This window comes from Streptomyces sp. NPDC096013, assembly GCF_044763565.1.
In the GTDB taxonomy this organism is placed as follows: domain Bacteria; phylum Actinomycetota; class Actinomycetes; order Streptomycetales; family Streptomycetaceae; genus Streptomyces.
This window is the reverse complement of record NZ_JBIWGK010000024.1, coordinates 55,222-111,812: the sequence shown is the minus strand read 5'-3', so window position 1 is coordinate 111,812 and position 56,591 is coordinate 55,222. Positions and strand designations below refer to the sequence as shown.

The window sequence follows — 56,591 nt, the reverse complement described above, 5'->3', positions numbered from 1 at the left end:
AACGGACCAACCACGCCCATCTCTCCCGCTACGAACGAGAGTTCATGCCCACCCACTCGAACCAAACGATCACGTTCGGAAAGCGGATGACGTCTGAGCGATCTGCGCCTTGAAGGGGCGTCGCTGAGACACACGACGAAGAGGCAACGTCCGTTCTGGCCACCACCCATCATTCACCGTGAAGCTGTGACACGGCTTCTCACAAATGATCCCATTCTCGGAGCAAGACCAAGAACAGTCGGCGGGAGCGGTCCGGGTCGCGGATTCACTGTCGCAACTCGTCCTCACTCAAAAGTGGCACCAGGCACGTTCTGGGAAATGTTTGTGGCAGCACACAGGGTCATGACGGAACCAGATCGCACCCACGTCCGAAGCGGACGACGTCGAGCGCCACCCCTGCCCACGTTGTAACGCTCAGCCAGGCTCACGCTCCGGGGCGGTCGCCGGCCCTTACCGCACCGGCCGCTTCACCAAGGTGCCCAGTCCATACCCGGCCAGTTCGTCCCCCGTGTCCGCACCGTGTTCCTGACCACCGCAGCACTGAGCTTACGAAAATCTTGTATGAGCCGAGCCACACCCATCGGTGATCGTCAGTTGCACAGCGACAAGCAGGGGTAGGTGAGGCCGGTCGGTAGCCGGGTCACAGTCCTCGATCAGGGCTGGAGACCTCTGGATCGGGGCGGGTCAGGCTGTTTCCCTGCAGATGACAGGCCGCACGTAGAGCATCCAGCTTCTCTGCGTCAGTGGTCTCGGCCGCAGCCGCACACGTGAGGATCCGGAGGTCGGTGCCGGCAGGCATCAGGACATCGACGTCGAGGGTGATGTCACCCACCCGTGGATGTTCGATGGTCTTGCGGTCGCCGGCCCAGGGGGTGGCAGTGCCGTTGAACCACAGTCGGGTGAACGCTGGTTCCCGTCGAAGCATGCCTTCGACGAGTGAGGCAAGACGTTCATCCTGGGGATGGGCGGCAGCCGTCAGACGCAGGTCGGCGACGAGGTCCTCCTCTTCCGCTTCGCTGCCTCTCCATGACCAAACGGGCCATGCCGCAATCGGGTCACGGTCTCTGTTGGCTCTCGTCTGGAACATCCCGGCGACGAGATTGCGTCCCTCCCAGCCATACGCGCGGGGGTCGCCGGCCGTGGCCGTCCACATCTTGTTCCAGCCGATGAGGGTCCAGTCAGCGGCGAAGATCCCGGCGGGAGTCGCTCCCAACTGATGGACCAGTTGCTGCACGCTCGCGGGTATGTGCCTCGAGACGTTCCCGGCAGAAGGCGGTGCGAGTTGGGCGCAGCGGAACAGGTGGTCACGCTCGGACGGGGCGAGGCGCAGTGCTCTGGCCAGAGCGGTGACCACTTGGGCCGAGGGGTTGCGAGCGCGGCCCTGTTCCAGCAGGACCAGGTAGTCGACCGATATGCCTGCCAGACGGGCCAGTTCTTCACGACGCAGTCCAGGGACGCGTCGCTCCCCGCCGGCCTCCAGGCCAATGTCCTGCGGTGACATACGCTCACGCCAGCCGCGCAGAGTCATGCCAAAGTGATTCATCGTCGTCGCCATGCGGACCATCGTCGTCCAGATGCCATGGACGACACGAAGCTTGTGTTGCCGCATAACGGATCTGTTACACGGAGTCGAGTCCTGACCGCCCGGGCCGGGTTACGGCGCGCCGTACGGCAGAGGCTCGCCGGACGCGTCGGGGTAGCGGTCCAGTGCGCCTGGCTAACGGTGGCGGCCCGCGGCGCAGGGGTGGTCTCATCGAACAGCCCGGCGAACGCCCGGAAAATGTGGGGCACTTGAGGCTTGATTTGCGGTTCGCCTTGGACATCATTCGCGGCGACGCGGGCCGCCAACGATGCGGCGGCGTCCAGCAGGCCATCGGTGTCGGTCAGGATGTGACGCTTGCGGCCGTCAGGTGACTTGCCGCCGTCGTATCCACGGCTGTCCTCGCCGACGGTCTCGGAGGCGCAACGCGGACGATCCACCCAATCCCGAAACTTGAAACCGCCCTGGAAGGGTGTGGCGGGGGGCGAGTTCGATATGCCGGCCAGACCGGCCAGCTCTTCGGGGCGCAGTCCGGAGATACTCCCAGTCCACCGTCAGCCCGCTGTCCTGCGGTGACATGCGCTCACGCTAACCGCGCATAGCCATGCCGAAGTGCCATGTCGGCCATGTTATTGGAGGGTCCACGTCTGGTTGTCCCATGCGTTGCATTCCCACAGGACCACCACCGTGCCGCTCGTGCCCCCGAAAACGGTGACGCATTTCTGTGACTGATCGGCCACCAGTTCCGTACCGGAGAAGTGGAATTGCTGGCTGGAGTCGCCGCTGCACGCGCTCAGTTGGATCTCGGTCCGGTTGTCGCTCGCTCCGTCGGCCACGGTCATGCATTTCCCCAGGGAGCGGAAGGTGTCCCCCGATCCAGTCTGCCAGCGCTGTGCCGCGGAGCCGTCGCAGGCGACATGGACCAGCTGGATTCCCTCGGTCCCGGCGCCGCCGCTCAGGCACTTCTGCGTGGCGGGGACCACCAGGGCATGGCCGACGGCCGGGTCGACTGTTGCACTGGATCCGCTTTCCTCGGATCCGGCAGTGCCTCCGGACTCCGGCTCGGAGTCCTCCCGCACGATTGTGGACGTCGGCTTCGAAGAGGCGTGCGGCGTCGGAGACTTGGCGCCGGAACTCGCAGAGCGGGACGCCTTGGGGGAGGAGACCGTGGGTGCGGATGTGTCCGTGGACTGCTGGGTGGGGTTGTCGGCCGGGAGTGGGCCGTCGGACGCGGTGGCGCTGCTCTTCCCCGTTGGCAGGTTGGTCAGCAGTACGGCGATCGTGATCAACAGCGCCGTGGCGACGGCCGCGGCGAGCACGACCGGCTTCGTCGAACGGCCGGGGGGCCGGTGCGTCTGTTGGTCGGTCGTATCGGGCTGTGGAGGTTCTACGGGTGGCTCGGCTGCGGAGGCATCGTCGGTTCCGCGGTTCGAGTTGAGCCCCGATGACGATGACGATGACGATGACGATGACGATGGCGATGGCGATGCGGACTCGGGCACTGGGTTCGCGGCTGTAGCCGGAGCCGGAGCCGGAGCCGGAGCCGGAGCCGGAGCCGGAGCCGGAGCCGAAGCGGGAGCGGGAGCGGGAGCGGGAGCGTCGTCGGCCACGGCCATGGGATGGGCGGCGGGTGGAACAACAGAGGGCCCCGCTGCGCCTGCCGGTCTTCGCAGCATGCGTTCGGCGTCCTCGGCCGACAGCCGGTCGGCCGGTTTGGCTACGAGCAGGCCCTGGATCAGCGGAGTGAGCGGTCCGGCACCGCGCACCTCGGGGGCCGATTCCATGGCGATGGCGTACATCGTCTGGGCCACCGTTCCCCGGCGGAATGGTGAGCGGCCCTCGACCGCTTCGAAGAGCGTTGCGCCGAGTGCCCACAGGTCGGCCTCCGGCCCGGGTTTGGCGCCGACGAGGCGTTCGGGGGCCATGAAGTCGACCGACCCCACGAGTTGGCCGGTGCGGGTGAGCGCCGAGGTCTCGGCGGCCTGGGCGATGCCGAAGTCGGTGAGGACCACGCGGCCGTCCTCAGCGAGCAGCACGTTGGCCGGTTTCACATCCCGGTGCAGGACCCCTGCCCGGTGCGCGGCCCGTAACGCGGCGATCACGCCCCGGCCGATCCGGGCGACCTCGTCGAGCGGGACCGTGCCGTACGCCTTGATCCGGTCGGCGAGGGTGGTGGAGCGCACGTACTCCATCACGATGGTGGGCCGGCCCTCGTCGTCCACGACGTCGTGGACGACAACGACGTTCGGGTGGCTGATCCGGGCGGCGCTGTGCGCCTCGCGCCGAGCGCGTTCGAAGAGGGTGGCGAGTTCGGCGTCGTCGAGTTGGGGCTGGGAGTGCAGCTTCTTCACGGCGACCTGGCGGCCGAGGAGTTCGTCGTGGGCGCGCCAGACGGTGGCCATGCCGCCCCGGCCGATGCGGTCGAGGATGAGGTATCGGCCGGCGATCAGCCGTCCTTCGTCGGACACCGTGGGTTCCTTTTCTCTGCTTCAGACCGATCCGGCCGACGGCGCCACGGGGTTCCTCCGGACGACCGCACGCCCAACGGCCCTTCGCCTACGGCTGGTTGAGGAGCATTTTGGCAGCGAGGGGCCCGGAAGCAGCCGCTTTCCATGGCGCGTCGGGCCCGGTTGTCGCGCGCGGGGCGACACCAGGGTTGTTGGTCGGTTCCATGAGGAGCAGGGCCCGCAGCGAGCGAGGCGGCGCCGCCGTCTCACATCATGAAGATCCGACGACTGTGGTCGACGAACTCGCCGGGCCCTCCGCGTGCCGATCATCCTCTACGGGGGCGGCAGCGGCCTAGGGGGCAGGGTAGGTACAAGCAGTACCACTCACGGCGTTGCTCCAACCAACTCCAAGGGCAAGGTGGCTACAGTCAGCAACCTGCTCTTCCCCGGGGCCCGGCAGGCCGTCCAGATCAAGCGCCGCCGCACCGACCGCAAGACCGGCAAGACCACCATCAAAACCATCTACGCCGTCACCAGCCTCACCGCCGAGCAGGCCACCCCGGCCCACCTCGCGATCCTGTCCGTGGCCACTGGCGGGTCGAGGCCCTGCACCACGTGAGAGACACGACATTTCGCCGAGGACGCCTCTCAACTGCGCACGGGCAATGCGCCCCGGGCGATGGCCACCTGGCGCAACCTCGCCATCGGCGCCCTGCGGCTGGCTGGCGCGACCAACATCGCCGCCGTCCTGCGGTGCAACGCCCGCAATACGGACCGCCCGCTCGCTCTCCTCGGGCTCACATGATCAAGCCGCGTACGCCATGCGACTCGTCGAAGTCCTGCCCACTGGAGTACCCAGTGTGCGCTCCACGATGAGTCGTCAATTGTTGAAGTAGTGGTCTTCCTTGATGTCCGCGATCAGCGTGGGGCGCGTCGGCCGCCATCCCAGGCGTTCCTGCGTCAGTGCGCTCGACGTCGGGCTGTCGATCGATACCAGGGGGCCGAGAAATCCGAAGTGGTTGCCTGCGCTCTCGGCCGCGACGCTGACGACCGGCACCTTCAGCTGACGGCCGATGGCCTCAGCGATCTCCCAAAACGGCACCCCCTCATCGCCGACTGCGTGCAGACGCGAACCGGCTGGGGCGGCCTCCACAGCCAGCCGGTACAGGTGCGCCGCGTCCAGCCGGTGCACCGCAGGCCACCGGTTCGATCCGTCGCCGACATAGGCGGACATGCCCTTCGTGCGGGCGATGCCGATGAGCGTCGGGGTGAAACCCTTCAGGTCTCCCTCGCCGTGCACCAGCGGTGCGAGCCGTAGCGCAGCTGAGCGCACGCCGCGCTCTCCCATCGCGATCACGGCCTGCTCGGTCGGAACCCGCAGGGCCCACGCCCCCAGCCTTTCCACATCGGGGCTATCCGCTTCCGTGCCCAGGCGACCGAACGTCAGGCCCAAGGTTCCCGAGGTCACCACGAAGGGTTTGTCGGAGCCTTCAAGTGCTGCCCCGATCGCTTCGACGGCGCTCAGTTCGACCCGGGCGCGAGCGGCCGGATCCGTGGTCTCAGTAATGTGCTGGTTGGCCGCGTAAATGACCCCGTCCGCTGCAGTGGCGCCGGCACGCAAGCTGTCGAGGTCTTCCAGTTCGCCGCGGCGCACATCTGCGCCGACCGCTGACAACGTCGCGGCGGCCGAGTCCGAGCGGGCGAGGCCGATGACCTGATGGCCTGCTCCGAGGAGCTCGCGGACAACCGCGGATCCGATGTACCCGGTGGCACCGGTGACAAAAATGCGCACGATGACAATCCTCTTGTGGCTTGGAGTCAGCCCGGCCTCTGCAGAGGGGCGGGCTTGTGCCTCAACGCTAGGAACCGCAGGCACTCCGCGTCCAAGTCCTGTTCCGCACCACGTGATGCGAAATGGGTATCACGAGTATCCTGGCGGCGTGCCCGGCCATCCCTCCTCCTCGGCGGACCTCGACCTGCGCCTCGTGCGGTACTTCACGGTCGTCGCCGAGCACCTCAACTTCCACCGCGCGGCCGACGCCCTGCACCTCGCGCAGCCGTCGCTGAGCCGGCAGATTCAGCGCCTCGAAGAACGGATGGGTGTCCGCCTGCTCGATCGCACGAAACAGGGCAGCCACCTCACCGAGGCGGGCCGGATCTTCCTGCCTCAGGCGCACGCACTCCTGCACTCCGCCCGGCAAGCCGTGGCGACGACCCGCGCCGCCGTTGGCCCCGACGAATTCACCATCGGATACACGGGCGGCCTCATCGTGACCACCGCGGCGCGCGAACTGCGCAACCGGTGTCCCGACGCCGAGGTGCGCACCCTGCATCTGGACGTCAGCCAGGTAGAGGCGGCCCTCCTGGACTACCGGGTCGACACGGTCCTCGCCCGAGAGCCGTTCCCGACCGACCAACTGCGCGTAACGGCCCTCTACGAGGAGCCCCGGGTGCTCGTGGTGCCCACGTTCCATCGTCTCGCCGGCCGTACGTCGGTCACCATTGACGACTTTGCGGACGAAGCCCTGGTCCGGTACGCCGACGCGGCGTATGACGCATTCTGGCGTCTCGACCCACGCCCGAACGGGCGCCCGACGCCCGAAGGCCCACTCGCCGCGTCCGCGGCAGACAAACTCGAACTCATCGCCAGCGGCCAGGCCCTCGCCCTCGCGCCGGCCAGCGGCGAGCACACCTCCCTTCGACACGACCTCACGACCATTCCCGTTGAAGGAATCGAACCGTGCCGAGTCGTGCTCGCGACCAGGGCCGAAGACCGTCGACCGCTCGTCGAGTACTTCCTCGACATTGCTGTGAACCAGCTCACTGGGAGGGGCGCGACGCGCTCCCCAAACCTCCGGGAAATGCACTGACAGAGACCGGCAACGGCTTGCAGGATCAACGGTTGGCGCAGTTAAGGATCAAGTCGACCGGCACAGGTGCGAAGCCTGCCCCTCCAGCGCCGCGCACTTCATCGAACAAGGCCTGATGATCCACAACGGCAGCCCACCCAGACCCACCCTGACACCACCTTCGTCGAGGACGCCTCCCGGTGCTGGCTGGCGGCGCCCCCGCGCGGTGGCGACCTGGTGCAACCTCGCCATCGGAGCCCTGCGCCTGGCTGGGGCGACGCAACGTCCGCAACACGGACCGCCCCCTCCCTCTCCTCCAACTCACCTGATCACGAGACGGTCGTTATGCGACAACGCCGAAGCCCTGGCATTACACCCAGTAATTGGCAGCCGTGCCGTCACCGTTGATTCGCTGCCCGGCCCACCTCTACTTGAGGTGACAAGCGCCAGGAGATCTCCTCGTGGCTGATGTGCCGCCAGCCGGCCAGGAGGCGGGAGCGGACGAGTTGGTCGAGGAGGTCCTCCAACTGCTGTGGGGACTGGCCGCACAGGCCGGTGAGTATGTCGAGGTCCGCGGTCCTGGTGGGCTGTTCGAGTGTGACGGTCATTGACCTGCCCTTCTGGGGTGGCGTCGCCGTGCTGTGCGGTGCGACCCGCTCGGTTGCTGGGTCTGGGATGGTGGCCGGGGCGGGAGCTCATGGGTGTCAGTAGGCGGGGATGGTCTCCGGCCGCCGAGGTTCTCGTAGTGGTCGCGGCCGGTCGACATGCCGAGGTGGGCCGCTGCCTGCCGCATGACCGGTACCCCTGCGATCTTGGCCAGGCCCAGCGGGAGGAAGACCAGGGACAGGACGGTGGCGAGCACGGTGGTCATGAGGCGGACCTGCCCTTGCGGCGCTCCTCGCCCAGCCGGACGTAGTGGTCGATGAGTTCGGGGCTGTCCACAGTGGCCGGATTGACGACCTGCTCGACCGCGGCGCCCTGGAGCAGCCGCTTGATCGGGACCTCCAGCTTCTTGCCGGTACGGGTGTGCGGGATGCCCGGCACTTCGAGGATCTCGTCGGGGACGTGGCGGGGTGAGGCGCCGGTGCGGACGGCGTCCTTGATCCTCTCCCGGAGGGTGTCGTCGAGTTCGACGCCCGCCGTTGGGACCACGAACAGCGGCATCCAGTAGCTGCCGTCCGGCTCCTCCGCGCCGATGACCAGGGCCTCGGCGATCTCGGGGAGACGTTCGACGACATCGTGGATGTCGGCGCTGCCCAGGCGGACACCGTTGCGGTTCAGCGTCGAGTCGGAGCGGCCGTGGACGATCACCGAGCCGTGTCCCGTGACGGTGATCCAGTCGCCGTGTCGCCACACGCCGGGGTAGGAGGAGAAGTAGGCGTCCCGGTAGCGGCTGCCGTCGGGGTCGTTCCAGAAGTACAGCGGCATCGAGGGCATGGGGCGTGTGACGACCAGCTCGCCGACCTGGTCGATGACGGGGAAGCCTTCGGCGTCGTACGCGGCCAGTGCCACGCCCAGGTGGGGGGCCGACAACTCCCCTGCCCAGACGGGGGTGTTGGGTGCGCTGCCGGCGAAGCCGGAGACGATGTCGGTGCCGCCGCTGATGGAGGCCAGCAGAACGTGGTCGCCGACGTGGTCGCGGACCCAGGGGTAGGCCGAGGCGGGCAGGGCCGAGCCCGTGCAGCCGATGACGCGGACAGCCGACAGGTCGTGCGCGGATGGGTCGATGCCGAACTTGGCCATGCCCAGCAGATATTGGGGGCTGGTGCCGAAGACGGTGACGCGGCGGCGGGCGGCCAGTTCCCACAGGACGTCGGGCTTGGCAAAGGGGGCCGGGCTGCCGTCATAGGTGCAGGTCGTGGCGCCGGTGAGGAGGGTGGAGGCGACCAAGTTCCACATCATCCAGTGAGTGGTGGTGTACCAGAGCAGACGGTCGCCGGGGCCCAGGTCCGAGTGCAGACCGAGGGTTTTGAGGTGCTCCAGGAGAACGCCGCCGTGGCCATGGACGATGCCCTTGGGCAGGCCGGTGGTCCCGGAGGAGAAGACGACCCACAGCGGATGGTCGAACGGGACCGGTACGCAGGCCAGCTCCTCGGCGCGGGTGGAGGCGTCCTCCCAGGGGACCACCAGCGACGGGTACGCCTGCGACGGCCAGGGCAGGCCCATGTGGTCCACCAGCAGCGTCGCCTTCAACGTGGGGAGGGCGTGGGCGAGTTCGAGGACGGCGTCGCGGCGGTCGTGGGTGGTGCCGTTGAACAGGTAGCCGTCGGCGGCGATCAGCACGGTGGGTTCGAGCTGGGTGAAGCGGTCGGCGGCGGCCTTGGGAGCGTAGTCCTGACCGCACACCGACCAGACGGCGCCCAGGCTCGCGGCGGCGAGGAACGCGATGATGGCGTGCGGGGTGTTGGGCAGGTAGCCGACGACTCGGTCGCCCTGGCCGACGCCGAGGTCGCGCAGGGTGGCGGCGACGGAGGCGACCAGTGCGCGCACCCGCCCGCCGGTCATCTCGTACCCCGCACCGGTCTCGTCGAGGGCGAGGATCGCCGCGTCGTCCTCGGCCAGGTTACGCAGAGCATGGTGAGCGTAATTGAGGGTGGCGCCGGGGAACCAGCGGGCGCCCGGCATCCGCTCCTCGGCCAGCACCTGCTCGTAGGGGGTGTCGGCGGCGATGTCGAAGTACTCCCACACCGCGCCCCAGAAGCCCTCCAGGTCGGTGACCGACCACTGATGCAGGGCGGCGTAGTCGCCCGGATCCATGCCCTGGAGCCGGGCGAAGTCCGCTATGCGACTGGCGGCCGCCGTCTGCGGATCGGGGGTGAAGAAGGGCGTACTCATCGCGTCGTACTCCTCAACAGGCTTTTCGGCGCCATCCGTTCAGAAGGGACGGGGCTTCGGGTGGTGTGCAGCAGGGAGGCCCAGACGGCGGTCGACGTGAAGTCGTGACTACCTGAGGGGACGACGTCCATCACGACGCCGTCGGGCCGCAGCAGGACCGCGTCCGCGCGTCCGCCGCGCAGCCAAGCGGCGAGGGTGCCGTCGTCGCCGAGGTCGGCCACGCAGAGCGCGCGTATGCCGAGGCTGTGGGCAAGCGCGGTCAGGGAGGGGCCGGATTCGGTCGCGGTCACCACGGTGAAGGAGTCGCCGAGCAACTCGTCGAGACGGGTACGCCGTCCGCCGGCGCTCACCCACGGTTGCGGACAGTGGGTGCCCGGCAGGCGTCGGCGGACCCCGCGCCGCACGAGCGGTCCGGCGGTCAGGGGCGGGCTGAGGTCGCGGCCGGCCAGCTCGGTCAGGCCGGGTATGCGGCAGGCCGCGGCCAGGGCCCTGCGGCGGATCGCGGCGGCGCCGTCCTGGCCGCCGGTCATGGCCCAGCCCATGGCGACCGCGAGGCGCACCACATGCCGGGCGTGCGGCCTGCGTTCGCTCTCGTAGGTGTCCAACAGCCGTTCGTCGCCGCCCTGCTGGAGGACGCGGGCGAGTTTCCAGGTGAGGTTGTAGGCGTCCCGCAGCCCCGAGCACAGGCCCTGTCCGATGAACGGCGGGGTGAGGTGGGCGGCGTCGCCGAGCAGGAAGACCCGGCCGCGGCGCCAGCGGTCGGCGACGCGGGCCCGGAAGGTGTACTGCGTCTCACGGACGACGTCGAAGTCCCCGTCGTACGAGGGCGGCAGCCACGGGGCGACCAGCTCACGGACCGTCTCTTGCCCTTCCCCGAGCCGGAACTCCCAGCGGTAGCGGTTCTCGCTCACGCGCATGAAGGTGGCCGGCCGGACCGGGTCGCAGACCTGGTCGACGCCTTCCCAGCAGCGGACAGGGCCCGTCGTGTCGACGTCGATGACCTTCCAGCGTTCCTCGAAGCGCAGATCCTCCCAGGCGCCACCGATGGCTTCGCGGGTGAGGCTGCCCGCGCCGTCGCAGCCGAGGACCGCGTCGGCCCACAGCTCGTGCTCGCCGGTGTCGTCGCGGTAGGTGACACGGACGGGGCCGGTGGAGTCCGGGCCGACGCCGGTGACCTCGACGCCACCGCGCAGTTCGCACTCGGGGCGCCGGGCCAAGGCGTCGCGCAGTACGCGTTCCAGCTCGGGCTGGTCGAACATGCTGGTCTGCGGGTAGCCGTGCCGGCCGTGCTCGGTGCGCCGGAACTCGGCCATCACCCGGTGCCGGGCGTCCAGCAGGCGCAGCCCCTTCGCCGGGCGGACGATCGCGGCGAACTCCTCACCGACGCCCGCAGCCTGAAGGATCCGGTGGATCTCGTCGTCGCTTGCGACAGCGCGGGGGAGCGGGTAGATGTCCCGGTGGCGTTCGAGGACGACACTGCGGACTCCGCGCCGGGCGAGGAGAAGGGCGGCGGTCACGCCCACCGGCCCAGCCCCGACGATCACGACGGGCACACGTGCGGCTTCATCGACGGTCATGTGCGGCTCACCTCGGGGTCTAGTTCGCGGCCGCGACGGGCGTGCGCTGCTCGCCGAGGTCGATGCGGCCGTCGGGGGTCGCGATCGTCGCCGTGACCACGTCGCCCGGGTTCAGGTAGTGCGGGTTCTTCGCCTGGCTCTTGAAGAACGCCCTCCACTTCACGGCGGGTGGCAGCAGCGCGCCGATCTTCTCGACGGCCTTCGGCGGGGCCTTCAAGGCGGTGCCGCCGGGAGTGCCCGTGAGGAGCAGGTCGCCGGCGTCCAGGGTCTGGAAGCGGGCGAGCAGGGTGAGTGCCTGTGCCGGGCGGACGATCATGTCGGCCAGGGTGCGGTCCTGGCGCAGCTCGCCGTTGACGGTCAACTTGAGCCGCAGGTCCAGGAGATGGGTGAAGTCCTCCGGCTCAAGCAACGACAGGTACGGGCCGGTCGGCGTGAAGGTCGGGTACGACTTGCTCTCGTAGAACTGCGTCTTGGTCAGCTGCACCTCACGGGCGCTGACGTCGTTCGTGATCACCAGTCCTGCGACGTATGACGGCAGGTCCCGCTCCTCGACGACGGTGCCAACGGGCAGCGGCGCGCCCATGACGAGCCCGAGTTCGATCTCGTAGTCGAGGAACTTCACGTGGGAGGGGCGGACGACGGCGTCGCCGGGGCCGCTGACCGAGCCGGACGCCTTGCGGAAGAAGGCGGGCGGGATGTCACCCTTGAAGCCCGAATCGCGGGCGTGGCTGCCGTAGTTGACCATCTGGGCGACCACCCGGCACGGCGTGGTGACCGGCGAGAGCGCCACCAGGTCGACGACGGGCGTTCCCGCCTCACCTGAGAGGGTCGCCTCTCGCGCGGCTGTGAGGGCCGCCTCTCGTACGGCGTCGCGGTCGGCGAGCAGTTCGGCGGTGGTGGCGGCCTTGGTGTCGACCGGGACGGCGCGTTCGCCGAGGACGACCCACCAGCCGTCGGCGGTGCGCAGGACATTGGTGCTCATGTCAGTGCCTTTGTGAGGGGGATTCGCGTGCGGAGGTCAGGAGTTTGCGGCCTTGAGCAGGCCGAACAGTCGTGCCGGGTCCATCTCGTTGTCGCCGCGCAGGGCCTCGATGACATCGCGGACCCGCTGCGGGGAGGGGCTCGCGCCGAGGAAGTCGCGGGTGGCCGGCGGGCCCCACTGGGCGAGCCCGCTGGTCGACATCGGCGCCCAGCCGGGCTCGACGTCGCAGGAGAACAGGTCGCCGTCGGCGAAGTGCTCCAGCATGAAGTGGTCGGGGTCGCGCCAGTAGTCGAAGAGCTGGCTGCCCTGGATGTGCCGGCCGATGCCCCAACTGCGCTTGTATCCGCGCTCCTTGAGGTACTCGCCGCCGGCGGCGATGGAGTCCAGGTCGGTGACCTGGTACGCGGAGTGGACGTACCCCGTCCCCGGCCCCAGGTGCATCGCGAGGGTGTGGTGGTCGGCCGGCACACCGCCCAGGTCGCAGCGGATGAACGCCATCGTCGGGCCGCGCCCGCGCTGCCCGTCCAGGAACAGGAAGTCGGACACGATCATCCCGAGGGTGTCCAGGTACCAGTCCAGGGCCCGGCCGAACACGCGCGTCTCCAGCACCACGTGGCCGAGCCGCTGGATGCGGGACGGCTCGCGCGGTGGCCGCTGGGTGGCGTTGGTACGACGGTGATCCGTGCCGAAATTGAGGAGCAGCGGCCGCTGTTCCGGCAGTGCGGGGAGCCGTTCGCCGCAGTGCACGACCCGGACCGGGAAGCCGGAGGGGTCGAGCAGGTCGACCACCTTGCCGCCGCCGGGCACGTCGGAGTCCCGTACGGACGATCCGGTGGCGCGGGCCAGCCGGTCCAGATCGCCCCGCTCCGCCGCGCGGAACACCGGGCCGATGAAGCGGGACGTGCGGCCGCGCCGGATCACCATGCAGGGGGAGCCCGCGAAGGTGCCCCGCAGCCACAGTTCGCTCGCGGTGCGGGCGGCGACGGCGAACCCGAAGTCCCGGGCGAAGACCTCCGCCCGGTCCAGGTCGGGCTTCTCGAACTCCAGCCAGGCCAGGTCCGCCACCTTGATCACGGGATTCCGGGAGCGGCCGGGGTGTTCGCCGCGCAGGGCGCCCTGCTCACTGTGGAGGTCCTGGTGGGCCGTGATGACGTCCCCGTTGACGCGTGTTTCAGACATGGTGCCCTCCGAGCAACATTGCCGTAATGAGGAAATCATCAACTGTGACAGTTCCGCCGTCAAGATGTTCGGCGCAGGAAATGATGAATTCATCAGGACTGCGATCGTCGTCGTGCGCCCGTTAGACTCTGCGCATGTCTACGTCAGCCCCGCCCAGCAACCGGTTCGAGCGGCGTCGCGCAGAGACCCGTAGAGCTCTCGTGCGAGCGGCCCGGCAGATACTCGCCGAGAGCGGCGACACGAGCGTGAGCATCCAGGCGATCGCCGAGCGGGCGGACGTGGGCTTCGGCTCCTTCTACAACCACTTCGAGTCCAAGGCGGAGTTGTTCGAGGCGGCGGTGGTGGACGCCCTCGAGGAGTTCGGGCAGGAATTCGACGAGCGTCTGACGGGGATCGACGACCCGGCGGAGCGGGTCGCGGGCGGCTTTCGGCTCAGTGCCCGCATGGCCGAGTCCCACCCGGAGTTGATGCAGGTCCTGCGCCGCCGTGGCCTCGGGCACATCCACTCGGGCAAGGGACTGGCCCGACGTGCCCTGCGTGATCTCGAGGTCGGCATCGCCTCCGGCCGCTTCACGCCCGTCGACCCCGTGGTCGCCCTGTCCGCACTGGGCGGAACCCTGCTGTCCCTGGTGGAGCTGCGGTTCGCCCGCCCCGAGGTGGACGGTGACGAGGCCGCGGTCACCTTGGCTGAGATGGTCCTGCGGATGCTGGGCCTGCCCGCGGACGAAGCGCACGAGGTCGCCCGACGCCCCTTGCCTGACGCCGGCTGACCTCACGCGGACGACGAGTCCGGGTGGAAGGTGACCGAGTGGCCTGTGAAGCGGGCATCGATTCCGTCCTCGGTGGTGGTGACCGACTGCAGACGCAGTCCTTCGGGCACGTTCTGCAGCGGTACGGGCTCGTCCAGAGCCTTGTCGAGCAGTGATTTCAGCGGAGGGAGCAGTTCGCCCTGCTCCGCGCGTTCGTTGGTGAAGGCGATGCTGTTGCCTTGGGCCGCCGAGACGGCCGCGCTCACGGTCACGTCGCCGACGAGCGGCAGACTCGCGGTCGCGTTGACCCGGCCCGACTCGTCGCCCCGTGACACTTGCACGCCGAGCGCGCTCGACACGTCCGCGTACGACAGGTGGGCGGTTGCCTGAACGCTGCGGGCGTGTGCCACATCGGCGCTCCCCGAAGTCTCGAGCCCGTCCATTCCGACCGTCAGCTTCGTCACCGGCAGGGGCCGAGTCGTGCCGTCCGCGGGTATGTCGCGGGCAGTGAGGTCGACGTGGTCCAAGCGGCCCTCGGCGAGCTGGGTCAGCACGGGAAAGCCCCTGACGTGCACCGCTGGCCGATCGGCGGTTCCCATGCCGTCCTGGAAGGCCTCGGCCGTACGGCTCTCCGCGCGAACAGCGGCGATCCGGTCGACCGCGACTCCGCCGACCAGCAGGGCCACCAGGGAAGCGGCGGCGACGATCAGGCGCCGCCTGGTCCGGGTCGGGGGGCTCACGTACACGGAGCCGTCGCCGTAGTACGGCTCGCCGACGTACTCCTCGTCGCGGTGGGATCGATACATGCTTCTCCTCTTCGAGTGGTGCTTCGGGAAGTGCCTACGCGGCGTCGCCCTCGGGTCGGCCGAGTCCGCGAAGGCACGTCGCCGCGCTGACTCCGTCCACGCCCATCGCGATCAGGGCGGCGGTCGCGGTGCCGGTGCCGTCGTCGCTCCAGACCCCGCCGTTCACGCAGTCCAGAAGGCCTAGCAGGTGTCCCTCCAGCGCCCGGGTCAGCACAGCCGGCGGAGCGAGGGTCTGGAAGACTCCCTGGCGCTGACCCCGGCCGATGATCGCCTCCGCCATGTCGCGCGCGGGGGCCAGGACTTCCGCCAGCCGATCGGCCCCGAGGTCCTGGCGAGCGAGGCGGAGCAGGATGCGGTAGCGATCTCCGACCGGCCACACCGCGAGGACGAAGCGCGCCGCCCCTGTCACCGGCGCCCGAGGACGTGCGGGCGGCGTCCGGTGCCGAACCGCGCGCCGAGCTGGTCCACTACCTGCACCAGCTCGGCGAGCGGCTCGACGACGCCCAGGCCGGGGCCGTTCTCGCCGCCGTACTGGGTGGGGCACAGTACGACGACAACATGCAGAACCTCCGACAGACACTGCTGGCCCAGATTGTGGATGCCCTGCGGCCCGCCGTCACCGCGGCCGTCAACCGGGGGAGGCTGCGCGATGACGTCACAGCCGAGACGTTCGCCATGACGACTGTCGGCCCACTCGTCTACCAGCGCTTTCTCGTGGGTGCCAGGCTCGGTCACGACACGGTGGACGCGGTGGTGGATGCAGCACTACGGGCGTGGGCACCGTAGCGACCCGGTTCGGCTCCTTGGACGAGGTCTACCGGTGCCACCACCTTGACCCATCGGTCGTGTCTTGCGGCGCTCTTGACCTGCGGCGTCGCGCGGTGTCTCACTGAGTGTCAGCAGAGATCCGTCTCATCCGGATGTCAATTCCTCGGGGTTCCGCCACCTCGAAGGTCAGCCGCGACCGACAGAGGGTGCCGCACCATGGCGCGGCACCCTCTCGGTTTGGACGGATCAGAGTTGCTGTCCCGCCCACCATCTGTTGCCTACGAAATCCTTCTCATTCGTCGCTGTGGCATTTGAGCTGTGCGGCGATCTGTGTGGCGGTTCTGGCACCTTCTTCTCGGGTCCAGTACTGCCGTTGCCGAGGCCGTAGTCAGGTCTCAGCATTCCGGGCATTGCGGCCCGGAAGGTCCGTCTCGTCACCAGAGCGTGAGGGCTTCGGTTTGAGGACGGTCTCTCGTTTCTGTCTGCCGCTGCTGCGGCAGGGTTGTGCCACCTGCCCGCCCCGTTTCCGCCTTGCGGCGGGTGCGGGTGGCGCGGGTCTTGTGGTCGGCTCCACGAGGCTTCGACACCACCTCGGTGGTGTCCTGGTCTCCGGCCACTCCGGTACCAGTTGCTGCGGCTGCGGCTGCGGCTGCGGCTGTCGCGAGGGCGGCGAGGTTGAGTGCGGCGTTGTCGTCCCGGTCGATGACCAGACCGCAGGCGTCGCAGTGGTAGGTCCGGACGTGCAGCGGCAGTTTGGCTTTCACTGTGCCGCACCCGGAGCAGGTCTTCGTGGACGGGTACCAGCGGTCGGCGACCACAAGGCGGGTGGCGTGGCGCTGGCTGGTCTTGTAGTCGAGCCGGCGGCGGATCTCCCCGAATCCGGCGTCGGCGATCCTGCGGGCCAGGCGCCGGTTGCGGAGCATGCCGGCGACGTTGAGGTCTTCGACCACGACGGTGCCGTACTCGGCGGCCACGGCGGTGGTGAGCTTGTGCAGGGCGTCTTCGCGGAGGTTCGCCACCCGGTGGTGGACCTTGTTCCGCTGGGCGTTGGCCTTCTCCCACCGCTTCGATGGCTTCTGCCCGGTGCGCCGGTCGGGGCCCTGGCGGCGGGACACGACCCGGGAGGCGCGGCGCAGCCGCTTGCGCGCGGCGTCGTGGTGGCCCGGGTTGGGGATCTGCCTGATCTCGCCGGTGCTGTCGGCCATGACCGCGAGGGTCTTCACCCCAAGGTCGATCCCGACAGCGACGTCGGGGCGCGCGACGCGTTCGAGGTCGCGCTTGACCTCGGCCTGGAAGGAGACGAACCAGCGTCAGAGCAGTCGTCGATCCGTATCCCGGTCAAGATGGTCGTGGTCGGGTCGGACATGCTGTAGACGCCGCACACCCAGGTACCCACGGCCGTCAGGACGGCGAGGCCGCACATCGACCCGCCCGCCACCAGTGGCTCCGGCGCGGCGCGGTCACGGTCACGATGGGCTGCTGTCCCGTCGTCTGCGTCACCTCAGTCATTGCGGGGTCCGCCGGCCGGGATCTCGCCGGAGCCTCGTTCGATCAGCCGGGTCGCCACGGTGACGGTGCGCGTGGGGGACTGGTCGCCGTCGAGTCTGCGGAAGAGTATCTCGGCGGCTGTCCTGCCTACCTGCTCGGTGTCCTGGGCGATGACGGAGATGCCCGGGTTGAGGATGTCGGCCAGCGGGAAGTCGTCGAAGCCCACGTGGGCGACGCCGTGCTCAAGGCCGAGAGTGCGCAGCGCGCGGACGGCTCCTATCGTGACCAGGTTTTGGCTGGTGAACAACGCGGTGGGCGGGTTCGGCAGCGACAGGACTCGCTCGGTCGCGGCGATGGCGGCGGCCTCGCTGGCCCCCGTGTGGTGGACGAGTTCGTCGTCGTAGTCGATGCGCGCGAGTTCCAGGGCGTGTCGGTAACCGTCGAAACGCTGGGCGGCGGTGGAGATGGTCGCCCGGTCGCCGAGGTAGGCGATGCGGCGGTGGCCGGCTTTCAGTAGATGGTCGACGGCGGTGACGGCGCCCTGGCGGTTGTCGGAGACAACGCTGTCCGCATCGAGAAGGCTGGGTTCTCGGTCGACGAAGACCATGCAGGTGCCTGAACGCTGCTCACTGATCAGGTAACTGTGGTCGTGGCCGGCCGGGACGATCACCAGCCCGTCGACCCGCCGGTCGATGAGCGCGCGGGCCAACTCTCGCTCCCGGTCCGGGTTCTCGTCCAGGCTGCCGACCAGGACCAGGACTCCGCGCTCGCGGGCCACGTTCTCGACGGTGCGGGTCAGTGCGGCCGAGAAGGGATTCGCGGCGTCCTCGACGAGCATGCCGATCATCGAGGTTCGGCCGTCTCCGCGGCGCAGGCTGCTGGCGGTCAGGTTGGGCCGGTAGCCCAGTTTGTCGGCCGCGTCACGCACCCGGGCGGCGATGGCCGGATCGACAGTGGGGACTTCGTTGACCACGCGCGACACCGTCTTGATGGCCACGCCGGCCAGCGCCGCCACCTCACGCATGGTGGGGCGGCTGCGGGGGGACCGCGACGGCGGTTCGCCCAGAGTCATCGTTGTCTCCAACTGATTTTGCGTTACCTACTCGTTGCCCACGTATGTCTACCAGTGCCTTGACGGGCTCGTCCATACGGGCCCAATATCCCGTTCAGTCAACGTTGTCTCAGCGTCGACCACGGGACGGCTCCGAAAGGGATCAAGCCATGAACATCTCCACCAGCCACGCGTCGGGCCGGCGCAGCCGGCGCACCCGGGCGGCAGCTGTCGGCGTCACCGTATGCCTCGGCGTAACCCTCGCGGCCTGCGGTTCCTCTGACGGAAGCTCCCCATCGTCCGCGTCGGGCGGCGGCGGCAAGGTGGGTGTGTCGCTGATCCTGAAAACGCTGAGCAACCCCTACTTCGTGAGCATGGAGAAGGACGCCAAGACCCAGGCCACCAAGGACAACGTGAGCCTCACGGTGGCGGCGGGCACCACCGACGGCGACACCCAGACCCAGATCACCGCCATCGACAACGCCATCTCGCGCGGCGACAAGGGCATCCTCATCACCACCAACGGCGACGCCGTGAACACCGCCCTGAAGCGGGCCAAGCAGGCCGGCCTGTTCGTGATAGCCCTCGACACCGCGCCCAACCCGGCGAACACCGCGGACATCACCTACGCCACCGACAACGAGCAGGCCGGCAAGCTCGACGGCCAGTACGCGGCGGCGGCCCTGAACGGCAAGCCCGCGGTCATCGCCATGCTCGACCTGTTCAACAACCAGGTCGTCTCCGTCGACATCGACCGCGACCACGGTTTCCTCGAGGGCATGGGCATCGACCCCGGCAGCAAGACCGAGAACGGCAAGGAGGCCAAGTCCGGGAAGTACACCGGCGGCAAGGGCGGCACGTACAAGGTCGCCTGTCACCAGCCCACCCAGGGCGCCATCGACGGCGGCCGCACCGCGATGGAGAACTGCCTGTCCGCCAACCCGGACATCAACGTGGTCTATGCGATCAACGAGCCCGCGGGCGAGGGCGCGTACAACGCGCTGAAGGCGGCGGGCAAGGAGAAGAACGTCGCGATCTACGCGATCGACGGCAGCTGCTCCGGCCTCAAGAACGTCACCAGCGGCAAGTTCGCCGCGGACGCCGTGCAGTACCCCGGCAAGATGGCCGCACTCGGCGTCAGCTCCATCGCGAAGCTGGCCCGCGGTGGCAGCAAGCCCGGCGTGACCAGCGGCAAGTCCTTCTACGACACCGGTACCGCCCTGGTCGCTGCCAAGGCCATCAGCGGCATCACGGTCCAGTCCCCGTCGCAGGCCGCCTCCGCCTGCTGGGGCAGCTGACCCGCTCCGAGCCGGGTGCGTCGCCGGCACCGCCTCCGGCGGCGCACCCGCGCCACATGAGCCCCGAGCGCGAACGAAGGCTCGTACGAAGGCCCGCACGAGGGAAAGAACCGGAAGGATCCCCTGTGACCACCCACGTGGACAGTAATGCCGCACCGGCACCGGCGGAGGAGTTCCTCAACCGGCCCGCCACACCGGCCCAGCGCATACACGCGGTGCTGCACCGCCAGCCGGCGCTCAGCCCGGCGATCGTCCTGGTGCTCGCCGCGATTGTGTTCTCCCTGGTCAACGAGCGCTTCTACGCCCTGCAGAACCTGTCGCTGGTAGCCCAGCAGGTGGCAGTCGTCGGCTCACTCGCCGTCGGCCAGACCGTCATCATCCTCACCGCCGGCATCGACCTGTCCATCGGCGCGGTCATGGTGCTCTCTTCTCTGCTGATGTCGAAACTCGTCGCGGACAACCACCTGCCGGGCGTGCTGGCCCTGCTCGCCGGAGCGGTCGTCGCCATCGCCGCGCAGGTTGTCAACGGACTGCTGGTCACCAAGATCAAGCTGCCTCCGTTCATCGTCACCCTGGGCACCCTCAGCGTGTTCACCGCGATCACCCTGATCTACGCCAAGGGCCAGACCGTCTCCCTGGAGCCCGGCAACATCCTCATGTGGAGCGCCGACACGATCTCCATCGGGCAGTTGAACCTGACCACCGGTGTCCTGCTCATGATCGCCCTGTACGTGGTGATCGGCTACGCGTTGCGCTACACCGCCTGGGGCCGCCACCTGTACGCCGTGGGCGACGACATCGAGGCCGCTCGGCTCGCCGGCATCTCCGTCAACCGGGTGCTGCTGAGTGCCTACATGGTGGGCGGTTTCGCCATCGCCGTGGGCGCCTGGATCCTGGTCGGCCGGGTCGGCGGCGGGGACCCCAACAGCGGTCTCAACGCCAACCTGCAGTCCATCACCGCCGTAGTCATCGGCGGCACCAGCCTGTTCGGCGGACGTGGCGTGGTGATCGGCTCGCTGATCGGCGCGCTCATCGTCCAGGTCTTCGTCAACGGCCTCGCGCTGGCCGGCATCGACCCCAACTACCAAGTCCTTGCAGTCGGCATCCTGGTGATCGCGGCTGTCTCCGTCGACCAGTGGATCCGGAGCGTGAAGTCGTGACGACCGCCACCACCACCCCCGTCCTTCAGGCCCAGGGCCTGGTCAAGGTGTTCGGCAGGGTCGTCGGCCTAGACGACGTCGACCTTACGCTCCACGCTGGCGAGGTCCTCGCCGTCATCGGGGACAACGGCGCCGGCAAGTCCACCCTGATCAAGTGCCTGTCCGGCGCCCTCGTCCCCGACCGGGGCAGCATCCTCGTCGACGGGAAGGAGGTTGCCTTCAAGCGGCCTCAGGACGCCCGCGAGGCCGGCATCGAGACCGTCTACCAGACCCTCGCCGTCGCCCCCGCGCTGGACATCGCCAGCAATCTGTTCCTCGCCCGCGAGATCCGCCGCAAGGGCGTGCTCGGCTCGGTGTTCCGGATGCTCGACACCGGCGAGATGAAGAAGCAGGCATCCGACCACATAAAACGGCTCGGCATCAGCACCCTGCAGAACATCAACCAGGCGGTGGAGACCCTCTCCGGCGGCCAGCGCCAGTCCGTGGCCGTCGCCCGCGCGGGTGCCTTCGGCGGCCGGGTCGTCATCCTTGACGAGCCCACCGCCGCACTGGGCGTCCGTGAGACCGGCCAGGTGCTCAAACTCGTCCGCGACCTGCGCGACCAGGGCCTCGGCGTCATCCTGATCAGTCACAACATGCCCAACGTCTTCGACGTGGCCGACCGCATCCACATCCAGCGTCTCGGCGGCTGCGCCGGGGTCATCACCCCGAAGTCGCACTCGATGGAAGATGCGGTCGCCATCATGACGGGCGCGAAGAAACTGGTCGCGGAGACCGGCTGACAGGGGCGGTCGGGACTGCCCACCGGGAACCTCGGCGCGGCCCCGGCCCCCGTCCGACAGCTCGGCCGAGGACACGACCGGTCGACGGTCGCACCCACACCCACACCCACACCACGCGAGGACACGACACCATCGTGAAGAAGACGCTGTACGCCGAATTCACCGCTCGCGAGGGGGCGCAGGACGACGTCGCCCGCCTGCTGGGGGACTACGCCCGGAAGGTCCGCAAGGAAGACGGCAACCTCGCCTTCGACGTCTACACCAAGGCATCCGACCCACGTGCCTTCTGGATCTTCGAGGTGTACCGCGACGAGGACGCCTTCCGGACGCATGTGAAGGCTCCCTACAGCGTCCCATTCAATGCGGCCCTCGTTCCGCTGATCGAGGAGGATGCCTCCGTGCTGACGTTTCTCGATGAGGTGGACTGACGCCCCTGCGCGTACCGCATACGACCGGCCTACCGCAGGCATCAGCATCCGGCATGGGCGACTTGATGGATACGGTGTTTCGCGGCGCTCCCGTGGACGAGAAGGCCAGTTCGGGCAGCCGTCTGGCACGCGGTGCCTCCCGGGCTAAACCCAATGTCGTGACTCTGTTGGTGATCTTTAGTGGTCAGATGATCGTGAATCCTGCTGCGGTGCGGAGCGTCTGAAACCGGTATGTGCGGCGGGTCGATGGGGTGGTGTCGTGCCAGCCGGCGAGGCGGCTGAGGTTGCAGGCCGTGGCGGTCAGGACGTGGTGTACGTGGGTGCGGGCGAGGCCTCGGTAGCGGGCTCTGCGGAGACCGTGGGCTCGGACGTTTCGCCAGAGAGCGGCTTCGATGCCGGCGCGGATCGCGTACCGGCGTTGCCGCTGCTCGGTCAGTTGGTCGAGCCGATTGCGCACCTGGATCTCGTGCAGTGCCCGCGGCAGGACTGCGACTGAGCGGGAGCCTGTGGCCAGGGAAGTGCACCGGGCACGGTCTGGGCAGGGCCGGCCGTGCCTCTCGGCGTAGCGGGCCTGGAGATAGGTGTGGCCGGAGATGTGCAGCTCGGTCCAGGACGCGCTCGTGGCACCTCGCGGGCAGATGGCTTGTTCGTTGCCCCGTCGATGGTGAAAGCCGACTTGTCGAAGCCCGAATCCGCCTTGGCCTGACGGCCGTTGTCTGCGAGACCGGTCCGAGCAGCGATGCCGTGCACGCGCTGAGCCCGCTCGATGTGGGCGGGCGAGAGGCAGGCGGTGTCCACGATGTGCTCGGCCGGAGCCAGGCGGCGGGTGGCAAGGTCGTCGTGAATCTTCTCGGTCGGCTGCCTGTCCTGGACGGGAGCAATGGTGGTGGCCACATGCACCACCAGGTGCGGCGGGTCCTGGTCACGCGACGCGGTGTCAACCCGGTATCCGCTCCACTCGACATCGCGTGTGACGCAGTAGTGCGCGTCTGGGTCATACGGGGAGTCGAACCGCAGCGAGGCCGGCGGCAGGGCAGTATCCTCCCGCCAGTGCAGCTGCCCCTCGCGATCCCTTGTAGATGGGCGAGCACTCGGCCGCCGATTTCGTCGCAGCGGGTGCGAGCTGAGAAGGAGGCCCCGTCTTGGGGTGGGTTGGGCCGTCGTGCTGTCGAGAACGGTTCCACAAGCGCTGGTGTTTTCCTCGCCGGGCAGAGGTGGCGGGAACCCGTCCGCCGGAGCCGTTCATTGCGACCGCTGACCTCGTGAACCGACAGTGCGGTCGCTTGATGCGGCGGCTCGGCGCCGTACTCACCCGCGCCCTCCTTGGCGAGATGGGGTTCATCTTCCGCCAGGTGTTGGTCACCCGTCCAAGACGCTGCGATACAATGTGGATGTACATCTCAATCTCACCGGGGAAAGCAGACCGCATGTCTCGCATGGCGGCGAAAGACCGACGGGAAGAGCTGATCTCAGCAGCGTTCCGAGTCATGGTCCGCGACGGAGTCGTAAAAGCGACTACGCGCGCAATCGTCAATGAAGCGAAAATGCCGTTGGGTGTTTTCCACTACTGCTTCAGCTCTCGGGAAGAACTCCTTCAGGAGGTCCTTACCCGCTTTACCGAAAGAAGTGCCGAAGCCTCGCGGGAAGCCCTGCACGAGGGGGGCGACTTGAGCGCACGGATCGCCAAGAGTCTGGCCGCCTTCTGGGAGGGCGTTGAGCTCAGCCCGGGACAGCACCAGGTGAGCTATGAACTCACGCATTACGCGCTGCGGCAGGCAGGCTTCGAGGAACTGGCTCGGCGGCAGTATCAGAGTTACCTGGAAGTCCATAAGGCACTGCTCACGGAAGCGGCATCGAGCGAGGGGATTCGCTGGACTGCTCCGGTTCCGGTCCTGGCACGTTACCTCAACGCGGTATTGGACGGTCTGACCCTGTGTTGGCTGGTCGATCGCAACAGTGAGGACTCCCGTGAGGTTCTCCGCCTCACCGGCGAACACCTTTTGTCCTTCGCCGCTGAGAAAGAGTAAGCGCACAGACGTCGGCGGCAGCGCTTCCGGTCCGTATTGCTACCGGGTGAGCGCCGCCGCCTGCTTTATGGACCGAGCCGGGCTTCGGTAAACGCGCCGGGATCGGGGATTGTGATTCGTGCGCTGTGTCAGTCGAACAGGTCTGGCTGTTCCGCGGTGATCTGATCCCACAGTGGCCGGAACTGGAACCAGCCGGGCAGGGCGCCGGTGATCTGGCCACGGACCTGCCGTGCCGTGTCGGGGGCGATGATCTTCGGTGTTCCGGCTGCCATGGCCAGCAGTTGGGTCTGGCAGGAACGTTCCATGGTGATGAAGTACCACGCGGCCTCGGCCACGGACTCGCCGACCGTGAGCAGTCCGTGGTTCTGCAGGATGACGGCTCTGCGGTCGCCCAGGGCCAGGCCGATGCGTCGGCCTTCCTCGGTGTCGTTGACCACGCCCTGGTAGTCGGAGTAGACGCCGTGGGCTTCGAAGAACGCGCAGGAGTCCTGCGTGATCGGTTCCAGGGGGATGCCGAGGCTGGAGAAGGCCTTGCCGTGGAGAGAGTGGGTGTGGGCGGCCGCGATCACGTCGGGCCTGGCGCGGTGCACTTCGGAGTGGATGCAGAACGCTGCGTTGTTGACGGGCCGTTTGCCTTCCAGGAGTGTGCCGTCGTGGTCGACGAGGATGAGGTCCGAGACGCTTATCTGGCTGAACGACATACCGAAGGGGTTGACCCAGAAGGCTGAGGGGTTCTCGGGGTCGCGGGCGGTGATGTGTCCGGCCACGCCCTCGGAGAATCCGAAGCGCGCGAAGAGGCGGAAGGCGGCGGCGAGTTCCTGCTTGCGGACCTGGCGCTCCTCTTCCACGCTCAGGTCGTGCCGCGGCAGGGGCAGGTGGACACCTTCGGGCATGGCGCCGACGGATGCGTGTTGGGGGGCGGTGGGTGCGATGGTCATGGGTGGGGTCCTCTCGTGATGTGACGGCTGCCTGTGCGCTATTTGCCGCGGTGGCCTCGCCGGGTGCCGTACATCGCGTCCACCAGGCGCAGGATGAGGCGGTAGGCCGAGGGGTTGTAGGGGATCATGTGCATGTCCCGACGTAGCGGGAACCGGTTCGTGCTGACGGCCTGGAGCTTGGTGTACTTGCGGATGCCGTCGGCGCCGTGGCGGACGCCGAGTCCGGAGTCCTTCCAGCCGCCCATGGGCAGCCCGAGGGCCATGTAGTTGGTCTGCGCGTCGTTGATGGTGACGCAGCCGGCCTCTAGCCGTTCCGCCAAGCGGCGAGTGCGCCTGATGTCCGATCCGATCACAGAGGCCTGCAGCCCGTAGGAGCTGTCGTTGACCAGGCGGACGGCCTCCTCGGCGTCGGCGACTTTCATCACCGGCAACGTGGGGCCGAAGGTCTCCTCCCGCATGCACTTCATGGTGTGGTCGACGTCGACGAGCAGGGTGGGGGAGAAGAACCGACCGGGCCCCGGGGTGGTGTGGCCTCCTACGAGGGCGCGTGCACCCTTGCGTACGGCGTCCTCGACGTGGTCTTGGACGGTGGCCAGCTGGGGAGGGAAAGTCATGGCCCCCACATCGACGCTGCCCAGCCCGGCCGGCTTGCCTGAGGTGACCTGTTGGAAGCGTTTCCGCAGCAGATCGACGAACGCGTCGTAGACGGGCTCCTCCACGTACACCCGCTCTACCGAGGTGCACATTTGGCCCCCGTTGGAGAGGGCACCCTGGATCGTGACGTTCACCGCCCGTTCCAAGGAGGCGTCGGCAAGGACGATGAGAGCGTCCTTGCCGCCGAGCTCCAGTGAGCACGGGATCAGCCGCTCGCCCGCCCTCGCCGCGACCAGTCGGCCCGTTTTGGTCGATCCGGTGAACATGACGAAATCCGCGGTGTCCACCAGCGCCTGACCGGTGGTGCCCGCGCCGGCGACGACCTGGAATACGTCCTTGGGCCAGCCGCACTCGCGGGTCATCCGGTCCATGAGCAGCGCGGTCAGCGGCGTGTGCTCGGAGGGCTTGAGGACGACCGCGTTGCCGGCGGCCAGGGCCGGGATGGCGTCCCCGAACGAATTGAGCAGCGGGTTGTTCCAGGGGCCGATCACCGCGACCACCCCGAGCGGCACCCGGCGGGTATACATGCTGCGCCCGAGAACGAAGGGGGACAGGGAACGGATCCTCGTGTCGGCGAGAAGCCGCCGCGCCTGCTTCGCCCAGTAGGCGAAGGCGCCGGCACAGTAGACGATCTCGACGATCGCGTCCTCCCGTGCCTTGCCGTTCTCCTCGACGATGCTGTCCGCGATCTCCTCCCGGTGGGCCAGCAGCCACTGGCGGGCGCGTGTGAAGAACTCCCTCCGTGAACGGGTGTCCAGCGAGGCCCAGTTCGCCTGTGCTCGCCGGGCCCGTGCGATCGCCTCGGCCACCTCCTGTGCGGTGGTAACCGCGATGTGGCCGACCACCGCTCCGGTGGCCGGATTGTCTACCGCGATACGCGCTCCTGCCGGTGCGCCTTCTGCTGTGAGGGTTTGAGTCCGAGCCACGAAAACTCCCCGCTGGAACGTTGACTTCAGTCCACTCAGAATGAGACGGTCGCCCGTACAAGTCAAGCGTCCTGTACAAGCGTCCAACTTCTGGTTGCGGTGGAGCAGAGCCCCGGCAGCCGGTCACTTGAGGAGTGGCTGAAATGAAAAGGACGGCAACGCTCGCGCTGAGCGGCCTCGGTGTTCCGGAATCCCTGCGCTGGCACGAGGGAGCACTGTGGTTCTCCGATCTGGCGCACGGCACAGTGCATCGCTGGGACGGCAGCGGGGAGCCGGAGACGGTCCTGAAGGTCCCAGGCCGGGCCGGCGGCCTGGGCTGGCTTCCCGACGGTCGCCTGCTCGTCGTCTCCATGGACGGCGGCCGCGTCTACCGGCAGGAAGCGGACGGCGAGTTGGTCGAGCACGCCGACCTGCGCCACATCGTCGGCGGCCCGGTCAACGACATGCTCGTCGACCCCCAAGGACGGGCCTACGTAGGAAACTTCGGCTTCGACTACCACGCCTTCGTGCGCGAGCACCCCAACTCGCAGCTCTACGCGCCGCCCGGCCCTCCGCGAACGCCCATCGCGTGTCTGGCTCCGGACGGAAGCCTCCTCGGACTGACGGAGCCGCTGCTGTTTCCCAACGGCATGCTCCTCACGCGCGATGGCACCACGGTGGTGACGGCCGAAACACTCGCCATGCGACTCACCCGCCTTCCCGTCAACGCCGACGGCACGCTCGCAGGTCCGCAGCCCTGGGCCGCGCTGATCTCGCCGGTCCTGTGGCGCCTCGCCAACCATCCGGGCCTGCCTGGGCGGATCACCCGCAGAATCTCCGCCCTCCTTGATCACCCCGCCATCGCTCGGCATTCGGCGTCACCCATCGCACCCGACGGCATCGCCTGGCACACCGACGACGAGACGATCTGGGTGGCGAACGCCCTGCGCGGCGAATGCGTGCGCGTAGCGGAGGGCGGCGGCGTCCTTGACCGAGTGGCGACGAGCCAGCACACGCTCAGCTGCCTCGTGGCGGGGAAGGACGGACGCACTCTCTTCGCCGCCACCGTCCCGACGGACGATCCCGTCCGCGCCGCCGCTCTGGGCGGCGGCCGCATCGAGATGCTGCGGCTGTGACGCGCCCAGTGACGAATGACGCCGACCTCATGTGTACGAAGGAGTCTGTGGCCATGGGCCCACGAACAGAGCAGAACCAGGTCATCCTTGTCACCGGTGCGGCCAACGGCATCGGCGCCGCCATCGCTGAACTTGCCGTCGCACGCGGCCACCGGGTGATGCTGACCGACGTCGACGAAGTGGCTGTCGCCAGCCGCGCCCGCAGCCTGGGGCCCCGAGCCGCCGCCTGTGTACTGGACATTCGCAGCATCGAAGGGTGGGCCAAAGCCTTCGAGGCGGCGGAAGCCGTCTTCGGCGGAGTCGACGTGCTGGTCAACAACGCGGGCATCACCCACACCGGAGTAGCGCGCGACCTCGATGCCCAGCAGCACCGTGACATCGTCGAGGTGAACCTGCTCGGCACCATCACCGGGGTCTGCGCGGCGCTGGAGCGGATGACCGCCCAGGGCCACGGTCACATCATCAACGTCTGCAGCATGACCTCGTTCCTGCCGCTGCCCGGATACGCCACCTACTGCGCCTCGAAGTACGGTCTGCGGGCCTTCCACCACAGCCTCGCCATCGAGGAGCGCGACGGCCCGCTCGACTTCACCATCATTCATCCACCGTCCACCCGGACGGGCATGCTCAAGCAGGAAATGGCCGACCCGTCCTGTTCCATCTCCTTCGCGGAGAAGTCCTACGCCCCGAGACAGATCGCCCAGGCCGTCATCGACGCTGTCGCCACCAGACCCGTCGAGGTGGTCTTCCCGCCCCTCGCCGGCCGCGTTCAGCGCATCGCCGGCGTCTTCCCCCGCCTGATGCGCCGAGTCATCCCCATCGCCGAAGCCAGGGGCCGACGGCAGCGAGAGCGCCTGCTGACCCGGCCGGGAGGAGCTGGCCGGTGAGGGGCGTCGACGCTCACGGTCGAACCGCCCCATCCCTGAAAACCAACGAGACGCCTGGCTGGCCACCGCCGCCATGCCAGTGGTGTGAACTCCCAGAAGGAGCGCGGAAATGAGTACACGCATGGCGTCCGGGCCGGATGCGAAAAGGGCCGAACCCGCCGATGCCGGGCCGAGCGCGGCCCGCATGGCACAGCTGAACCGGGCGACCGAACACCTCGATCCGCCCTTCGCCGTAGTCGACCTCGACGCCTTCGACGCCAACACCACCGACTTGGCCCGCCGTGCCGCCGGCCAGGCAACCATCCGCCTGGCCAGTAAATCGGTCCGCAGCCGGGCACTGATCCAGCGGGCCGTCCAGCAACAGGGCTACCGAGGCATACTCGCCTTCACTCTGCCCGAAGCCCTGTGGCTCGCCGAAGACAACTCGGACGTGGTCATCGGCTACCCGACGACCGACCGCACCGCGCTGAAACGACTCGCAGCGGACGAGCGAACGGCCGCCCGCGTCACCCTCATGGTCGACTCCATCGCCCAGCTGGACTTCATCGACGACGTGGTCGGCACCTCCCGGCCCGCCCTGCGCGTCTGCATCGACTTGGACGCCTCACTGGAACTGGCCGGCGGCCGCCTCCACCTCGGCCCCTACCGCTCCCCGGTGCACACCCCGCGGCAAGCGGCGGCTCTGGCCCGCGCCGTCCAGTACCGCGTCGGATTCCACCTGGCTGGCATCATGTCCTACGAGGGCCAGATCGCCGGGCTCGGCGACAACCAGCCCGGGTCCCCCCTCAAAAGGGCCGCGATCCGTGCCATGCAGCGCCTGTCCGCCAACGAGCTGGCCGACCGGCGCGCCGCCGCTGTCGCCGCCGTGCAAGCCGTCGCACCACTGGAGTTCGTCAACGGCGGTGGCACGGGCTCCATCGAACAGACCGCCTCCGAACACGTCATCACCGAGATCGGCGCCGGATCGGGTCTGTACGGGCCGGGGCTGTTCGACTTCTACCGACGTTTCCGCCCCCGGCCCGCCGCCTACTTCGTCATGTCCGTGGTGCGCCGCCCGACTACCCGGATCGCCACCGTGCTCGGCGGCGGCTGGATCGCCTCCGGCCCACCCGGCCTGGACCGTCAGCCCACGCTGAGCTGGCCGCCAGGCTTGCGGATGAACCCCAGGGAAGGAGCCGGAGAAGTCCAGACCCCTGTCCTGGGCAGCGCGGCGCACGGACTCCGGCTCGGTGACCACGTGTGGTTCCGCCACGCCAAGGCCGGCGAACTGTGCGAACGCGTCAACACACTCCACCTGGTCTCGGGCGCCGACATCGTCGAGCAGGTCACGACCTACCGCGGCGAAGGCCACGCCTTCCTCTGACTCCAACTCCGCTCCGACTCCTGGCCCGTCCTCTCGGAGGCCCGATGTCAACAGAGTTCCACCATCCGCCCCTTGCGCCGGCAGGCACCGCAGGAATGGATGCCGGCCACGGGCCGACCTCCCCCGTCTCGCGGGAATGGACCACCTTGTTCGGTCTGGTCTGGTTCGGCTACTGGATGGCGAATCTCGTCCCCCTCCAACTGTTGCTTCCTCAGCAGCTGGAGGCGATCGACCCCGCATCGAAAGTGCACGACTTCGCCGTCGTCAACGCCATTTCCGGACTCGTCGCATTGCTCGCTCTTCCGATCTGCGGCGCGCTGTGCGACCGCTCCCGCAGCCGCTTCGGCCGCAGAAGACTTTGGCTCTCAGGCGGGTCCCTGGCACTCGCCGCTGGGCTGGCCGCCACCGCGCAACAGACAACCGTCGCGGGAGTGACCGCAGCCTGGGCAGCCAGCATGATCGGCCTCAGCGCGGCCACCGCCGGACTGACCGCCATGATCGCCGACCGTGTCCCCGTCAACCAGCGCGGCATGGTCTCCAGCGCGATCTACGGGCCACAGGCCCTCGGCGTGGTGACCGGCATCGCTCTCGTCTCCGTCCTCGGGCTCTCGCCTTCGAGCGGTTACCTCGTCATCGCGGCCCTGCTGATCATCTGCGCGGTACCGTTCCTGGCGCGCTACCGCGACCCCGCCCACAGCTCCGAGCCCACGCTGCGTCTGCGCGCGCTCCTGGCCTCCATGGGCAACTCGTTGCGCAACCGCGACTTCGCCTGGGCCTTCGGAGGCCGGCTCCTGGTCAACCTGGCCAACTCGCTCGGCGTCTGCTACACCCTGTACTTTCTGACCGACGACCTGAAGGTCCCCGATCCGACAAGCAGCCTTCTGGCCTGCACCGCCCTGTATCTCGTGGCCGGAATCCTGGCCACCACCGTCGTCGGAGTGCTCTCCGACCGCCTGGGCAGACGGCGGGTCTTCGTCGCGCTGACGGCACTGCTCCAGGCGGTCGCCGGGTTTCTCCTGGCGGCCTTCCCGAGCCTCACCGTCACCCTGGTGGCATCAGCGATCATGGGCGGCGGCTTCGGGGCGTACATGTCCGTCGACCAGGCCCTGATCACACAGGTCCTTCCCGATGCGGAGAGCCGGGCCCAGGACCTCGGCATCATGAACATCGGCTCGGTGGTCCCGCCCGCGCTCGCTCCGCTGATCGCCAGCCTCATCATCACCTCCGACCGCGGCTACCCCGTCCTCTTCGCCCTCGTGGGCGCCACCGCAGCCGTCGGAGTCCTGCTCGTGTACCGCGTCCGGTCTGTGAGATAGAGGCGCCGAGATGTCCGCTCCGTCCCCGAAGAATGGTGATAGACCATGGAAACGACGCACTACGGCGCCCCGCGGGCCACAGCGATCAGAAAGGCGGGCGTCTGGCGCAACTGGGCAGGCAACGTCACGTGTCGCCCCGCCAGAGAGGCCACGCCCGCATCGGTCGAGGAACTTCGCGCTGCAGTGCGCCAGGCAGCCGAGGAGGGCCTGACGGTGAAAGCAGTGGGTAGCGGTCACTCCTTCACCGCTGCTGCCGTCACCGACGGCGTGCTCATCCGCCCTGACCTCCTCACCGGCATCCGCGCGATCGACCGGAAGGGCGGCACCGTCACCGTGGAGGCGGGCACGCGGCTCAGGACGCTGAACAGCGCCCTGGCCGGGGAGGGCCTCTCGCTCACCAACATGGGCGACATCATGGAACAGACCGTCGCCGGTGCGACCAGCACCGGCACTCACGGGACAGGCCGCGCCTCGGGAGCGATTGCGGCCCAGATCCGTGGACTGGAGCTGGTGACGGCGGACGGTTCACTGCTCAGGTGTTCCCAGACGGAGAACCCCCACGTGTTCGCCGCCGCGCGCGTCGGGCTCGGCGCACTCGGTGTCGTCACCGCCCTCACCTTGGCCGTCGAACCACTGTTCCTCCTCGCCGCGCGGGAGGAACCGATGACCTTCGACAGAGTCACCGCCGCCTTCGACGAACTTCACGCGACCAACGACCATTTCGAGTTCTACTGGTTCCCGCACACCGACAACTGCAACACCCTGTCCAACAACCGCACAGTCGGCCCGCACGCCCCACTGCGCCCGCTCAGGGAGTGGTTCGACAACGAGTTCCTCTCCAACGGCGTCTTCCAGGTACTCAACTCACTGGGCCGGGCTGTCCCGGCGGCTGTCCCGGCCCTCGCGCAAGTTGCCAGCCGTGGCCTCTCGGGGCGGACCTACACGGACATCCCCTACAAGGTGTTCACCACTCCGCGCCGCGTCCGCATGATCGAGATGGAGTACGCGGTTCCCCGCGAGGCCGTCATCGACACCCTCCGTGAGATCAAGGCTATGATCGAACACTCTGATCTGCGCGTCAGCTTCCCTGTCGAGGTCCGCACCGCCCCCGCAGACGACATCACCCTGTCTACGGCATCGGGACGCGACAGCGCCTATATCGCGGTGCATGTCTACCGAGGCATGCCGCACCAGCGATACTTCACGCAGGCGGAGCGCATCTTCGTCGCACATGAGGGGCGTCCGCACTGGGGCAAGCTCCACACCCGTGACGCCCAATACCTCGCCGACGTCTATCCCCGCTTCGGTGAGTTCACGAATCTGAGAGATCGACTCGACCCGGACCGGCGCTTCACCAACCCGTATCTGCGCAGAGTCCTGGGAGACTGAGCGCGGGAAGGGCGGCCTCCTCGCAGGCTCAAGCGATGATCCGACGAGGCAGCTTGCTCAGTCCGTGCAGGGTGCTGTTCACGATGAACACTGGGTCGCCGATTTCGAACCGGTTCACCCGCGCCAGCAGCGCATTGAGGAGGGCGTGCGCCTCCAGCTTGGCGAGACTCTGGCCAACACAGGCGTGGATGCCGACGCCGAAAGCGAGGTGATCGGCTGGGCAGCGGGTGAGGTTGAACCGCTCAGGATCGGTCCGTTTTGGCCATCCGCCGAGTGGGTCGGCATCAGGTTCGGCTGGCTGTTCTCCAGGTCGCGCAGGAAGGCCGCCAGCGCTTCCTAGGCCCGTGTCATCGGCGCGTCGTCGGGGTTGCGCAGGCCGACGGTCAGCTCGCCGCGGGGCGGGTCGAAGTCGATCAGGTCCGGATGGACGATCAGGCGGCCGACGGTGCCACGCGAAGCACCGAAGTCGCCGGGATCGACCAGCCTTGCGTTTGGCCGGTCAGGCCGAAACTTGGCAGGTACGAGCGCGGGCCTCGAACGGTGCGTTTGTGGGGGATCCGCAGGCCATTCATCGCGGTGAGCTGGTAGTCACCCCCACTGCTCGGCCGGCAGTTAAGTCCGATCTCAGGTCCGGGCCGGGAGATCCTGCGGCCGCGCCTGAACTTACCTGCCCGACAACGCTCTGGCCAGGAAAAAAGAGTTGAGGTGGTAAGCGATGACCAGGCGAATGGACCACCTTTCTGTCCGACGAGGCGAGTGTGGACCGGTACCACGCCGAGCGTTCCTGACGCTGGGACGGTCCTGCGGGCCCGTCCCAGGGCCGGTCGTTTGACGACCGGCCCTGGCGGCCACTCACCGTGTCACAGGGTTACGGCAGGGGCGGGTAGGCGTTCTGCATGAGCTGCTGGAACTGGGCGGAGAACCAGTGCCCGGCCAGCGGGGCGTTCGCCAGTGCGCCGGTGGGGTTGTTGCCGTTGCGGGCGTTGCCACCGTAGGTGGGGTCGCACATGCGGTCGAAGCCCTTGCCCTCGTCGTTGGAGACGGCGGTGCTGGAGCCGTCGGACTCGCCCGGCGGCTTGACCCACACGTACGCGTCGATGCCGGCGGCCGGAGCCGCGGTGGGCCGCTCGCCGAGTCCGGCGCCGCTCTGGTTGCACCAGTTGCCGGCGTGGATGCGCCGGTCGACGCGGCTGCCGTTGACGTAGTCGTCGACGGACGTCGTCGGGCCGGGGCCGGCCGGCCGGGCGGAGCCGCCCCAGCCGTCGCGGGAGGTGTCGATCAGCATGCCGAGGCCGGAGTTGAAGCCGGCCGCCACCAGCTTGTCCCGCAATCCGAGGGCGAACGACTGCTCGTCCACGTACTGGTTCCAGTCCACCCACTTCGACTGGCGGATGGTCTGGCCGTTCACCGTGTCGGTGACCTTGAAGTTCGGTTCCTTCACGGGGCTGTAGTTGGCCGTGTTGACGATGAAGCCGGCCACGTCGTTCACGCTCGCGCCGTTGGTCGTGGCGACCTTGGCGAACTCCTGTACGGCCGGGCCGAGGTTGCTGTCCCAGCCGAGCCAGCCGTGGTGGCCGGCGTCGATGTAGTTGTAGACGTTGGCGATGGCGCCGAGCTTGTCCAGGGCGTAGGAGACGCCCTTCTCGTAGTTGCCGTTGCTCTTCATGGTCACGCAGGCGTCGGTGGTGGTGGGGGTGCCGCCGGCGTTGGTGACCAGGTTGGGCAGGGAGTCGGGCTCGATGACCGTGGCGATCCGCAGGCCCGCGTACTTCGGGTCGGAGATGATCGAGGCGATCGGGTCGATGTACTGGCTCTTGTACTTGTCGAGGTCGTTGGGGCCGAGTTCGCCGTTGGAGGCGAGTGCGGCGCAGTCACGGCCCGGCAGGTCGTAGATGACCAACTGCACGACCAGGTCGCCGGAACCCTTCTGCTTCAGCGCCTCGTCGAGATGGTCGCGCAAGCCCATGCCCCCGCTCACGCCGTTGATCGCGGCGATCCGGTCGAGCCAGACGGCGGTGGGCTGGTTGGAGATACGGCTGCCGCCCGGTTCCGCCGCCGCCTTGGCCGACCACTCAGGGTTCACGTACACCTTGGCCCCGACATAGGGGTTGTCGGCCCGGCCGTCTGTGGTGCCGCCCCCTCCGCCGCCTGTGCCACCGCCGGTACCGCCCCCCGTGCCGCCGTCGTCGACGTTGCAGGTGACACCGTCGAGGGTGAAGGTGGCGGGCACGGCGTTGGTGCCGCTGTAGGAGCCGTTGAAGCCGAAGCTGACCGAACCGCCGGTCGCCAGGGCGCCGTTGTAACTTTCATTGCCGGCCGTCACGGCGGTACCGCTCTGGGAGACCTTCGCGTTCCAGCCGTTGGTGATCTGCTGGTTGCCGGCGAACGACCACTTCAGCGACCAACTCGACTTCGCGGCGCCGTTGTTGGTGACGGTGACGGCGGTCGTGAAGCCGGTGTCCCACTGGTTCTGCACCTTGTAGTCCACGGTGCACGGAACCGACGCGGCGGCGGCACCGGCCGGCGAGGTGAGGAGTGCCGTGCCCGAGGTACCGGCGACCAGCGCCAGAGCGGCCACGAGCGACATTCTGGTACGACTCATGAGTGCGGGTTCCTTCTCCTTGAGAGGTGAACGCGAGGTCAGGGCACGCAAGATCAGGGACGTCCCGGAAGGCAGTCCCGAGGCTCGCGTGCGGGCTGGGATATCGACGCAGAGCGGTCGGCCCCTCTTGCCCTCGGCGCGCACAAGCTGGGCACCGGAGCTGTACGGGGCAAGTGCGCCGCCGTCAGGCACCGGTGGCGTGGCTGAGCGATTTCGGGGCGAGGTCGCACCCCGGGACTGGGCAGCGCTCGAGACGAACGCGACCGCACCGGTGACAGGTGAAGCGGCTGAACGCGGGGGTGTCGCATGAGCGAGTCCTCAAGCTCGGCGGGCCGTCACGGCTGCGTCGACTGATGGAAGCGCTCCCACTGGTGCCGACGAAGCTAGCGCCAACCGGGCTGCTTTCACAGGGTTGTTGCCTAACTTTCTTCGGCAGGTTCAGGTCAATACGATTCAACTTCTCAACAGTCTTGACGGGATGGGTCGCCATCCCCACTATGGGAGCGCTCCCACTGGTTCAAGCCTTGACCCCCACTGAGCCGCACTCCGCAAGGAGGACCAGAAACGTGGATCCCGGACGTAAGCGAAGAGCTGTGAGGCGGTTGTGGACCGCCGTCGCGGCCGCGTTCGCCCTACCCCTGTCGATGCTCGCCACCAGCGCAACTCCCGCTCACGCGGCGGTCGTTCAGTGCAGCGTCGACTACAAGACCAACGACTGGGGCTCCGGCTTCACCGCCGACCTCACCATCACCAACCGCGGAACCGACACGATCAACGGCTGGACCCTGAGCTACGCCTACGCGGGCAACCAGAAGCTGAGCAACGGCTGGAACGGCACCTGGTCCCAGTCCGGCACGGCGATCACGGTGAAGGATGCCGGCTACAACGGCACGATCGCCGCGGGTGCGGCCGTCTCGACGGGCGCGCAGTTCAGTTACAGCGGCACCAACACCGCTCCCACCGGCTTCGCCGTCAACGGCACCACCTGTGCGGGCGCCCACCAGCCGCCCGTCACCGTACTGACCAGCCCCACGGCCGGCGCGGTCTACACGCAGGGCGACGCGGTCCCGCTCGCGGCGACCGCGGCGGCGGCCGACAACGCGACCATCAGCAAGGTCGAGTTCTACGACGACACGACCTTGCTCGGTACGGACACCAGCGCGCCGTACACCCTGTCCGCCTCCGGGTTGTCGGTGGGCAGTCATTCGCTGGTGGCGAAGGCGTACGACAGCCTGGGCGCCTCCGCGGAGTCGACACCGGTGGGCATCACCGTCGCCTCGGGCCCCGCGGTCGTCGCCTCACCCACCCAACTGGGCGTCCAGCAAGGCAAGTCGGGCACCTACGCGGTGAAGCTCTCGACGCAGCCCAGCAGCAACGTCACCGTCACCACGGCCCGCGTGAGCGGTAACTCGGGACTGTCGGTGACCGGCGGCGCGACGCTCACCTTCACGCCGTCGAACTGGAGCACCGCGCAGAACGTGACCATCACCGCGGACTCCTCGGGCACCGGCTCGGCGTCCTTCGAGTCGACGGCGACAGGCTTCACCAAGGCGACGGTCGCCGTGACCGAGCTGGCCGCCTCGAAGGCCTACGACGCCCGGTTCCTGGACCTGTACGGCAGGATCACCAACCCGGCGAACGGCTACTTCTCGCCCGACGGCATCCCCTACCACTCGGTGGAGACGCTGATCGTGGAGGCGCCGGACCAGGGTCATGAGACCACGTCGGAGGCGTACAGCTATCTGCTGTGGCTCCAGGCGATGTACGGCAAGGTGACGGGCGATTGGTCGAAGTTCAACGGCGCCTGGGCGCTCATGGAGAAGTACATGATCCCCACCCACGCCGACCAGCCGACCAACTCCTTCTACAACGCCTCCAAGCCCGCCACCTACGCGCCGGAAGCGGACACCCCGAACGAGTATCCGACCAAGCTCGACCAGTCCGTACCCGTCGGCACGGACCCTCTCGCCGGTGAACTCAAGTCGGCCTACGGCACGGACGACGTGTACGGCATGCACTGGCTGGAGGACGTCGACAACACCTACGGCTACGGCGACACCCCGGGCGGGACCTGCGAAGGCGGCCCGACCGCCAAGGGCCCGTCGTACATCAACACCTTCCAGCGCGGGCCGCAGGAGTCGGTGTGGGAGACGGTGCCGCAGCCGACCTGCGACGCCTTCAAGTACGGCGGAAAGAACGGGTACTTGGACCTGTTCACCGGCGACTCCTCCTACGCCAAGCAGTGGAAGTACACCGACGCCCCGGACGCCGACGCGCGCGCCGTACAGGCCGCGTACTGGGCGGACGTATGGGCCAAGCAACAGGGCAAGGGCAGCGATGTCTCCGTCACGGTGGGCAAGGCGGCCAAGATGGGCGACTATCTGCGGTACGCGATGTACGACAAGTACTTCAAGAAAATCGGCAACTGCGTCGGACCGTCGACCTGCCCGGCCGGCACCGGCAAGGACGCCTCGCACTACCTGCTGTCCTGGTACTACGCCTGGGGCGGCTCGAACGACACGAGCGGGGGATGGGCCTGGCGTATCGGCTCCAGCTACGCCCACAGCGGCTACCAGAACCCGCTGGCCGCGTACGCACTGAGCTCCGCCGCCGACCTGAAGCCCAAGTCCGCGACCGCCGCGGGGGATTGGAGCACATCACTTCAACGGCAGCTGGAGTTCTACCAGTGGCTTCAGTCGTCCGAGGGTGCGATCGCGGGCGGCGCGACGAACAGCTGGGCCGGCCGGTACGCGACTCCGCCGACCGGTACGTCGACGTTCTACGGCATGTACTACGACGAACAGCCCGTCTACCACGACCCGCCGTCCAACCAGTGGTTCGGGTTCCAGGCGTGGTCGATGGAACGGGTCGCCGAGCTCTACCAGCAGACGGGGAACGCGAGCGCGAAGGCGATCCTCGACAAGTGGGTGAAGTGGGCGCTGTCCAAGACCACGATCAACCCGGACGGCACCTATCAGATTCCCTCCACCCTCCACTGGTCCGGCCAGCCCGACACCTGGAACGCGTCAAGTCCAGGCTCCAACAGCGGACTTCACGTCACCGTCACGGACTACACCAACGACGTCGGTGTGGCCGCCGCATACGCCAAGACGCTGACGTACTACGGCGCCAAGTCCGGTGACGCGACGGCGAAGACGACGGCGAAGGCGCTGCTGGACGGCATGTGGAACAACTACCAGGACAGCCTGGGCGTCGCCGTCCCCGAGACCCGCAGCGACTACAGCAGGTTCAACGACAGTGTGTACGTGCCGAGCACCTTCAGCGGGACGATGCCGAACGGGGACGCTGTCAACTCCGCCTCTACCTTCGCCTCGTTGAGGTCCTTCTACAAGAACGACCCGGCCTGGTCGAAGATCCAGGCGTACCTCCAGGGCGGCGCGGCACCGGTCTTCACCTATCACCGGTTCTGGGCCCAGGCGGACATCGCCCTGGCCATGGGCTCGTACGCGGAGCTCCTCGAGTAGCCCCCGCTGAGGTCCCGCGTACACGTCCCCGTCGCAGAGAGACGGGGACGCCGGCCGGGCGGTCCTTGGACCGTGCCAGGGACCGCCCGGCATCCGGTAGGGGCATGATCGTCAACCGCCCCACGTGAACCCCGATTGGGAGCGCTCCCAAACAATGGGCGCTCCTACCGCTCCCCACACACCCCAGCGGAGGATCCGCATGCAACAGTTGAAGAACCAGAGCAGAACGCAGACTCTGTTCGCCGTACTGCTCGCGTCACTGGTCGCTCTCGTGGGACTGATTGCCGCCGCTCCGGCGTCGCACGCCGACACCACCATCTGCGATCAGTTCGGCTCGACCACGATCCAGGGCCGATACGTCGTCCAGAACAACCGCTGGGGCACCAGCGCCACTCAGTGCATCACGGTCACCGACTCCGGCTTCAGGATCGCCCAGGCCGACGGCTCCGTCCCGACGAACGGCGCACCGAAGTCGTACCCATCCGTGTACAACGGCTGTCACTACACCAACTGCTCGCCCGGGACGAACCTCCCGGCCCAGCTGAGTTCCATCTCCAGCGCGCCCACGGGCATCTCCTACAACTACGTGAGCGGTGCGGCCTACGACGCCGCCTACGACATCTGGCTCGATCCGACCCCCCGCACCGACGGTGTGAACCGCACCGAGATCATGATCTGGTTCAACCGTGTGGGATCCGTGCAGCCGGTCGGCTCGCCCATAGGTTCCGCCACGGTGGCCGGACGCCAGTGGGAGGTCTGGTCCGGCAACAACGGTTCCAACGACGTCCTGTCCTTCGTCGCGCCGTCTGCGATCGACAGCTGGAACTTCGACGTGATGGACTTCGCCCGCCAGGCCGTCTCCCGTGGACTCGCACAGACCAGCTGGTACCTGACGAGTGTTCAGGCAGGCTTCGAACCCTGGCAGAACGGAGCGGGGCTGGCGGTGACCTCGTTCTCCTCGACCGTCAATCTGGGCGGCGGCACCGGCGGGGGTACGGGTGGCTCGAGCGGCTCGTCGGCATGCAAGGTGGCCTACGCCACGAACGTGTGGCAGGGAGGGTTCACGGCGGACGTCACCGTGACCAACGCCGGTTCGTCGCCCGTCGACGCCTGGAAGCTCGGGTTCACACTGCCGGCCGGGCAGAAGGTCACGAGTGCGTGGAGCGCCGAGATCTCACCCGCGTCGGGAGCCGTGACGGCCGGCGGTCTGGCCTACAACGCGTCCATCGCACCGGGCGGCCAGGTCGCCTTCGGATTCCAGGGCACCTATGACGGCGCCTTCGCCAAACCATCCGCATTCACTCTGAACGGCACATCCTGCACCACCGCGTGAGGGCACTGGGCTGAGCGGTCTGATCCCGGCCGCCCTGAGGGTCCGCCCGCGCTCCACCGCGTGGACGGCGCCGCGGATCCGCCCGGCCGACATCTCCGACCTGGCCGGGCGGTTCCCCGGGCGGGCTCTTTCGTGGCGGACAGCGCTGTCGAGACCTCCCTTCGCGCCGAGCCCGGTCGATCATGTGCGGAAGGCATGTGCCCGGAGCCCCCACCCCGTAAGATCGTGATCTCACGGGTGGGGGAGGTGGCCATGGCCAGGCGACGTCCTGGAGGGCCGACGCTTGATGAGGTGGCCGCGCACGCCGGGGTGGGACGGGGCACGGTCTCCCGGGTCATCAACAACGCGGCCGGCGTGAAGGAGTCGACGCGCCGGGCCGTACAGCGAGCCGTCGAGGAATTGGGGTATGTGCCCAATCTCGCCGCCCGGTCCCTGGCCGGGCAGCGTGCGGACGCCGTGGCCCTTGTGCTGACGGAGCCGGACTGGCGGCAGTTCGCGGAGCCGTTCTTCTCGGAGATCGTCCGCTCACTCGGTGATGCGCTGGCGGACACCGGGATGCAACTGATGCTGACCCTGGTCCGCTCGGAGACCGAGCGGCAGCGCTTCCTGGAGTACGCGCGAGGCGGGCGGGTCGACGGTGTCCTGCTGATGTCGGTACACGCGGACGACAGGTTGCCGGACATGCTCGCCGAAGCGCGGTTGCCGACCGTGCTGCTGGGGCGCCGCTCGGGCGACGAGTATGTGAGCTACGTCGACGCCGACAACGTGGGTGGCGCCCGAATTGCCGTGTCCCATCTGCTGAAACAGGGCCGTACGGCGATCGCCACTATCACCGGGCCACTGGACATGTACGTTGCGCAGTGCCGACTGCGCGGCTATCAGGATGCACTGGCACTGGCCGGCCTGAAAACGTCACGATCCTGGGTTGCTGAGAGCGATTTCTCGGAGGAGAGCGGTCGGCGCGCCATGGCGGAACTCCTCGAACGCCACCCCGAGATCGACGCGGTCCTCGCCGCGTCGGACACCACGGCGGCCGGCGCGTTGGACGCACTGCGTACGGCCGGACGGCGGGTACCCGAGGACGTCGCTGTCATCGGGTTCGACGACTTTCCACTGGCCCAGCGCACCGAGCCGCGCCTGACCACAGTGCGACAGCCACTGGAGCAGATGGGACAAGCCATGATCAGGCTGCTGTTGGAGGAAATGGAGGAGCAGTCCGCGGCCTGGCGCCACGTCATCCTCCGCACAGAGCTGATCGTCCGAGAGTCGTCCTGACAGCCCTCTGTCTGGCACCTTCGCTTCTGCCTGCCGTGCAGAGACCAGATCAGACCCCCAACATTCTTCGCGTATGCGGATGCGACAGCGGGTGCGGGTCGGTGAAAGGTCGTGGTCGAACCGGTCAGTCGCACCCGGTGGTGGGCTCGCTCTGCTGAGGGCGGCTTGCTAGAGTGCGGGCCCCTCGTGCGCCACGAGGATGTACTTCACCTGTGTGAAGTGCCGCTCGTACGGCATGCCCCGGCCCATGTGCACTGTGGTACAGACCTTGTCGCGTCCCGATGCCGGGGACTAGATGATCGATTCCAAGGGGTCAGTGCGACCGCGTGGACCGAGTGATGCAGGTCAGCCGTGGGACGTCAGCGTATGCGCCGCCAGTCCCGAGTGATCGATTAGGGTTGCCCAATGTTCGAAGGAAAGCTGGTAAGACTGCGCGCGCTGGGCTCCGAAGACGCTGAGCACCATTTGCGGTGGCGCAATGACCCAGAGGTAGTGCGCTGGGCCGCAGGTGGTGACCCGTGTTTCGGTCCGGTCACAGCGGAAGCGGTCGGTCTCGGCTTCGACACCATGCTGCGACTGAGCCCGAGGGAGTCGGCCGTGTTCACGGTCGAGGACCTGGCAGGCGGAAAAGTGATAGGCATGGCCGACTACCGGGACCTCGACCCCTACATCGGAGTGGCCACGCTGGGAGTCACCATCGGCGAGCGGGAGTTCTGGGGTCGTGGCCACGGCAGTGACGCGTTGCGGCTGCTCGTGGACCACTTGTTTGGTGCGTACTGCCTGAGCCGGCTGGAGCTGGACACCTGGAGCGGCAACGAGCGCGCCGTGCGCGCCTTCACCAGGCTGGGCTTTCGCGAGGAAGGCCGCCGCCGGTCGGCTGTGCTGGTGGAGGGGGAGCGCTATGACCGCGTGCTCTTTGGAATGCTGCGTGAGGAGTGGGCGAACCCGACGTGACACCGTAAATGCCCTTCCAGGAGCTGCTGGCGGGGCAAGAACGAGGGCGGCCAAGATCGTTGTGTGACGTACAACCTGGACACCCTCGCGACAGCACTCTACGTGGCAACCGACGACCTGCTGAAGGCGCGTCCGGACTTGGCACCGTGGCGGCCTGCCATGGGGATCGCGCCGAAGCTCACCGACGCCGAGCTGGTCACCCTCGGGATGATGCAGGCCATGCTCGGGTTCACCTCCGAGGCCAAATGGCTCCGGCACACCCGGACCCACCTGCGGCACCTCTTCCCGTACCTGCCGCAGCAACCCGGCTACAACAAACGACTGCGCAAGGCCGCCGAGCTGCTCCGTCAGTCACCCTGGCCGCCAGTACCTCGACGTGGAACGACGATGTGTGGATCGTGGACTCCACACCCGTGGAATGCGGCCGCTCCCGCGAGACCGTAAAGCGCTCCGATCTGGCCGGATGGGCCCAGTACGGCTATTGCGCCAGCCACAGCCGGTTCTTCTGGGGCTTGCGCCTGCACCTGGTGTGCACCCTTCAGGGACTGCCCGTCGCCTTCGCCTTAACCGGAGCCAAGGCCGACGAGCGCGAGACCCTGCTGGACCTGCTCGCGGCCGAATCGGACCTCCTTGCGGACCGGCCCGGCCAGACACTAATCGGCGACAAGAACTATTTCGGCCGCGGCTTCGAACAGGAACTCGCCCAGCAGGGCGTCCAGTTGCTGCGCCCCACCCGCAAGGGCGTACGGCAGCAGCCCGGCGGATCCCTGTTCAAGCCATTTCGACAGGTCATCGAGTCGGTCAATGAGACCTTCAAGGGACAGCTCAACCTGGAACAGCATCGAGGGCGCACACCCCGCGGTGTCATCGCTCGTGCCATGCAGCGAATACTCGCGCTGACCGCCGCGATCTGGCACAACGACCACACCGGACAAGCCACCCTCCGCTCGCTCACCCCGTACGATCCCTGACCCCGTGGAATTGATCATCTAGGCGGCACCGTCTGGGGGGCGGACCTGGACTGGAGTGACCCTCGAGATCCTGACAATCGCGACCGTGGATCATCTCCGCCGAGGACCGTGCGCACGATGCTGCCGCTCAACTCGGCATGCGTACCTCCCATCTCGCTGCCGAACATGCTGATGCCGAAGTGACCGGACGAGGCGACCAACCAGGCGGCCCCGCCCAGAAGGAGCGCCGTGACGACGCCGAACCGCTGCGCCATGCCGATGTGCCGGGCCAATGGGCCCCGGCAGGGGTGCAGCGAAACCCGATGGGCCGGGTCGGTGACACGGGCCGCCCGGTAGGCGCAGCCGACCAGGACGAGCCCCGTCACGGCGAGGGCTCCGAGCCACAGCGGCCAGCCGCCCGCCGACAGCGACTCCAGGTGCTCGGTATGTTCCGTCTGCAGACCGCCACCCGGGCCGCCCGTGCTCTGGCCCATGCCGCCCATCAGCGCCGCGAGCGGGTTGCTGCCGCCGTCGCTCCGCACCGGATGCACCGCGGCCGTCCAGGAAGATCCGACACCCAGAGTCAGGAACACCGCGACCGCGTTCGGAGCCAGCAGCAGGGCCGCACCGGCGGCGGAGCCGGCCCGGCCGCCCGCCACCACGCCGGCCACCGTCAGGACGACCAGAGGCACGACGGCAAGGACGACGAACGTGCGCACCACACCCGACACGCTCCCTCCCCAGCCCGTGCGCAACCGATCCAGCACTCCACCCAGCGGCAGCCGCGCCCGCCGGGTGATCAGGAGCCCGACACCGAGTACGACGGCCACCCACAGCACCCCGCCGAGGCCGGCCGATCCCGCGTTCGCGTGGTACGTCACCTTCGACGCGGTCCCCGAACCGCCGCCCATCAGCTCGCCCAGCCCACCCGCCGAGCTCCTTCGCGGACCCGTCACCGCCGAAGCCGCCCATACCGCTCGTCGCGGACTCGGGCAGAGTCGCTGTTCCCTTCGCGAGCGCGGCCCCGATCATGAGGGTGAACAGGGCGGCGGTCGCCGCGCCTGCCGCCCGAACGGCCAGTTCACCGGAGGTGAAGGCCCGCTGCGACCCCGGCCGCAGTCGCCGGGCGAAGGCGATCCACAGCACGACGGCGCCGACGAGTGTCACGCGGAGCGGTACGGCCTCGGCCGCGCCGCTCATGGACGGCCCCATGTCGCCCCCACCGCCGAAGAGGGAGGCCAGGCCACCCATCGCCCCGGTGTCACCGGAGACGTCGGAACCGGCGCTGACCGAACCGCCTACGGCCATGGCCGTCAGGACCATCGCCAGCGACCGGACCAACCCGATGGATCCGGCGCCGAGGAGGATCAGCGCCATGGCGGACATGACGGCCATGGCTACCACCGCGCCCAGGGCGGCCACCGCGCCTTCGAGGGCGTTCCGCCATGGGCCGATCCATCGGACCGGCGCCGTGCGGCGCGCGGGCCGGGACGTGGTCCCGGCCCGGGGGCGGGGTGTGGTGGTGGTCATACAGGCAACTCCGCTTCGCTCGTGCGGGGGCATGCGGCACCGGAGGGGGGAGTACCGGTACCGCATGCCCACGGGACTCGCACACGGTGGCGGTCGCGGCTCTGACTTTCCCAAGAGGTTCTGGGAGGTTTCTGAGAGTCGATCGGGAACGACGTAGGTCCCAGGCCGTGCGCGGACGAAGAAGCAGTCCGGGTTCTCAGAAAGTTCCCAGAACCGCGCTCAAAGGTTTCCCAGGGCGCGGCAGCCGCGTGGACACGGCATGCACCATGCCGATCAGCTGAGGCACTGGACAGGTCGTCGTATATTCGAAGAGTACGAAACCGATTCGTTTCGATAAGGCGAAGGGGAGCGGCATGACCGAATCCGCACCGGCGCGTTGCCCTCGGATCGCTCCCGGGCGCTTGGCCGAGTTGTACGAGTCCGTGCTCGACCTGCTGCGCGAGGTCGGCTATGACGCCCTCACCATGGAGGCCGTCGCCGCTCGCACCAAGTGCAGCAAGGCCACGCTCTATCGCCAGTGGAGCGGCAAGGCCGATCTGGTCGCTCAAGCGGTTCGGCACGACACACCTAATGGTGCGCGGGGCGATGCTGCCGACACCGGATCGCTCAAGGGTGACCTGTACGCCCTCACCCTGTGCCGGGACGACGCGCGGATCGAGCGGAACTCCGCGCTGATGCGGGGACTGACGATGGCGATCCACTCGGAGCCCGAGGTCCGGGACGCCTTCCGGAAACATGTGATCGACCGGGCGCAGGAGGATCTCCGAGGCGTGCTGCGGCGGGCCGTCGCCAGGGGAGAGGTCCACGCGGACAACCAGGCCGTTGACTACATCATGCATACGCTGATCGGAGCGTTCGTCTCCCGGCGGTCCGTCGAGGGGGAGGCACCCACGCAGGCGTTCCTCTTCTCCTACATCGACGCCGTCGTCCTTCCCGCCCTCGTCGCCCGACGGCACCCGTGAGCCCGGCGCCTTCCGGTCGGGCAGCGTACCTCCGAGGGCCGGGACGCGGTCGCCGGACAACGGCCCGCCGGACGTCGGGGTCGCCGTCCCGGGTCATCCCCGAGGATGACCGGCGCGGTCCGGCGGACGGTACCGCGGTACCACCCGCGCTCCGAAGTGTCGCCCGGGGTCCCAGGGATCGGGGGCGGTCGCTCTCATAGCGTCTGACGCAGAGGTCGCTGCCCGGCAGCGGCCGTGTTCCAGTCGAGGAAGGCCCACACCCATGATCGAAGCCCGTGAGCTGACGAAGCGGTACGGCGACAAGACGGTCGTCGACCACCTGAGCTTCACCGTCAAGCCGGGTGAGGTGACCGGTTTCCTGGGCCCCAACGGCGCGGGCAAGTCCACGACCATGCGCATGATCGTCGGTCTGGACGCCCCCACCGCGGGCAAGGTCACCGTCAACGGCAAGTCGTACGGCAGGCACGCCGCACCATTGCAGGAGATCGGCACCCTGCTGGAGGCCAAGTCCGTCCACCCGGGGCGCACCGCGCTCAACCACCTCATGGCGCTCGCCCACACGCACGGCATTCCGCGCCGCCGGGTGGACGAGGTCATCGAACTGGCCGGACTGGCCAGCGTGGCCGGCAAGCGGGTGGGCGCCTTCTCGCTCGGCATGGGACAGCGGCTCGGCATCGCCGCAGCCCTGCTCGGCGACCCGGCGATCGTGATGCTCGACGAGCCGGTCAACGGTCTCGACCCCGAGGGTGTGTTGTGGGTGCGCAACCTCCTGCGCTCGCTGGCCGACGAGGGACGGGCCGTGATGCTCTCCTCGCACCTGATGAGTGAGACCGCGCTGATCGCCGACCACCTCGTGATCATCGGACGCGGCCGGCTGCTCGCCGACACCACGGTCGACGACTTCACCCAGGAGGCCGGCGGCTCGGGCGTGAAGGTCTCCACCACCGAGCACACACGGCTTCGTTCGCTGCTGGCGGGCCCGGACGTCACCGTCAGCTCCTCCTCTGCGGAGGAACTGGTGGTCACCGGACGGGACGCCCGGGAGATCGGGGCGATCGCCGCGGAGCACGGGGTCGCGCTGTACGAACTCACCCCGCAGTCCGTCTCGTTGGAGGCGGCCTTCATGCAACTCACCCACGACGCAGTGGAGTACCAGAGCGCTCCCTCCGGCACCGAACGAAAGGCAGCCTGATGACCACCACCACGCTTTCCGTGGCCCCGGCTCCGGAGGAACCGGCCGTCAAGCCCGCCTACAAGGTGACCGGGCTGCGGGTGCTGCGCTCGGAGTGGGCCAAGTTTTGGTCCCTACGCTCCAGTTGGATCACCCTCGCGGTCGCCGTCGTGCTGCTCGTCGCGCTCGGCGCCATCGCCTCCGCCACCTACAGCCCCGACGCGGCCACCCAGCAGGGCGGTCCGTCCGGTCCCGGCTCCGGCGACCAGGACGCGGTCAGTCTCGCCCTGCTCGGGGTGACCTTCGCGTCGCTGGCCGTGGGTGTGCTCGGCGTACTGCTGTCCGCGGGCGAGTACTCCACCGGCATGATCCGCTCCACCCTCGCCGCCGTACCCCGGCGTCTGCCGGTCCTGTGGTCCAAGGCCGCCGTGATCGGCCCCATCGCCCTGGTGCTGACCACTCTCGGCGCGGTGGCCGCATTCCAGTTGGGCACGCTCGGCCTGGACGGCGAGAAGATCGCGCTCTCCCTGAGCGACGACGGCGTGCTGCGCAGCCTGGCCGGCGCCGGCGTCTACCTCGGTCTGGTGGCCGTGGCCGGCGTCGCCCTGGGTTTCCTGCTGCGCTCCTCCGCCGGGGCCATCGCCGTTCTGGTCGGCGTCCTGCTCATCCTGCCCGGCCTGAGCTCGCTGCTGCCCGACTCCATCTACGACAACATCAACCCTTACTTCCCCAGCAACGCCGGCTCCGCGATCTACGCCCTGCATCAGTCCTCCGACGCGCTCTCGCCCGGAGCGGGCCTCGCGGTCTTCGCCGGCTGGGTGGCCCTCACCCTCGCCGGGGCGGCCTTCCGCCTGGTCCGCAAGGACGCCTGACCAGCCCGTAGGACGACAATGGGGACCATGAGCACCGACCGCGCAGTCTCCGCGGGCCCTCCCCGGGGGGCGGCGTCCGAGCCGCTCCCCGGGTTCCACACGGACTGGGCGCATCCGCTCCTCGGCCGGATGGTGCGCGGCCAGAACCACCGGCGCGACCTGGACCGACGGCACCCCTGGCTGCTTGACACCATGGTCGTCCTCGTCGTCGCCCTCATCAGTCTGCCCGACCTCCTCTCCCACACGAGTCACGGACCGTTCGGGGAAACGGACAACCGGGGCCAGCTGCCGTCCGCCGTCCTGTTCCTCCTCGCCGGGGCACAGATACTGCCGCTGTGGTGGCGCCGCAGGGCGCCGGCCGTCACCTACTTCGTGATCGCGGCGGTGGCGCTCGTCCAGTTGTCGCTGGGCGTCTGGCAGCAGGCCGACATCAGCGGACTCATCGCCCTGTACGGACTGGCTCTTCGCGGCTCCCTGCGAGTCCTGAGTTGGGCCGCCGCGCTGACGGTGGCCGAACTCACCCTGGCGGTCTGTCTCCTGTCGCCGGTCGAACATCCCCTGCTCGGTCTGTTCTTCCTCCTGGGAACGACCGCCGCCGCGATCGCCACCGGACTGACACTCCGTATCCGCCGCCTGTACCTGGCGACGCTGGAGGACCGCGCGGCCCGCCTGGAGATCGAACGCGACCAGCGGATCCGGCTCACGGCCGCCGCCGAGCGCTCCCGGGTCGCCCGCGAGATGCACGACATCATCGGCCACAACCTCTCGGTCATGGTCAGCCTCGCCGACGGCGCCGCGACCCTCGCCGCCCACAACAAGGAGACGTCCGCCGAGGCCCTGCGGGTCCTCGGCGACACCGGACGCCAGGCCATGAGCGAACTCCGCAGCGTCCTGGGAGTCCTGCGCGGGGACCAGGACGAGGAGCGGATGGTCAGCCCACAGCCCGGCGTCCGGGATCTGGACGCCCTCATGGAACGGGTCCGCGCGGCCGGCCTCACGGTGCGGTACCGGACGACGGGCGATCTCGACTCGCTGGGCGGGGGCGTGCAACTCACCGTCTACCGCGTCGTCCAGGAGGCGCTGACGAACTCGCTCAAGCACGCGGGAATCGGTTCTTCTGCAGAGGTCGCGATCGGCGTCGAGGCGGGCGAGGTCCGGATCCGGATCGCCGACATTGGTGCACCCCCCGGAACATCCGAGCCGGCGGCGCATCCCGGCCGGAGCGGCGATCACGGGCACGGCCTGGTCGGCATCCGCCAACGAGCGGCCATGTACGGCGGCTCCGTCACCATCGGACCGCGCGCGGGCGGCCACGGCTGGCTCGTGGACGTCGTGCTCGACGTACCCCCTGGAGAACAACTGCGATGACCACCGTACTGATCGTCGACGACCAGCCCCTGCAGCGGATGGGCGTGCGCATGCTCATCGAGGGCACCCCCGGTCTGGAAGCTGTCGGCGAGGCCGAGTACGGCGGCGAGGCCGTCCGCATGGCCGCCGAACTCCGCCCCGACGTCGTCCTCATGGACATCCGCATGCCCGGCATGGACGGCATCGAGGCCACCCGCCGCATCACCGCCACCGGCAGCCGCACCCGCGTCCTCATCGTCACCACCTTCGACCTCGACGAGTACGCCTACGAAGGGCTGCGTGCCGGAGCCAGCGGCTTCCTCCTCAAGGACGCCCGCCCCGAGGAACTCGTCGCCGGCATCCACGCGGTCGCGACCGGCGACGCCGTCGTCGCCCCCCGTCTCACCCGCCGCCTCCTGGACGCCTACACCCACCAGGTGCTCGCCCCGTCTCAAGCGCCCGCCCCCGAGGATCCGCGGCTGCGGACCCTCACCGACCGCGAACGCGAAGTCCTCCTCGCTGTCGGCCAGGGCTGGACCAACACCGAGATCGCCGAACGCCTCGTCCTCACCGAATCCACCGTCAAGAAACACGTGGGACGGATCCTCGCCAAGATCGGCGCCCGCGACCGCATCCAGGCCGTGATCATGGCGTACGACGCCGGGCTCGTCCGGGCGAGGCAGTAGTCCCCGACACGACCGCTGTGCTCCCTGTTTCCCTCTCTGGAGTCCACCTTGAACGACCCGACCCAGGCCGGGGTGCCGCAGGAGCAGGACTCCTTCGGCACCCCGCGCAACTTCGGCCTCATATTCGCCGCCCTCATGGCCGCCATGCTGCTCTCCTCCTTGGACCAGACGATCGTCAGCACGGCGCTGCCGACCATCGTCGGAGAACTCCACGGTGTGAACCACATGGCATGGGTGACCACCGCGTACATCCTCGCGGCCACCATCGCCATGCCCGTCTACGGCCGCCTCGGCGACCTGATCGGCCGCAAGACGCTGTTCCTCGCCGGCATCGGCGTCTTCCTCGCCGGATCCGTGGTGGCGGGCTCGGCACAGAACATGACGATGCTGATCATCGGCCGGGCCGTCCAAGGGCTGGGCGGCGGCGGGCTGATGATCACCTCGCAGGCGATCATCGCCGACCTGGTACCGCCCCGGCAGCGCGCCAAGTACATGGCGCCGATCGGGGCCGTCTTCGGCCTCTCCTCCGTCGCCGGACCGCTGCTCGGCGGCTGGTTCACCGACAGCGTCGGCTGGCGCTGGTCCTTCTGGATCAACCTGCCGGTCGGCGTGCTGGCTCTGACGGTGGGGGTGTTGGCGTTGCGCCTGCCGCGCCGGACCGTCGAGGTGGCCTTCGACTACATGGGCTTCGCCCTCATGGCGGCCGCCGTGGCGTGCACCGTGCTGGTGGCCGAGTGGGGAGGCACCGACTACGGGTGGTCCGACCCAGTCATCCTCTGCATGATCGCCGGCGGCGTGCTCGCCTGGGTGCTGTTCTTCCTCTCGCAACGGCACGCCAAGGAGCCGATCATCCCCCTGCGGCTGTTCCACAGCCGGATCTTCAACACCGCGACCCTCATCGGACTCCTGGTCATCGGCATCGGCATGTTCGCCATCATCGGGTACCTGCCGACGTATCTGCAGATGGTCTACGGCGTCAGCGCCACCGAGTCCGGTCTCCTGCTCATCCCCATGGTGGTCGGCATCATGGCCACCGCCATCCCGTCCGGACGGCTGATGAGCAGCACCGGGCGGTACAAGCCAATGCCGATCATCGGCACCGTCGCCGTCGCAACGGCCGCCCTCCTGATGTCCACCCTCGACACGGAGACCTCGCTAGTGCTGGTCTGCGTCTACGTGTTCGTGCTGGGCGCCGGTCTCGGTCTGACCATGCAGCCGTTGGTGCTGGCCGTGCAGAACGACTTCCCCGCCTCCGACGTGGGCACCGCGACCTCCGCCAACAACTTCTTCCGCGAGATCGGCGCCACACTGGGCACGGCGGCCGTCGGCTCCGTGTTCACCCACCGCCTCACCGAGCAGCTCGCCGCGCGGCTGCCCGCCGACGCCACCGGCGCGGTGGGCGACGCGCACTCGCTCACCCCTGCCCTGGTGCACTCGCTCCCTCAGAATATCCAGGACGCGGTGATCCTTTCCTACCAGCACGCACTGACACCAGTGTTCCGCTATCTGGCCCCGGTGTTCGTCCTCGGCTTCGCGCTCGCCCTGTTTCTCCCGGACAAGCAGCTTGCCGACGGCAGCGGCCCCGCTGCGGACGCCGTGCGGACGAGGCCCGGGGAGAGCGGCCCGCAGAGTGCGGACGCGGCACCCCTGGCCAGCAAGTGAGAGCGGTCTCTCCCGGCGTCTCGGGAAGCAGTTGAGCGGCACAGCGCGCCTGGCGGGCGAGGCGGCTCGGCAGCCCCTCGCCCGTCGGCATGTCCGGTCGGTTGCACGACGTTGGGCCGCACCGCGATTCCGTCGACCGTCAGCCGTTCCCCGGAGATGTCCGCGATTCTGATCGAGCTGCCGCACCCGCTGCCTTCGGCCGACACGAAGTAGTTGGATGCGGTCCGGGGCAACTGCCGCCAGCCGCTCACGGCGCGAACCTCCAGCCGAGCGACCGGGTTCCGGTGGGGCCGATCGCCTGGATGGCGCACCACTACGCGCTGGAGCCGGGCTCGTGCCTGATGTAGAGGGCGCCGACCGAACCCGGGCTCACCAGGCTCTCTGTGATCGGGGAGTCGACCGACCCTGAGGTCGGCGAGTTCGGCGAAGGCCTGTTCGCTGAGGTCGAGGTGCGCGGGAGCAACGGGTGTGCAGGGCAGCGGGTATTCGTTGGTGACCCGTACCGTGAGGGACTTGCCGTTGCCCGCTTGGGCGAGCACCTAATTGCCGCTTGCTGACCTTGAGGGACACCGACCCCATCCTCTATGGAAGCGACTACCTTTCCACGTCGGACTGGGTGGTCCACGGCCTGGCGGAAGCGCTGGCATCCAGCGGGGCGGCCATCGAGATCCTCACCGGCGCCTGAGCTCCTCGATCATCACCGGAAGGGCCGTACCGATCCGAAATAGCGGATCGGTACGGCCCTTGGGTGGCCGATGAAGTCGCAGGCCGGCCGACTGCCCGGCAGGGACTCATGCACGGTGCGCCCCCGCTCGGGCGTCACATGTGTACGACGGGTGCCGCGTCGGGGTTGTGGACCGGGGCGCCGCGGCGGTACAGGAGGACGGTGATGATCAGGCCTGCGGCGAAGAAGACGGCGGACCACCAGTAAGCGGTGGAGTAGCCCTCCAGGCTGGCCTGGGCCATGACCATGGGGTCCTTGGGGTTCTTGCCGTCGATGTAGTTGGTGACGGCGCTGGAAAAGAGGGTGTTGAGCAGAGCGGTGCCGATGGAGCCGCCGACCTGCTGCATGGTGTTGACCGCGGCGGAGGCGACGCCGGCGTCCTCGGTGGCGACGCCGTCGGTGGCGAGGCTCATGGCGGGGGCCATGATCAGGCCCATGCCGATGCCGGCGATGATCAGCGGGGGCATGATGTGGGCGGCGTAGGTGCTGTTGAGGTCGAGGCCGGTGAGCCAGATCATGCCTGCGGCCGCGATGCCCATGCCGAGCGGGATCACCGGCTTCGGGCCGATGCGGGGGATGAGGACTGTGGTGGCGAGGGTCGACGCCACCATCAGTCCGGCGATCATCGGCAGGAATGCCAGGCCGGTCTTGACGGGGGTGTAGCCCAGTGACTGCTGCAGGTAGTAGGTGAGGAAGAGGAAGACACCGAACATGCCCGCGCCGATGATCAGTACGGAGATGAAGGATGCGCCGCGGTTGCGGTCGAGCAGCACGCGCAGCGGCAGCAGGGGGTGCGCGGCTTTGGTCTGCCACCGGGTGAACGCGGCAAGCAGAGCAGCGCCGGCCACCAGGAAGCCCCAGGTCTGGACCGAGCTCCAGTCGTGGGACTCGGCGTTGGAGAAGCCGTAGACGATGCAGAACAGGCCGCTGCCGACCAGGATGGCGCCGGGGATGTCGATCTTGGCGGACTTGTCCCGGACGGCCCGCTGGAGCAGGAGGACACCACCGACGAATGCGATGGTGGCGAAGGCGACGTTGACGTAGAGGGTCCAGCGCCAGTCGAGGTATTCGGTGAGGACGCCGCCGAGCAGGAGGCCGATGGCGCCGCCGGCGCCGGCGATGGCGCCGTAGACGGCGAAGGCCCTGGCGCGTTCCTTGGCGTCGGTGAAGGTCGTGGTCAGAAGAGACAGCGCTGCCGGTGCGAGCAGGGCACCGAACAGGCCCTGTCCGGCGCGGGCAACGACGAGCATCTCGAAGCTGGCGGCGGCGCCGCCCAGAGCGGACATGCCGGCGAAGCCGACCAGTCCGACGAGGAAGGTGATCTTGCGGCCGAAGAGGTCGGCGATGCGGCCGCCGAGCAGGAGGAGGCTGCCGAAGGCGAGGGCGTAGGCGGTGACGACCCATTGCCGGTCGCCGTCGGAGAAGCCCAGGTCCTTCTGGGCCGAGGGCAGGGCGATGTTCACGATCGTCGCGTCGAGTACCACCATGAGCTGGGCCACGCCGATGACGGCGAGGATCCACCAGCGGTGGCGGGGCGATGGGTCGGGGGACGGGAGCGGGGACACGGTGGCCGTGCTCGGTCCATCGGTGGAGGTTTGGGGCATGACGGAGTCTCCAGACGAAGTGGTCAAGGGGCGGGAAGGTGTGGTGGTGCGATGCGGACGGCTGCTTCGTTGGAGCTCGCCACGTGATGCGGTCGGTGACCGAGTGCCGTCAGGCCGCCGGCGTACCTGCGCGACGCTGGAAAGCGACACCGAGAGGAACAACGGCCGCGGTCGGGTCGGATTCGGGGCGGGGCTCATCGGCGGCCTGCCGCCGAGCCGCCTGGGCCGAGGCGGGGGAGAAGGTCTGCCAGTACCGGGCCTGTCGGTTCAAGGTGCTGATCAGCGGCGTGAGGTCGGCCGGAGCCGGGACGTCAGCGATGCCCAGGCGGTCTGCTGCCGTGTTCCCGAGGGACCGCCGGAGGACGCTGCGGATGACGTCCTGCAGCTGATGCTGCGACAGGACCGCGCCCGGCGCGTGAGCTGTCGCGTGGGCCTGCGCGTCGACCATCGCGGCGATAGCAGTGCGTGAGTTGCCGTCGGGCGTGGGCGGCATGGCGTCCAGCAGGTGCTGCAGGCGTCGGGCGTCGGCGTGGTCGGCGATGTCCCTGTACAGGGTCTCGTCGAGCCCGAGGAGATGGGCGACGTGCGCCCAGTACTGGTAGAGGCGTCGCTCTTCCTCGCCGGTGATGTCGATGCCGACTGCGGCCAGGGCCTGGTAGGCGATGAGGGTGAGGCCGAGCCAGGTGCGTGCCGTGTCCAGTTGACCGATCGGCAGACCCGGGACGCCCGTATCCCAGTCCGCCAGGGCGGCGGCCCGCATACGGGCTTGGTGCAGTCGTGCCTCGACGATGGCCACGTATCCCGGCCCTCCGTGGAGCAGTCCTCCCGGCTGGATGATCTGCCGAGCCCACAGCCCGGTCTCCACGAGCCAGTGTGAAACGGTCGGCGTCGGCCTGGTGCGGACCATCAGCCGTGCGGTGGCCGGGGAGGCACAGGTGTAGGTGAGCGCGCTGGTGATCGCACAGAGCCTGTACCAGAGGGGCGGGACGGACAGGCTCACGACGTCGCCGCGGTGGAGCATCAGGGGGTCGACCTGGGAAGGGGTTGCCTCCACCTGCTTGAGCAGCGCGGCGATGGCTTCGGGGGGCCGCCCGCCGAGACCCGCCAGGCCTTTCCTCAGGCCGACGTCGAGAGCCTGCCGTGCCCGGGTGCCGTAGAGGTCCAGTTCGGCGATGGCGGCGTCGGCGAGCGGATCCCCGGCGGTGAGCAGCCACGCCATGCGGTGGGCCTTCATGGAGTGCCGGCGGTCCACCGCTTCCAGGTCGGTCACTTGTTCGGAGGCTATGTAGGGGGTGTGGTTCGTGGTCATGTGGCTCTCACTTCCGAGAGGGTGCGACCGGGGCGTCGGACGCACGCTGTTTCGCGAGTCGGTCGGGAAGACAGGGTGTCCGGAAATGCTTTCTGACACTCGTCAGATTAGTGGGAATCTGACGGGTGTCAAGTAAGCTGATTTCCGTGGGCCCAGGGCCGGGCCGCGGGCAGCCCCGCACGGCAGGCGGGGAAGGGGCTTACCGGGAAGAGCGTGAGGACTCACCGCCGCAGGCACCTGTGAGGCGCACGCCGCGCAGGCACGAGCAAGCAGTCATGGAGGCAGTGATGGAAGTACGAGCCGAGTCCGTCAGAAGGCCCGGGCGCCCCGGGGCCGGCACTCCTTCGGTGCCCGGGGAGGAGAGCATCCTGCAGCGAGGTCTCGAGGCCTTCGCGGAACTGGGCTACGACCGTGCCTCCGCCCGCGAACTGGCCCGCCGCCTGGGCGTCAGCCACAACTTCATCAACGACCGGTACGGGTCGAAGGCGGCGTTCTGGCGTGCGGTGGTGGATCATGCGCTGGGTGCGCAGCTGGCGCGCCTGCCACAGGGGGATGCCGGGGCCGAAGACGCCGAGCGGCTTCGGCAGATCATCGCCGGCTTCTACCGGGGCGCGGTGGACACGCCGCTGATCGGACGCATCTTCGTCGACGAGTCCTCCCGGGACACCGAGCGGTTGGACTACCTGTTCGAGCGCTTCATCGATCCGACCCTGCAGCTCCTGATGCCCAGCATCGAGCGGCTCGTCGCCTGTGGACGCATGGCGCCCATCCCGATGGACGTGCTGTTCTTCGCCGTCATTCCGCCCGTCTCGGGAATGGTGGAAGGTCCCCTGGCACAGCGCCTGGGCAGGCCCGAGGTCGCCTCGTCGCAACAGCTCACGGCCACGGCGGATGCGCTGGCGACGCTCGTGCTCAACGGGCTGTTGGCGACGGGCGCGACCGGGTCCCGCTGAGTGGGCTCAGGGCCCGCCCGCCGGACTTCCTGAACCTGCTCGCGCCGGGCCCCAGGTGCTTACTGCGGGACGGGACGATTCGAGGAACGACGAGAAGGGTCGGCCCTGCCGCCTCTGCGGGGGAACGGACGGAGCGAGCGGCGATGGCGTGGATCGACGCCCTTCTTCCCGCCGAGGGTATGGCGGAAGACGATCTCGAACCGGTGAGCTTCGCGGAGACCGTTGCCGACGCCCCGGACGGTCCTGGGGGACGCCTGCGAGGACGCCGGCCGGCCCGGGCTCGCGGCGGCGGTCGGCATTCGTCGCCATCTGGGCATCCATCGGCGGGACCTCGCAGATCGCCTCCGCCGCAGGCACTGGATGCGCCGATCCACCGGTGACGGGGCCAAGGGCAGACGCGAGTACGACTGGGCCTGGCTGGACATCCGCGCCGACGACACCCCGGACGGTGCACGACAGCCGGACAGGACGAGTGTGCTCGTCGCCCGCCGCTACCGCTACACCGGCGAGACCTCCTACTTCCGCCGCTGGGCACCGGGCGACGTCGCCCTCGGCACCCTCGTGGAGATCATCTGCCGCTGTTGGAAGATCGAGGAAACCTTCCAGCTCGCGAAGGGC

47 protein-coding genes and 4 pseudogenes (1 of these 51 running past the window's edge) are annotated in these 56,591 nt (G+C 68.5%); 29 read left to right on the top strand and 22 right to left on the bottom strand.

Annotated elements, in window-relative coordinates; all coding sequences use genetic code 11:
- Window positions 1–640 precede the first annotated feature (640 nt).
- Entirely contained in the window at window positions 641–1,555 is a 915-nt protein-coding gene (locus ACIRB1_RS43765; RefSeq protein WP_403469561.1) for a helix-turn-helix domain-containing protein, read from the bottom strand.
- Between the two features lie 614 nt (window positions 1,556–2,169).
- Complete coding sequence (locus ACIRB1_RS43760; RefSeq protein WP_403469560.1) at window positions 2,170–4,008, bottom strand: protein kinase; 1,839 nt, start codon at window positions 4,006–4,008, stop codon at window positions 2,170–2,172.
- 397 nt (window positions 4,009–4,405) lie between these two features.
- Between ACIRB1_RS43760 and ACIRB1_RS43755 the strand changes: the two genes are divergently transcribed.
- Both ACIRB1_RS43755 and ACIRB1_RS43750 read left to right on the top strand, forming a co-directional pair.
- A complete protein-coding gene (locus ACIRB1_RS43755; RefSeq protein ID WP_403469559.1) occupies window positions 4,406–4,606 on the top strand; it encodes a hypothetical protein in 201 nt (66 codons plus the stop codon).
- A 60-nt stretch (window positions 4,607–4,666) separates the two neighbouring features.
- Window positions 4,667–4,792 carry a hypothetical protein gene (locus ACIRB1_RS43750; protein ID WP_403469558.1) on the top strand — a complete coding sequence of 42 codons (126 nt, stop codon included), beginning with the start codon at window positions 4,667–4,669 and terminating at the stop codon, window positions 4,790–4,792.
- A gap of 75 nt (window positions 4,793–4,867) precedes the next feature.
- Here the strand turns inward: ACIRB1_RS43750 and ACIRB1_RS43745 are convergent, their stop codons facing one another.
- Window positions 4,868–5,779, bottom strand: a complete 912-nt coding sequence (locus tag ACIRB1_RS43745; protein WP_403469557.1) for an SDR family oxidoreductase — start codon at window positions 5,777–5,779, stop codon at window positions 4,868–4,870.
- Between the two features lie 148 nt (window positions 5,780–5,927).
- Here ACIRB1_RS43745 and ACIRB1_RS43740 point away from each other — a divergent pair, with 148 nt between their 5' ends.
- On the top strand, window positions 5,928–6,857 hold the full coding sequence (locus ACIRB1_RS43740) for a LysR family transcriptional regulator (protein ID WP_403469556.1): 930 nt from the start codon (window positions 5,928–5,930) through the stop codon (window positions 6,855–6,857).
- 377 nt (window positions 6,858–7,234) lie between these two features.
- On the opposite strand, the gene ACIRB1_RS43735 is transcribed toward ACIRB1_RS43740, so the two are convergent.
- Genes ACIRB1_RS43735 through ACIRB1_RS43710 form a run of 6 tightly spaced genes read right to left on the bottom strand, consistent with a single transcriptional unit; the run spans window position 7,235 to window position 13,409 of the window.
- On the bottom strand, window positions 7,235–7,444 hold the full coding sequence (locus tag ACIRB1_RS43735; RefSeq protein WP_403469555.1) for a hypothetical protein: 210 nt from the start codon (window positions 7,442–7,444) through the stop codon (window positions 7,235–7,237).
- Window positions 7,441–7,707 (bottom strand): hypothetical protein, encoded by a 267-nt coding sequence (locus tag ACIRB1_RS43730; RefSeq protein WP_403469554.1) that lies wholly within the window; start codon window positions 7,705–7,707, stop codon window positions 7,441–7,443. The genes ACIRB1_RS43735 and ACIRB1_RS43730 overlap by 4 nt, the downstream gene beginning before the upstream one ends.
- Complete coding sequence (locus ACIRB1_RS43725; protein ID WP_403469553.1) at window positions 7,704–9,671, bottom strand: acetoacetate--CoA ligase; 1,968 nt, start codon at window positions 9,669–9,671, stop codon at window positions 7,704–7,706. Before ACIRB1_RS43725 ends, ACIRB1_RS43730 begins: the two co-directional genes overlap by 4 nt.
- Window positions 9,668–11,248, bottom strand: a complete 1,581-nt coding sequence (locus ACIRB1_RS43720) for a bifunctional 3-(3-hydroxy-phenyl)propionate/3-hydroxycinnamic acid hydroxylase (protein ID WP_403469552.1) — start codon at window positions 11,246–11,248, stop codon at window positions 9,668–9,670. The genes ACIRB1_RS43725 and ACIRB1_RS43720 overlap by 4 nt, the downstream gene beginning before the upstream one ends.
- A 19-nt stretch (window positions 11,249–11,267) precedes the next feature.
- A complete protein-coding gene (locus tag ACIRB1_RS43715; protein ID WP_403469551.1) occupies window positions 11,268–12,230 on the bottom strand; it encodes a fumarylacetoacetate hydrolase family protein in 963 nt (320 codons plus the stop codon).
- 36 nt (window positions 12,231–12,266) lie between these two features.
- Complete coding sequence (locus ACIRB1_RS43710; RefSeq protein WP_403469550.1) at window positions 12,267–13,409, bottom strand: VOC family protein; 1,143 nt, start codon at window positions 13,407–13,409, stop codon at window positions 12,267–12,269.
- Window positions 13,410–13,543: 134 nt separating this feature from the next.
- Here ACIRB1_RS43710 and ACIRB1_RS43705 point away from each other — a divergent pair, with 134 nt between their 5' ends.
- Window positions 13,544–14,179 (top strand): TetR/AcrR family transcriptional regulator, encoded by a 636-nt coding sequence (locus ACIRB1_RS43705; protein WP_403469549.1) that lies wholly within the window; start codon window positions 13,544–13,546, stop codon window positions 14,177–14,179.
- 2 nt (window positions 14,180–14,181) lie between these two features.
- On the opposite strand, the gene ACIRB1_RS43700 is transcribed toward ACIRB1_RS43705, so the two are convergent.
- Both ACIRB1_RS43700 and ACIRB1_RS43695 read right to left on the bottom strand, forming a co-directional pair.
- Window positions 14,182–14,964 carry a DUF2993 domain-containing protein gene (locus ACIRB1_RS43700; protein ID WP_403469548.1) on the bottom strand — a complete coding sequence of 261 codons (783 nt, stop codon included), beginning with the start codon at window positions 14,962–14,964 and terminating at the stop codon, window positions 14,182–14,184.
- Between the two features lie 34 nt (window positions 14,965–14,998).
- Entirely contained in the window at window positions 14,999–15,373 is a 375-nt protein-coding gene (locus tag ACIRB1_RS43695) for a hypothetical protein (protein WP_403469547.1), read from the bottom strand.
- Between the two features lie 14 nt (window positions 15,374–15,387).
- Here ACIRB1_RS43695 and ACIRB1_RS43690 point away from each other — a divergent pair, with 14 nt between their 5' ends.
- Entirely contained in the window at window positions 15,388–15,750 is a 363-nt protein-coding gene (locus ACIRB1_RS43690) for a TetR-like C-terminal domain-containing protein (protein WP_403469546.1), read from the top strand.
- Between the two features lie 416 nt (window positions 15,751–16,166).
- On the opposite strand, the pseudogene ACIRB1_RS43685 reads toward ACIRB1_RS43690, so the two are convergent.
- Together ACIRB1_RS43685 and ACIRB1_RS43680 are read right to left on the bottom strand one after the other, a co-directional pair.
- Window positions 16,167–17,030 (bottom strand): annotated as a pseudogene (locus tag ACIRB1_RS43685) (RNA-guided endonuclease TnpB family protein); the annotation flags it as partial.
- Between the two features lie 203 nt (window positions 17,031–17,233).
- On the bottom strand, window positions 17,234–18,292 hold the full coding sequence (locus ACIRB1_RS43680) for a LacI family DNA-binding transcriptional regulator (protein ID WP_403469545.1): 1,059 nt from the start codon (window positions 18,290–18,292) through the stop codon (window positions 17,234–17,236).
- Window positions 18,293–18,441: 149 nt separating this feature from the next.
- Between ACIRB1_RS43680 and ACIRB1_RS43675 the strand changes: the two genes are divergently transcribed.
- The 4 genes from ACIRB1_RS43675 to ACIRB1_RS43660 all read left to right on the top strand — a co-directional run bounded on the left by ACIRB1_RS43675 (window position 18,442) and on the right by ACIRB1_RS43660 (window position 21,939).
- Complete coding sequence (locus ACIRB1_RS43675; RefSeq protein ID WP_403469544.1) at window positions 18,442–19,569, top strand: substrate-binding domain-containing protein; 1,128 nt, start codon at window positions 18,442–18,444, stop codon at window positions 19,567–19,569.
- Window positions 19,570–19,694: 125 nt separating this feature from the next.
- Complete coding sequence (locus ACIRB1_RS43670) at window positions 19,695–20,729, top strand: ABC transporter permease (protein WP_403469543.1); 1,035 nt, start codon at window positions 19,695–19,697, stop codon at window positions 20,727–20,729.
- Window positions 20,726–21,511, top strand: coding sequence for an ATP-binding cassette domain-containing protein (locus ACIRB1_RS43665; RefSeq protein ID WP_403469542.1), 786 nt, complete (start codon window positions 20,726–20,728; stop codon window positions 21,509–21,511). The genes ACIRB1_RS43670 and ACIRB1_RS43665 overlap by 4 nt, the downstream gene beginning before the upstream one ends.
- Before the next feature lie 134 nt (window positions 21,512–21,645).
- Complete coding sequence (locus tag ACIRB1_RS43660) at window positions 21,646–21,939, top strand: putative quinol monooxygenase (protein WP_403469541.1); 294 nt, start codon at window positions 21,646–21,648, stop codon at window positions 21,937–21,939.
- Window positions 21,940–22,123: 184 nt separating this feature from the next.
- Here ACIRB1_RS43660 and ACIRB1_RS43655 read toward each other — a convergent pair whose 3' ends face one another.
- The gene (locus tag ACIRB1_RS43655; protein WP_403469566.1) at window positions 22,124–22,534 is read right to left on the bottom strand and encodes a transposase; all 411 of its coding nucleotides are present in this window, start codon (window positions 22,532–22,534) and stop codon (window positions 22,124–22,126) included.
- Between the two features lie 691 nt (window positions 22,535–23,225).
- Between ACIRB1_RS43655 and ACIRB1_RS43650 the strand changes: the two genes are divergently transcribed.
- Window positions 23,226–23,966 (top strand): TetR/AcrR family transcriptional regulator, encoded by a 741-nt coding sequence (locus ACIRB1_RS43650; RefSeq protein ID WP_403469540.1) that lies wholly within the window; start codon window positions 23,226–23,228, stop codon window positions 23,964–23,966.
- Between the two features lie 128 nt (window positions 23,967–24,094).
- Here ACIRB1_RS43650 and ACIRB1_RS43645 read toward each other — a convergent pair whose 3' ends face one another.
- Together ACIRB1_RS43645 and ACIRB1_RS43640 are read right to left on the bottom strand one after the other, a co-directional pair.
- Window positions 24,095–24,904, bottom strand: a complete 810-nt coding sequence (locus tag ACIRB1_RS43645) for a class II aldolase/adducin family protein (protein ID WP_403469539.1) — start codon at window positions 24,902–24,904, stop codon at window positions 24,095–24,097.
- A 38-nt stretch (window positions 24,905–24,942) separates the two neighbouring features.
- Window positions 24,943–26,484: a succinic semialdehyde dehydrogenase gene (locus tag ACIRB1_RS43640; protein ID WP_403469538.1), complete on the bottom strand. Its 1,542-nt coding sequence runs from the start codon at window positions 26,482–26,484 to the stop codon at window positions 24,943–24,945.
- Between the two features lie 143 nt (window positions 26,485–26,627).
- Between ACIRB1_RS43640 and ACIRB1_RS43635 the strand changes: the two genes are divergently transcribed.
- The 5 genes from ACIRB1_RS43635 to ACIRB1_RS43615 all read left to right on the top strand — a co-directional run bounded on the left by ACIRB1_RS43635 (window position 26,628) and on the right by ACIRB1_RS43615 (window position 32,554).
- A complete protein-coding gene (locus tag ACIRB1_RS43635; RefSeq protein WP_403469537.1) occupies window positions 26,628–27,599 on the top strand; it encodes an SMP-30/gluconolactonase/LRE family protein in 972 nt (323 codons plus the stop codon).
- A gap of 53 nt (window positions 27,600–27,652) precedes the next feature.
- Window positions 27,653–28,486 carry an SDR family NAD(P)-dependent oxidoreductase gene (locus tag ACIRB1_RS43630; RefSeq protein WP_403469536.1) on the top strand — a complete coding sequence of 278 codons (834 nt, stop codon included), beginning with the start codon at window positions 27,653–27,655 and terminating at the stop codon, window positions 28,484–28,486.
- A gap of 109 nt (window positions 28,487–28,595) precedes the next feature.
- Window positions 28,596–29,849, top strand: a complete 1,254-nt coding sequence (locus ACIRB1_RS43625) for an amino acid deaminase/aldolase (RefSeq protein WP_403469535.1) — start codon at window positions 28,596–28,598, stop codon at window positions 29,847–29,849.
- 146 nt (window positions 29,850–29,995) lie between these two features.
- Complete coding sequence (locus tag ACIRB1_RS43620; RefSeq protein ID WP_403469534.1) at window positions 29,996–31,165, top strand: MFS transporter; 1,170 nt, start codon at window positions 29,996–29,998, stop codon at window positions 31,163–31,165.
- Between the two features lie 45 nt (window positions 31,166–31,210).
- Window positions 31,211–32,554, top strand: coding sequence for a D-arabinono-1,4-lactone oxidase (locus ACIRB1_RS43615; protein ID WP_403469533.1), 1,344 nt, complete (start codon window positions 31,211–31,213; stop codon window positions 32,552–32,554).
- 28 nt (window positions 32,555–32,582) lie between these two features.
- On the opposite strand, the pseudogene ACIRB1_RS43610 reads toward ACIRB1_RS43615, so the two are convergent.
- A pseudogene (locus tag ACIRB1_RS43610) lies at window positions 32,583–32,756 on the bottom strand (cytochrome P450); the annotation flags it as partial.
- A gap of 666 nt (window positions 32,757–33,422) precedes the next feature.
- Window positions 33,423–35,156 carry a glycoside hydrolase family 6 protein gene (locus tag ACIRB1_RS43605; protein ID WP_403469532.1) on the bottom strand — a complete coding sequence of 578 codons (1,734 nt, stop codon included), beginning with the start codon at window positions 35,154–35,156 and terminating at the stop codon, window positions 33,423–33,425.
- A 566-nt stretch (window positions 35,157–35,722) separates the two neighbouring features.
- On the opposite strand from ACIRB1_RS43605, the gene ACIRB1_RS43600 reads away from it, so the two are divergent.
- The 5 genes and pseudogenes from ACIRB1_RS43600 to ACIRB1_RS43580 all read left to right on the top strand — a co-directional run bounded on the left by ACIRB1_RS43600 (window position 35,723) and on the right by ACIRB1_RS43580 (window position 43,174).
- Entirely contained in the window at window positions 35,723–38,641 is a 2,919-nt protein-coding gene (locus ACIRB1_RS43600; RefSeq protein WP_403469531.1) for a glycoside hydrolase family 48 protein, read from the top strand.
- Window positions 38,642–38,840: 199 nt separating this feature from the next.
- The gene (locus tag ACIRB1_RS43595; RefSeq protein ID WP_403469530.1) at window positions 38,841–39,974 is read left to right on the top strand and encodes a cellulose binding domain-containing protein; all 1,134 of its coding nucleotides are present in this window, start codon (window positions 38,841–38,843) and stop codon (window positions 39,972–39,974) included.
- A gap of 252 nt (window positions 39,975–40,226) precedes the next feature.
- Window positions 40,227–41,249, top strand: coding sequence for a LacI family DNA-binding transcriptional regulator (locus ACIRB1_RS43590; RefSeq protein WP_403469529.1), 1,023 nt, complete (start codon window positions 40,227–40,229; stop codon window positions 41,247–41,249).
- Between the two features lie 405 nt (window positions 41,250–41,654).
- Window positions 41,655–42,203 (top strand): GNAT family N-acetyltransferase, encoded by a 549-nt coding sequence (locus tag ACIRB1_RS43585; protein ID WP_403469528.1) that lies wholly within the window; start codon window positions 41,655–41,657, stop codon window positions 42,201–42,203.
- 63 nt (window positions 42,204–42,266) lie between these two features.
- Window positions 42,267–43,174: pseudogene (locus tag ACIRB1_RS43580) on the top strand (IS982 family transposase).
- Window positions 43,175–43,188: 14 nt separating this feature from the next.
- On the opposite strand, the gene ACIRB1_RS43575 reads toward ACIRB1_RS43580, so the two are convergent.
- Window positions 43,189–44,109: a streptophobe family protein gene (locus tag ACIRB1_RS43575; protein ID WP_403469527.1), complete on the bottom strand. Its 921-nt coding sequence runs from the start codon at window positions 44,107–44,109 to the stop codon at window positions 43,189–43,191.
- A gap of 79 nt (window positions 44,110–44,188) precedes the next feature.
- A pseudogene (locus tag ACIRB1_RS43570) lies at window positions 44,189–44,539 on the bottom strand (hypothetical protein); the annotation flags it as partial.
- Window positions 44,540–45,036: 497 nt separating this feature from the next.
- On the opposite strand from ACIRB1_RS43570, the gene ACIRB1_RS43565 reads away from it, so the two are divergent.
- From ACIRB1_RS43565 to ACIRB1_RS43535, 7 genes are all read left to right on the top strand, one after another.
- On the top strand, window positions 45,037–45,645 hold the full coding sequence (locus tag ACIRB1_RS43565) for a TetR/AcrR family transcriptional regulator (protein WP_403469526.1): 609 nt from the start codon (window positions 45,037–45,039) through the stop codon (window positions 45,643–45,645).
- Window positions 45,646–45,907: 262 nt separating this feature from the next.
- A complete protein-coding gene (locus ACIRB1_RS43560; RefSeq protein WP_403469525.1) occupies window positions 45,908–46,837 on the top strand; it encodes an ABC transporter ATP-binding protein in 930 nt (309 codons plus the stop codon).
- Window positions 46,837–47,688 carry an ABC transporter permease gene (locus tag ACIRB1_RS43555; protein ID WP_403469524.1) on the top strand — a complete coding sequence of 284 codons (852 nt, stop codon included), beginning with the start codon at window positions 46,837–46,839 and terminating at the stop codon, window positions 47,686–47,688. Before ACIRB1_RS43560 ends, ACIRB1_RS43555 begins: the two co-directional genes overlap by 1 nt.
- A 27-nt stretch (window positions 47,689–47,715) precedes the next feature.
- The gene (locus ACIRB1_RS43550; RefSeq protein ID WP_403469523.1) at window positions 47,716–49,056 is read left to right on the top strand and encodes a histidine kinase; all 1,341 of its coding nucleotides are present in this window, start codon (window positions 47,716–47,718) and stop codon (window positions 49,054–49,056) included.
- Window positions 49,053–49,721 carry a response regulator gene (locus ACIRB1_RS43545; RefSeq protein ID WP_403469522.1) on the top strand — a complete coding sequence of 223 codons (669 nt, stop codon included), beginning with the start codon at window positions 49,053–49,055 and terminating at the stop codon, window positions 49,719–49,721. The genes ACIRB1_RS43550 and ACIRB1_RS43545 overlap by 4 nt, the downstream gene beginning before the upstream one ends.
- A gap of 48 nt (window positions 49,722–49,769) precedes the next feature.
- Window positions 49,770–51,383: an MDR family MFS transporter gene (locus ACIRB1_RS43540; RefSeq protein WP_403469521.1), complete on the top strand. Its 1,614-nt coding sequence runs from the start codon at window positions 49,770–49,772 to the stop codon at window positions 51,381–51,383.
- A 550-nt stretch (window positions 51,384–51,933) separates the two neighbouring features.
- Window positions 51,934–52,068 carry a hypothetical protein gene (locus ACIRB1_RS43535; protein ID WP_403469520.1) on the top strand — a complete coding sequence of 45 codons (135 nt, stop codon included), beginning with the start codon at window positions 51,934–51,936 and terminating at the stop codon, window positions 52,066–52,068.
- 134 nt (window positions 52,069–52,202) lie between these two features.
- Here ACIRB1_RS43535 and ACIRB1_RS43530 read toward each other — a convergent pair whose 3' ends face one another.
- Window positions 52,203–53,711, bottom strand: a complete 1,509-nt coding sequence (locus tag ACIRB1_RS43530; RefSeq protein ID WP_403469519.1) for an MFS transporter — start codon at window positions 53,709–53,711, stop codon at window positions 52,203–52,205.
- 109 nt (window positions 53,712–53,820) lie between these two features.
- Window positions 53,821–55,020 (bottom strand): oxygenase MpaB family protein, encoded by a 1,200-nt coding sequence (locus ACIRB1_RS43525; protein WP_403469518.1) that lies wholly within the window; start codon window positions 55,018–55,020, stop codon window positions 53,821–53,823.
- Window positions 55,021–55,367: 347 nt separating this feature from the next.
- Here ACIRB1_RS43525 and ACIRB1_RS43520 point away from each other — a divergent pair, with 347 nt between their 5' ends.
- Entirely contained in the window at window positions 55,368–55,973 is a 606-nt protein-coding gene (locus ACIRB1_RS43520) for a TetR/AcrR family transcriptional regulator (RefSeq protein ID WP_403469517.1), read from the top strand.
- 222 nt (window positions 55,974–56,195) lie between these two features.
- Window positions 56,196–56,591, top strand: the 5' portion of a protein-coding gene (locus ACIRB1_RS43515; RefSeq protein ID WP_403469516.1) for a hypothetical protein. 216 nt of this gene lie beyond the right edge of the window; the window shows 396 of its 612 coding nt (coding positions 1–396); the start codon lies at window positions 56,196–56,198; its stop codon lies beyond the right edge, outside the window.

Coding starts and splice junctions, on each gene's coding strand:
- ACIRB1_RS43650 (WP_403469540.1), top strand. CDS start 23,226: ATGCGGCGGCTCGGCGCCGTACTCACCCGCGCCCTCCTTGGCGAGATG.
- ACIRB1_RS43555 (WP_403469524.1), top strand. CDS start 46,837: ATGACCACCACCACGCTTTCCGTGGCCCCGGCTCCGGAGGAACCGGCC.
- ACIRB1_RS43530 (WP_403469519.1), bottom strand. CDS start 53,711: ATGCCCCAAACCTCCACCGATGGACCGAGCACGGCCACCGTGTCCCCG.
- ACIRB1_RS43625 (WP_403469535.1), top strand. CDS start 28,596: ATGAGTACACGCATGGCGTCCGGGCCGGATGCGAAAAGGGCCGAACCC.
- ACIRB1_RS43560 (WP_403469525.1), top strand. CDS start 45,908: ATGATCGAAGCCCGTGAGCTGACGAAGCGGTACGGCGACAAGACGGTC.
- ACIRB1_RS43700 (WP_403469548.1), bottom strand. CDS start 14,964: ATGTATCGATCCCACCGCGACGAGGAGTACGTCGGCGAGCCGTACTAC.
- ACIRB1_RS43725 (WP_403469553.1), bottom strand. CDS start 9,671: ATGAGTACGCCCTTCTTCACCCCCGATCCGCAGACGGCGGCCGCCAGT.
- ACIRB1_RS43565 (WP_403469526.1), top strand. CDS start 45,037: ATGACCGAATCCGCACCGGCGCGTTGCCCTCGGATCGCTCCCGGGCGC.
- ACIRB1_RS43595 (WP_403469530.1), top strand. CDS start 38,841: ATGCAACAGTTGAAGAACCAGAGCAGAACGCAGACTCTGTTCGCCGTA.
- ACIRB1_RS43705 (WP_403469549.1), top strand. CDS start 13,544: ATGTCTACGTCAGCCCCGCCCAGCAACCGGTTCGAGCGGCGTCGCGCA.
- ACIRB1_RS43710 (WP_403469550.1), bottom strand. CDS start 13,409: ATGTCTGAAACACGCGTCAACGGGGACGTCATCACGGCCCACCAGGAC.
- ACIRB1_RS43605 (WP_403469532.1), bottom strand. CDS start 35,156: ATGAGTCGTACCAGAATGTCGCTCGTGGCCGCTCTGGCGCTGGTCGCC.
- ACIRB1_RS43585 (WP_403469528.1), top strand. CDS start 41,655: ATGTTCGAAGGAAAGCTGGTAAGACTGCGCGCGCTGGGCTCCGAAGAC.
- ACIRB1_RS43615 (WP_403469533.1), top strand. CDS start 31,211: ATGGAAACGACGCACTACGGCGCCCCGCGGGCCACAGCGATCAGAAAG.
- ACIRB1_RS43590 (WP_403469529.1), top strand. CDS start 40,227: ATGGCCAGGCGACGTCCTGGAGGGCCGACGCTTGATGAGGTGGCCGCG.
- ACIRB1_RS43735 (WP_403469555.1), bottom strand. CDS start 7,444: ATGACCGTCACACTCGAACAGCCCACCAGGACCGCGGACCTCGACATA.
- ACIRB1_RS43720 (WP_403469552.1), bottom strand. CDS start 11,248: ATGACCGTCGATGAAGCCGCACGTGTGCCCGTCGTGATCGTCGGGGCT.
- ACIRB1_RS43630 (WP_403469536.1), top strand. CDS start 27,653: ATGGGCCCACGAACAGAGCAGAACCAGGTCATCCTTGTCACCGGTGCG.
- ACIRB1_RS43525 (WP_403469518.1), bottom strand. CDS start 55,020: ATGACCACGAACCACACCCCCTACATAGCCTCCGAACAAGTGACCGAC.
- ACIRB1_RS43545 (WP_403469522.1), top strand. CDS start 49,053: ATGACCACCGTACTGATCGTCGACGACCAGCCCCTGCAGCGGATGGGC.
- ACIRB1_RS43675 (WP_403469544.1), top strand. CDS start 18,442: ATGAACATCTCCACCAGCCACGCGTCGGGCCGGCGCAGCCGGCGCACC.
- ACIRB1_RS43635 (WP_403469537.1), top strand. CDS start 26,628: ATGAAAAGGACGGCAACGCTCGCGCTGAGCGGCCTCGGTGTTCCGGAA.
- ACIRB1_RS43715 (WP_403469551.1), bottom strand. CDS start 12,230: ATGAGCACCAATGTCCTGCGCACCGCCGACGGCTGGTGGGTCGTCCTC.
- ACIRB1_RS43550 (WP_403469523.1), top strand. CDS start 47,716: ATGAGCACCGACCGCGCAGTCTCCGCGGGCCCTCCCCGGGGGGCGGCG.
- ACIRB1_RS43750 (WP_403469558.1), top strand. CDS start 4,667: ATGGCCACCTGGCGCAACCTCGCCATCGGCGCCCTGCGGCTGGCTGGC.
- ACIRB1_RS43730 (WP_403469554.1), bottom strand. CDS start 7,707: ATGACCACCGTGCTCGCCACCGTCCTGTCCCTGGTCTTCCTCCCGCTG.
- ACIRB1_RS43765 (WP_403469561.1), bottom strand. CDS start 1,555: ATGGCGACGACGATGAATCACTTTGGCATGACTCTGCGCGGCTGGCGT.
- ACIRB1_RS43645 (WP_403469539.1), bottom strand. CDS start 24,904: ATGACCATCGCACCCACCGCCCCCCAACACGCATCCGTCGGCGCCATG.
- ACIRB1_RS43680 (WP_403469545.1), bottom strand. CDS start 18,292: ATGACTCTGGGCGAACCGCCGTCGCGGTCCCCCCGCAGCCGCCCCACC.